Source organism: Aliiruegeria haliotis, assembly GCF_003003255.1.
In the GTDB taxonomy this organism is placed as follows: Bacteria; Pseudomonadota; Alphaproteobacteria; order Rhodobacterales; family Rhodobacteraceae; genus Tropicimonas; species Tropicimonas haliotis.
Map to the genome: position 1 here is coordinate 279,369 of NZ_PVTD01000004.1, position 57,017 is coordinate 336,385.

Genomic DNA, 57,017 nt, shown 5'->3' on the forward strand with positions numbered 1-57,017 from the left:
TTCTGTCGGATGACAGGTTTACGCTTCTTCGGCTCCACGACGATGAAATCGATCCCGTGGTCGCGGGCATAGTCGACCGCCGCCTCCTTGCTGTCGAAGCGGAGCCGGACCTGGCTGCTTGTGTCGCTGCTGCCGGTCCACCCCATCAGCGGATCGACCTCGCGCGCCTGTGCGGGAACCATTTCCAGCAACCAGACCTTCGTCCGTCCGGTGCCTGACTGCATGGCATTCTTGGCTGGCTGATAGATACGCGCACGCATGAGCGGTCTCCCCTCGTCTGACACCGCTGGTTATCGCCAAGCATGCTTGTCTCTGCAAGAGGCCAATCTGTCCCGGCCCGTCGGAAACGGTTGCCAGCCGGACTGAGGGAGCGGGGGTAATGAGGGGCGTGTCGGCTGGCAACCGGTCTGCTGCGTATAACTACCGTAGGGTCAAGTCACCCGAATCGCCAAAACCATTATCCACAGATCGGCACAAATACGCCGAAATGAGAAAAACTGTTGACCCGTTAACCGCTTACGTTCGAGACCAACCCGCCTTGCGGTCGTCGCGCCGGGATGGGACAAGAACAAAAGCAGACCGATGCCCGCCCGCAGTGAGAGTGAGTCGCCGATGCCCTACGCCCATTCCGACACGTCCACACCCGTCCTGCACAGCCCCGCACCAAGGGTGGAGGAGCGGGAGAAGCTCGAAGGCGGCAAGGCATTCGTGATGCACGCGGAGTTCGAACCCGCGGGCGACCAACCGACCGCGATCCGCGAAATCGTCGAGCAGGTCGGGGAGGGTGAGCGAAACCAGGTCCTTCTCGGCGCGACCGGAACCGGCAAGACCTTCACCATGGCCAAGGTGATCGAAGAAACCCAGCGACCGGCGATCATTCTTGCACCCAACAAGACGCTCGCGGCTCAGCTCTACGGAGAGTTCAAGAAGTTCTTCCCGGAGAACGCGGTCGAGTACTTCGTCAGCTACTACGACTATTACCAACCCGAAGCCTACGTCGCCCGCTCGGACACCTATATCGAGAAGGAGTCCCAGATCAACGAGCAGATCGACCGGATGCGCCACTCGGCGACCCGCGCCCTGCTTGAACGCGACGACGTGATCATCGTCGCGTCCGTGTCCTGCATCTATGGTATCGGTTCGGTAGAGACCTACGGAGCGATGACGCAGGACCTGCATGTCGGCAAGGAATACGACCAGCGCAAGGTCATGGCAGACCTCGTGGCGCAGCAGTATCGCCGCAACGATCAGGGCTTCCAGCGCGGCTCGTTCCGTGTCCGCGGTGACGTCCTTGAGATCTGGCCAGCGCACCTTGAGGATCGCGCCTGGCGTCTGAGCTTTTTCGGCGAAGAACTCGAAGCGTTGACAGAGTTCGACCCGCTGACCGGCGAGAAGACGGACACGTTTGAACGCATCAGGGTCTACGCGAACTCGCACTACGTGACGCCCAAACCGACGATGAAACAGGCCATCGACGGCATCAAGAAGGAGTTGAAGCAGCGTCTGAACCAGCTCGTGGACGAGGGCAAGCTGCTGGAAGCGCAGCGGCTGGAGCAACGCACGAACTTCGATCTGGAGATGCTGGAGGCCACGGGGGTCTGCAACGGGATCGAGAACTATTCCCGCTACCTCACCGGTCGGGCACCCGGCGAACCGCCCCCCACCCTGTTCGAGTTCATCCCCGATCATGCGATCGTCTTCGCGGATGAATCGCACGTGAGCGTGCCGCAGATCGGCGGCATGTACCGGGGCGACTACCGGCGAAAGTTCACGCTGGCCGAACACGGGTTCCGGCTGCCGTCCTGCATGGACAACCGCCCGCTCAAGTTCGAGGAATGGGACGCCATGCGCCCTCAATCGGTCTTCGTGTCCGCCACGCCGGCCGCCTGGGAACTGGATCAGACGGGCGGTGTCTTTACCGAACAGGTGATCCGCCCCACGGGGCTTCTCGATCCGGAGGTGGAGATTCGCCCGGTCGAAACCCAGGTCGACGACGTTCTGGATGAGATCCGCCGGGTGTCGGCGGCCGGGTATCGAACACTTGTGACCACGCTGACAAAGCGGATGGCCGAGGACCTGACGGAATACCTGCACGAGCAGGGCATCCGCGTACGCTACATGCATTCCGACATCGACACGATCGAGCGGATCGAGATCCTGCGCGACCTGCGGCTGGGCGCCTTCGACGTCCTTGTCGGGATCAACCTGCTGCGCGAAGGGCTCGACATCCCCGAATGCGGTCTCGTTGCCATTCTTGATGCCGACAAGGAGGGTTTCCTGCGCTCGGAGACCTCTCTCATCCAGACCATTGGCCGCGCGGCACGGAACGCGGACGGGCGGGTGATCATGTATGCGGACCGGGTCACCGGCTCGATGGAACGGGCACTGAAAGAGACCGAACGCCGACGCGCCAAGCAGATCGCCTACAACGAGGAACACGGCATCACCCCCGAGACAGTGAAGAAAAACGTCGAGGACATCCTGCAAGGGTTGTACCAGGGCGATGTCGACATGGCGCGGGTCACAGCGAAAGTCGATGCGCCGATGCACGGTGCCAACCTCGAGGCGCATCTCGACGGACTGCGGGAGCAGATGCGCAAGGCGGCTGAGAACCTCGAATTCGAGGAGGCCGCCCGGATGCGGGACGAGATCAAGCGACTGGAAGCTGTCGACCTTGCCATTGCCGACGATCCGCTCGCGCGGCAATCGGTCGTTGAACAGGCGGTCGAAGACGCGCAGACGCGCGAGGGGCGGTCCACAGCCGGTCGCCCCGGTCAGCGGGGCGGGGTGAAACGCCGTAAACGCGGTAGATAGGCGGTCAGGCGTTCTCTCAAATTCGAGACATTTGGCAACCGCCTGTTAACGTCTCGAAAACCGAGGCGTGGAAGATTTCTCAGGGCGAAGACGACACCGCCCCAAGGCGTCCCCTGTCGGGATTCGCGGTGTATTTGCAGGCCCGGGAGGCAGTCCAATGGGAATTCTTCTTCTCTCCATCATGGTCGCTTTGACGACCACTGCTGTGTGCGCCTTGCAAGGCATGGGCGTGTTTCTGCTCCTCGGGATCTATGTCGGCAGCGGAATGCTGACCACGACCCTCCTCGCCGCTTTCGTGCTTGCGCGTGGGGCATTGCAACGACCGGGAATGCCCAATACCGGCCATTCGCCAACCCAGCTGCCGGGATAGCAGCACTGTCTCCGGCCGACAGCGCGCCGCCACATCGCCGACAGCCATGGCGGGACTGGCAGAATTAAGGTCACGTTAATCAAGTTGCACGAAATCGGGAGCATGGTCCTGCTCCGGTTCATTCTGTGCCTGGTTCTTCTGGGAGTTGCGCTACCGGCGGAGGCAGGTGGCGCTTGGCCACGGGGGAAAGGCAAGTTCTTTGGTTCACTTACCTGGTCGAGTTGGGGCGAATACGCGGGCTACATCGCCGCTCTGACCGGCCAAAGCACTACCACACCACTGGAAAGCACCGAAGAAATCGGGACCTATTTCGAATATGGGCTCTCGGACAGGCTCACCTTTGGATTGGATGGGTATCACCGCCCGGCGGCAACGACGGGGTCCACAATCCTGTTTCTTCGCGCCGCGCTCGCCCCGGCTTCCGGACCCAATCGCTACAGCACGGAAATCGGGGTCGGAACCATCCGGGACGGGCCGGGCACCGGGCAACAGGTCATACGCGCCGGCCTCGCATGGGGGCGAGGCTACGAGAGCCGGTTCGGCAACGGCTGGGCGGAAGTGGATGCGAAAGTCGGACATGTGTCGGAGGACGCCGTGTTTTACTACAAGGCCGACGCGACGCTGGGACTGAACCGAACCGATCGGAACACGTGGATCCTTCAACTCCAGCTCGGCGCAATCGACGACAATCCGGGATATGCCCGCCTCGCACCTTCCCTAGTGCGACGGCTCGGCAATCGCTTCAGCGTTGAGGCAGGGCTACTCGCCGGGGTGCAGAACGACAACAGCGCCGGCCTCAAGCTCGGTGGTTGGCTCGATTTCTGATCAGCGAAGCCGGTGGCACTGATTGTGAGCACCGAAGCTTGCTCTTGTCCCTGCGTCGGGCGTGGCGGCGCACTGCTGAAATGCTACACTGCACTGGCCGGGCGGCGGGAGACGCAGGCACGGTCCAGACAGCAGCAAACGAACGGGAGCAACAGTGACAGCAGACCCATCCGCTGCCCCCGTGTGTCGGGCAGCACTTGTTCTCGGTGCCAAGGTTTGGCCCGGCGGTCGCCCCTCTCCGGCACTTCGCCGTCGCGCCGAGCATGCGGCTGGCATTTTCCGCGCCGGCGACGTCGAGGTGATCCTTGCTTGCGGCGGTCTCGGCGAGCACCCTCCCAGCGAGGCCAGGCTGATCATGGAGATCTGCGCGGACGCTGGCGTCCCACCGCAGGCAATCATCCTGGAAGATCAATCCACGACAACGCTTGAGAATATCCGGAATGCCGCCCGTATTCTCGCCACGCTGGACATCGACACCGCTGTCATCGTGACCAACGACTACCACGCCCCCCGCGCGCGGCTCACCGCGCGTCGTTTCGGGCTCAGGGCTTCGTCCTCATCGCCTACCAACTCGGGCGTCTCGCGCCGCACGCTCTGGCTCGGGCGTCTGCGCGAGGTTCCGGCATACATCTACTACGCGTTGCGACCATGGCCCTCTGCCTGAAGAGCCCGTGGCGCGGCGACCTGTTTTATCCGTAGGCTTCCACAACGTCATACATTACCGGCTCGAAGCTGCGGCACAACGCGTTGAACCGGCGGGTGCGTTCGCGCATTTCCGGGCTGCGAAGCATGGCCTGAAAATCCTCGCGCCGTTTCCATTGTGAGTAGTTGGCAATTCGCGTCTGCGCGTCGTTCACATGCAACCCGGCACCGACGAAGCCGGGTTGCCGGGAAATGAAGTTTTCATAGGCATCGACCAGCTCCTCCATCAGGTCCTGGCAGGTGCCGGGCGTCATCTCGAATGTGGTGATAACGGTCTGGCAGGTCTCGGCTTTGGAAATCGTCAGCATGGCTCACTCCCTGTCTTCACCCGAAGCCTAGCACGGCAGGCCGGACGAGAAAGGGATTTCGCACCTCAGATGTTGGGTTCTCCCTGCAATCGCAGCAGTTTCCGGAATGCCGTCCAGTAGCCCGGCAGTTGCGGCGGCGCCTGCATTCCCGCGATACTCTCTTCCGCGTATTCGCCCATTCGGCGTCCCGCAAAGTCTCGCCCCCAGGACAGGAACGCCTCCGCATCGTCGGGCCGTAGCCGGCAGGCACTCCCGACCAGCCCGATCAGGGTTTCGGCCGGCGAATACCACTCGTCCTGGATCCCGGTCACACGCCGGCGAAGCAACGGCCCGATCATCCGAATGGCCCGGTTGCCGGAATAGGTAATGAGCAACTCGCCCAGTTCCTCGCGAGAATAGCCGATCAGCGGCGGAAAGGTGTCAAAGAAGACCCCCTTGCCGTCGATCACCGCAAGGTTGCGGATCGACGGATGGAACCCGACGCGTTGGGGATGATCCTTCACCGAGAGCCAGAATGTGGCGATCACGTCGCCCGCCGCCTCCATCAGTGGCACCGCCTCGTCGAGGGAGGCCGCGATCATCTGGGGCCGCATGAGGCCCGCCTCTGGCAACGCCTGCTGGACGATGACCGGCACCTTTTCTCCCCGCGACTCGACGAAGTGGAACTCGGTCTCGGGAAGCGCGACACCGCAATCCTGCAACACCTGAACATAGTCGCCATGGGCCTCCGCCAGCCGGTCAAGCTGGGCGTCGGATGCGTTCGAGCGATAGACCTTGATGACCCTGTCGGCGAAGGGGCCGTCCGCGGGACGGAACGGCGCACAGAAATACCCAAGTTTCGAGATCGGCTCACCCTGAACGGTCTTGCCCGCCTCGATCAGGTCCCTGAGCTCGCTTTCGCTGCCTCGCATACTGGCCTCCGTCCGTTCCGGAGGGTCCAAACGCCCACCGCGGCGGACCATATCCGCCGCGGCAGGGATTGGAAACAGGATCCGGTGAGCGCCTCAGCGGACGACATGCACCGCGCAACGGGCGTGGCGCACAACGCGCGCCGCGGTCGACCCGAGGAAGAAGTCCTGCATGCCGGGGCGGTGCGACGCGATAATGATGCAATCGGCTTTCACCTCGTCGGCATAGTCGAGGATGGTCCGCGCGGAATGGCCTTCCACGACGACCACTTCGGCATTCCCGACGCCTTCGGCCAACGCGGCCAACCCACCGGTGATATCGTCCCGTGCCTTGTCGAGGTGATCGGCGGGCAGATACTCCGTGGCATATTGCGGAAGGTGCTCCATCACATGCAGAAGCGTGATCTTCCCACCCTCTGCACGGATTGCCTGTGCAATCTCCATGGATTCGCGTGCATTGCGGTCCGCCTCGAAGGAAACGGGGACAAGAATGTTGCTGTACATCGTGCAATTTCTCCTTGGTTGGCGTCAGGTTAGCGCGGTTCGACGCCGCTTTCCTTGATTCAGGTCAGGGGAGGTTCAGGAAGTGTGCTTCCCGATCTCCCACCCGGTGTTCTCGACCAACAGCCTTTCGGCGGTCTGAACCGGCAGATCCTCCAGCGCGGAACCCATGGAATCATTCCAGCGGTTGAGATACCCGAAGAGCGCGACTACGCCCATGATTTCCACGATATCGCCCTCCTCCCAATGTGCTTGCAAGTCCGCCTCGATCTCGGGCGTGACCGCGTTGGGCACCTGGCTGGCGCCATGGGCAAAGGCTAGCGCGGCCTTCTCGGCCGGGCTGAAATGGGGGCTGTCGGCGAAGTTCCAGACATCGTCCAGACGTTCCGCGCTCGCCCCGAAGCGTTCGGATGCGAGGATCATGTGCGCCTGGCAATAGCGGCAGCCCGAGGCAAAGCTGGACACATAGCCAAGCAGCCGCTTGAACTCCGGAGTAACGGCCCCGTGGCTCGTCATCACCGCGATGTTGAGATTGGTGAAAGCCCGTGCGAGGTCCGGCCGGTGCGACATCGTTCGGACGGAGTTGGGCACCACGCCAAGCGGTCCCTTGAAGAACTGAACCTCCTCCCGAAGCCCCGGTTCGATCTCTTCCTCGTCCAGCGGCCTGACGATCGCCATGCGCGTCCTCCCTTGTCCTCGTCTCTCCCGGCGCTAACCTGCGATGCATTCCAACCCGGCGCAAGACACCATGAGCGAAAAGAAAATCGATCCGATCCGACCCACCGATGCAGAGGCGCGTTCCCTTGCGAAGGAACTGTTGCGCGGAGCCGGCTTCGCAGCGCTCGGTGTGCTGGATCCAGAAACCGGCAGCCCGATGGTGACCCGTGTGGCCATCGGCACGGACTTCGACGGTGCGCCGGTCACGCTGGTTTCCTCGCTGTCGCAACATACCACCGCGCTCCGCGCGAATGCCGCCTGCTCCGTGTTGGTCGGCGAGCCCGCGTCGAAGGGCGACCCGCTCACCCACCCGCGCCTGACCGTGCAATGCAAAGCGCGTTTCATCTCGCGCGAGGACCCGGGACACGAGCCGTTGCGGGAAAGGTGGCTGGCGCACCATCCCAAGGCAAAGCTATACATCGACTTCGGGGATTTCGGGTTCGTGCGGCTGGAGGTGGAACGCGCGTTCCTCAACGGAGGCTTCGGCAAGGCTTACGTCCTCACCGCTGCCGACCTTGGCCTGACGGGCTGAGTAGCTATTTCTCGGACACAGCCTTCAGCCGGCCGCCGCTCATCAGCAGTTCCAGGCGCCGGGAGTTGCCAGCGCTCTGGTACACATCGACGAAGACTGCCTTCCGCGACATCTTCTTCACACCGCTGCGCTTGCAGGCCTTCTTTGCGCTGCCGCACGTGCTGGCCCGCATCCGCGCATATGCCAGGTCCGTTGCGGCTCCGGTGGGTTTCAGGCCGACGGGGCCGTAGTGGACCATCTCGTAGAGTTCCACCGACCCGAACATCGCCACGGCACCGCGCAGCTTGCGCGGGCACCCGTCGCCGAAACCGCTCAGGTAGAAATCCCTCACGCCCGTGCTGCCGGGCGCCGTGTCGTAGAGCTTCCACTTGCCCGGGCCCTTCTCGACCACCTTGCCAAGCGATTTTCCGCGGACGCCGCACGCCTTGGCAACTGGCCCCTGTTCGACAACCGTCGGGGCCTTGGTGGAGGCCCGGAACAGCTTTCCAATACCTTTCTGTTCCGCCGCTCCGGGGATTGGAGCGAGGAAAACAAGGCACGACAGAGCACAGACCCGCGCAAGGGCAGCGGAAAAGGGCATGGGGAAACCTCGTGAATGGAATGGCAAGTCGGATAGCGACCGTCAGATCATCAGGCAAGTGCGACGTCGTCGCCCCCCTACACCCGGCAATTTTCCGCCAACTCCCTCGCCTAGCGCGAATAAAGCTCTTCGACGTCGAGCACGCCCTGAACCGCCTTTAGCGCGCCTCGCACTTGCGGGCTCACCGGAAGGTCCGCGCCGATCTCCAGGTCCACTTCCCCCGGAAGTGCCGGGTCCATCAGTGTCAACAGGATCGGCCCTTTCATGCGCACTTGTCCCGCCTCGACCGTCCGCGACAGGATCGAGCGGACGGTCGACACCGCGTTGCTGTCGTTGATGAACAACCGCAATCCGCCGCCCCCACCTGCGCCTGAACTGGCTTCCTGGTCGATCGGCCGCGCGCCTTTGCACAACAGCTTCAACTGTTCGGCTTCGTATGTCGCCTCTGCCGTGATCACGACGTTCTGGCCCGCCTCGAGATGCTCGCGCGATTTCTCCAACGTTTCCGAGAAGACCGTCACCTCGTACAGGCCGGACGGGTCCGAGAGTTGGACGAAGGCAAACCGGTTGCCGCGCGCCGATTTCCGCTCCTGCTTTGCAGCGACGGTCCCGGCCATCTTCACGACCGCCGCGCCGGATTTGACCAGTTCCTCGACCTGCGCCAGCGTCTGAATACCCTTGCGCTTCAATACGCCCATATAGTCGTCCAGCGGGTGCCCGGAGAGGTAGAAACCGATGGCCACATGTTCCTCGCCCAACCGCTCCGCGGGAAGCCAGTCGACAACCTGGGCCAGCTTCGGCTCCGGCAGGTCCTCCCCGGCTTCGCCAAAGAGCGAGACCTGGTTGGAGTTTCGCTGCTCATGGATGGCCGCGGAATAGGCGACGAGCGCATCAAGCGATTTCAGAACCCGCTGGCGGTTACGATCCAGAACGTCGAAAGCACCGGCTCGCGCCAGCATTTCCAGCGGTCGTTTCCCGACATGCTTGAGATCCACACGGCGCGCGAGATCAAAAAGCGTCACGAAGGCCTTGTCACCTCGCCCCTCCACGATCAGGTGCATCGCTTCGTGGCCCACATTCTTCAGCGCGGCCAGGGCGTAGACGATCTTCCCTTCCTTCACAGAGAACGTCTCGATTGAGCGATTGATGCAGGGCGGCACGATCTCGATCTCCAGCCCGCGGCGGACCTCCTCCGCATAGACGGAGAGCTTGTCTGTCAGGTGGATATCGCAGTTCATGATGCCGGCCATGAACTCGACCGGGTAGTTCGCCTTCAGGTAGGCCGTCTGGTAGGACACGACCGCATAGGCCGCCGCGTGGGACTTGTTGAAGCCGTAGTTGGCGAATTTCTCCAGCAGATCGAAGACTTCGCTAGCCTTCTTTTTGTCGACGCCGTTCTCACCTGCGCCCTTTTCGAATTTCGGGCGTTCGGCGTCCATCGCCTCCTTGATCTTCTTGCCCATGGCGCGGCGCAGCAGGTCAGCGCCGCCGAGGCTGTAGCCCGCCATGACCTGCGCGATCTGCATCACCTGTTCCTGGTAGACGATGATACCCTGTGTCTCTTCCAGGATGTGGTCGATCAGCGGATGAACGGATTCCCGCTCCTTTACCCCGTTCTTGACCTCGCAATAGGTCGGGATGTTCTCCATCGGGCCGGGTCGGTAGAGCGCCACCAACGCCACGATATCCTCGATGCAGGTGGGCTTCATCCGCCGGAGCGCGTCCATCATGCCCGAGCTTTCCACCTGGAACACCGCAACGGTCTTGGCTGCGGCATAGAGGTCGTAGGTCGGCTTGTCGTCGAGCGGGATATGGTCGATGTCGATCTCCACCCCGCGCTGTTTCAGCAGATCCAGCGCATTCTGGATAACCGTCAGTGTCTTCAGCCCGAGAAAGTCGAACTTCACCAATCCCGCCTGTTCGACCCATTTCATGTTGAACTGGGTCGCGGGCATGTCTGACCGCGGATCCTGATAGAGCGGCACGAGCTCATCGAGCGGCCGGTCCCCGATCACGACACCCGCCGCATGGGTCGAGGCATTCCTGAGCAACCCCTCGACTTGCTGGCCATAGGTCAGCAACCGGTCCACGACCTCCTCGTTCCTGGCTTCCTCGCGCAGGCGTTCCTCGGTGGCCAGCGCCTTCTCGATGGAAACCGGCTTCACGCCTTCCACCGGGATCATCTTGGAGAGGCGGTCCACCTGGCCAAACGGCATCTGCAGGACACGTCCGATATCCCGAACCGCGGCCTTGGACAGCAGCGCGCCAAACGTGATGATCTGGCCGACCTTGTCGTGACCGTATTTCTCCTGCACGTAGTGGATCACCTCCTCCCGGCGATCCATGCAGAAGTCGATGTCGAAGTCGGGCATCGACACCCGTTCGGGATTCAGGAACCGCTCGAACAGAAGCGAATACCGCAGCGGGTCGAGGTTGGTAATCGTCAGCGCATAGGCCACGAGGGAGCCCGCACCGGAACCCCGGCCCGGACCGACCGGGATGTCATGTTCCTTCGCCCACTTGATGAAGTCCGCAACGATGAGGAAATACCCGGGGAACCCCATGGACTCGATGATGCCGAGTTCAAACTCCAGCCGGTCGTTGTATTCCTCAACGCTCGCGGCATGCGGGATCACGGCCAGCCGCTTTTCAAGCCCCTCATGGGCCTGCCGGCGGAGTTCCTCCACCTCGTCCTCAGCGAAGGTGGGCAGGATTGGATCGCGCCGCTCGGAGACCACCCAACAGCGCTGCGCGATCTCCACCGTGTTCTCGATCGCCTCCGGCAGGTCGGCAAAAAGCGCCGCCATCTCGTCCGGCGTCTTCAGGTAGTGCTGTGGGGTCAGCCGCCGACGCTCCTGCTGCTGATCCACATAGGCGCCTTCGGCGATGCAGATCAGGGCGTCATGGGCCTCGTAGAATTTCGGCTTCGGAAAGTAGACGTCGTTGGTCGCAACCAGCGGCAGATCGAGCGCGTAGGCCGTTTCGACGAAGAACTTCTCGGTCCGCGTTTCGGCATCTGGCAGGCCGTCCTCGCCGGGATGCCGTTGCAACTCGACATAAAAGCGGTTCGGATAGGCAGCAGCCAGGCGTTTCAGAAGGTCGAGCGCCTTCGGCTCCTGCCCGGCCCGCACCATCCGCCCAAGCGCCCCATCCGGCCCACCTGACAGGCAGATCACACCTTCGGAGTATTGCTCCAACTCGTCCGCCGTCACGTGCGGCAACTGGTGATCTCCGCGAAGGTACAGGCAGGAGTTCAGCTTGAGCAGGTTCTCGTAGCCCGCTTCGTCCTGTGCCAGCAGCACGATCGGCGCCGGCGGCACCTGCCGTTGCCCGGGAATCACCGGCTCGTATTCCAGATCGACCTGGCACCCCATGATCGGCTGGATCCCCGCGCCGGCCGCCGTCACCGAAAACTCCAGCGCGGCGAACATGTTGTTGGTGTCTGTCACCGCAACCGCCGGCATGCCCATGTCGCGGCACAGGCCGGGCAGCTTCTTGGTGCGGATCGCCCCTTCGAGGAGCGAGTATTCCGTGTGAAGGCGAAGATGGATGAATCGTGGGGCGCTGCTCATTCCCCGACCCTAAACGCCGGAACGAAGCAGGAAAACCGGGCGCCGGGCACCTTTCTGTGGAAAAGTCCCAAGGCCCTCTCTGTGCAGGGTATTCTGCCTCCGGATCGGCTACTCACGCGAAGCCCCGGATCGGCGCTCAAATTGTGGGCAGATGCGGCTTCAATGGGCGCAATCGGGCCGGGCCGCTTGCAATGTCGCGACAAATTGGCTTTGCTGACCGATGCAACAGGGCCGCGCGCTTTCTACGCCGCATCGAGGGCGCGCCAGGGAAACGGCTTGAGGTACCGCGGCAGGCGACCCGATGAAAATCACGTTTCTTCTGAACGGAGAGACCGTGCGCGTAGAGGCTGAGCCTACACGCACGTTGCTGGACTGGCTGCGCGAGGACCGTGGTCTGACCGGCACCAAGGAAGGCTGTAACGAGGGCGATTGCGGCGCCTGCACGGTCATGGTGCGAGAGCCGGGAGCCGATCCCCGCGCCTTCAACGCCTGCATTCTGTTTCTGCCACAGCTTCATGGAAAGGCGGTTCGGACCGTGGAGGGCCTCTCCAGCCCCGAAGGCGTGCTGCACCCGGTGCAGGACGCCATGATCGCTCATCACGGCAGCCAGTGCGGTTTCTGCACGCCGGGTTTTGTCATGTCGATGGCCACGGCCCATGCCAATGGCCGGACGGATTTCGACGACCAGCTTGCCGGAAACCTCTGCCGCTGCACGGGCTATGCCCCGATCATCCGCGCGGCCGAAGCCGCGGCCGACCTGCCGGTCCCGAAATGGATCGTCGACGACGTGCCGGAGGGGCTCTGCCCCGACGCGGGCGAGGAGGCGGAGGTGGCCCTGCCCACCTCCTCCGACGAGCTTGCCACCTGGTATGAAGCCAATCCCGAGGCCACGCTCGTTGCCGGCGCGACGGATGTCGGCCTCTGGGTCACGAAACAGCTTCGCGACCTCTCCCCGGTGGCCTTCCTCGGCAAGTGTGACGACCTCAAGGCGATCGAGCACACGTCGGACGGGCTGCGCATTGGCGCCATGGCCACCATCGCCACTTTTCGGGAGGCCATCTCCGGCAGCCATCCGAGCCTTGCCGAGATGCTGCGCCGGTTCGCCTCGGAGCAGGTCCGCGCCGCCGCGACGCTCGGTGGCAACATCGCCAACGGGTCCCCCATCGGGGATGCCCCGCCCGCACTGATCGCCCTCGATGCCACCTTGCACCTGCGCAAGGGAAATACCCGGCGAGTGTTGCCGCTCCAGGATTTCTTTCTCGACTACGGAAAGCAGGACCGCGCGCCGGGCGAGTTTGTCGAGGCGGTCACGATCCCGGACCAGCCCGACCGCCTGCGGTGCTACAAGCTGTCCAAACGGTTCGATCAGGACATTTCCGCCGTGTGCGGCTGTTTCTCCGTCACCGTCTCCGATGGCATCGTGGCCGGGGCAAAGATTGCCTTTGGTGGCATGGCCGGGATCCCGAAGCGCGCGGCAATGGTCGAGGCGGCGCTTGTCGGTCAGCCGTGGACCGAGGACACGATTGCCGCCGCGTTGCCGGCCTTTGCAGAAGATTTCAAACCGCTTTCCGACATGCGTGCCTCCGCAGACTACCGGCTCGCGACCGCGCAAAACATGCTGCGCCGATATTTCGCCGAAGATACCGGCACCCCGGCGACCGTGTTGGAGGTTGCCCCATGAGCGTCAACCGCCCCCTTCCCCACGATGCCGCACGCCTACATGTGACCGGACAGGCCCGGTATGTCGACGACATTCCCGTGCCCCGCGACTGCCTGCACCTGGCGTTCGGTTTGTCCGAAATCGCGGCGGGGCATATCACGTCCATGGATCTCGAGGCGGTGCGAAATGCGCCGGGAGTGATTTCCGTGCTGACCGCCGAAGACCTCCCGGCGGAAAACGACGTCTCCCCCGCGCCATTCTGGCACGAGGAAATGCTGTCGACCGGAGAGATCCACTACCTGGGCCAGCCGCTTTTTGTCGTGGCAGCGGAGAGCCACCTCGCGGCGCGCAAGGCTGCCCGGCTAGGGAAAATCGAGTACGACGAACGAAAGCCTGTCCTGAGCATCGATGAAGCGATGGCCGCCAACTGGCGCATCGAAGAGGACCCCCGCGTCTACAGCAAGGGCAATCCCGATGCCGCGATTGCCCAGGCGGAAACGATCATCGAGGGGTCGATGGAGATCGGCGGACAGGAGCATTTCTACCTTGAGGGTCAGGCCGCGCTGGCGCTGCCACAGGAAGGCAGCGACATGGTGGTGCATTGCTCCACCCAGCACCCGACGGAGATTCAGCACAAGGTCGCCGAAGGCCTCGGCGTGCCGATGCACTCGGTGCGGGTCGAGGTGCGCCGCATGGGTGGCGGGTTTGGTGGCAAGGAAAGCCAGGGCAATGCGCTGGCGGTGTCCTGTGCCGTGATGGCGCGCGCAACCGGGCGCGCCTGCAAGATGCGATATGACCGTGACGACGACATGGTCATCACCGGCAAGCGCCACGACTTCCGGATTGACTACCGTGTCGGCGTCGATGCCGAGGGACGGATCAAGGGGATCACGTTCGAGCAGTTCTGCCGCTGTGGTTGGTCGGCGGACTTGTCGCTGCCGGTTGCGGACCGGGCGATGTTGCATGCGGACAATGCCTACAATCTGCCCCATGCACGCGTCGTTTCGCACCGTCTGCGCACGAACACGCAATCGGCGACCGCCTATCGTGGTTTCGGCGGCCCGCAGGGCATGCTGGGGATCGAACGCGTGCTCGATCACATCGCTCACGCGCTCGGGCGCGATCCGCTGGAGGTTCGGCGGCTGAATTTCTACGCCGATGCGCAGGATGGCGACGTTGCATCGGCCAACGGGGCACCGGCCCGGCAGGTGACCCACTACGGCATGGAGGTCGACGATTTCATCCTTGGCGGCCTGGTGGCCGAGCTTGAGAAAAGCGCCGACTACGCGGCGCGGCGCAAGGCGGTCGCGGCTTGGAACGCTGCCAACCCGATCCTGAAGAAGGGGATAGCGTTGAGCCCGGTGAAATTCGGGATCTCTTTCACGCTGACCCATCTGAACCAGGCCGGGGCGTTGGTGCATGTCTACAACGACGGGTCGATCCACCTGAACCATGGCGGCACCGAGATGGGACAAGGCCTGTTCCAGAAGGTGGCGCAAGTCGCGGCGGCGCGGTTCGGGGTCGGAACGGAGCGGGTCAAGATCACCGCCACCGACACCGGCAAGGTGCCGAACACGTCTGCGACTGCGGCTTCCTCCGGATCCGACCTGAATGGCATGGCCGTGAAAGCCGCCTGTGACGAGATTCGGGGGCGGCTGGCCGAGTTCCTGGCCGAACGGTTCCAAACCGACCCGGCATTGGTCAGGTTCGTCGATGGCATGGTCCATGTCGGCGCCGAGACCCTGCCCTTCGACCAGGTTGTCGGCGAAGCCTACCTCGCCCGGATCAGCCTCTCGGCCACAGGGTTCTACAAGACGCCCAAGATCCGGTGGGATCGGATCGCCGGCGAAGGAAGGCCCTTTTTCTATTTTGCCTACGGGGCAGCGGTAACCGAGGTGGTGATCGACACGCTGACGGGCGAGAACCGCATCCTGCGGGTCGACATCCTGCATGATGCCGGCGCCTCGCTGAACCCGGCACTGGATATCGGGCAGGTCGAGGGCGGCTACGTGCAGGGCGCCGGCTGGCTGACCACCGAGGAACTTGTATGGAACGACAAGGGGCGGCTGACCACGCACGCCCCTTCGACCTACAAGATCCCGGCCTGCTCCGACCGGCCCGACGTGTTCAATGTCGCGCTCCGGGACGGGACCAACCGGGAAGAGACAATTTATCGCTCCAAGGCGGTCGGCGAACCACCCTTCATGCTGGGAATCTCCGCGCTGATGGCGCTATCCGACGCCGTGGCGGCCTGCGGGCCCAACTATCCGGACCTCGATGCGCCGGCCACGCCAGAGCGTATCCTGGCCGCCGTGGCAAGGGCACGGGCGTGAGCTTCGACCCCGGCAGAATCCGTGCCACCCTCGCACGAGAGCGGCGCGTGGCGCGGGTCGTCGTGGCCGAGGTCAGCGGCTCCGCACCGCGGGAGGCCGGCGCCGCGATGCTCGTCTGGCCCGATGGGCAAAGCGGCACTATTGGAGGCGGGGCGCTGGAACTCGATGCAGCGTCGGCCGCACGGCTGGCACTTGCGACTGGCGGCACAACCGTCCGGCGCGTGCCGCTTGGCCCCGCGCTCGGGCAATGCTGCGGTGGGGCCGTGACCCTCGTCACCGAGGTTTTCGACGCCAGCAAGCTGGACGCCCTCGAAAGCTCCGCCCGACAGGGGCATGTGCTGCGACCCGTCGATCCGGATGCCCCCGCCCTGCCACTGCGCCGCCATCTTCGCGCACTCCGCAACGGCTCGGAGGAACCGCGCACCCTGCTTGCTGGAGGGTGGTTTCTGGAACCGGTCGCCCGTGCAAGGCACGCCCTTTGGCTGCACGGGGCGGGCCACGTCGGCCGCGCAATCGTCGCCACGATGGCCCCCCTGCCCGACTGGAAGATCACCTGGGTCGATACTGCTCCGGACCGGTTCCCCGAAATTCCCGACGGGGTGGATATCCTCGTCGCGGCTGATCCCGCACAGGCGGTGGCACATGCGCCCGCCGACGCACATCACCTTGTCCTGACCTATTCGCACGCACTCGACCTCGCGCTGTGCCATGCCGTTCTGGAGCGTGGCTTCGCCTCTGCCGGGTTGATCGGATCGGCCACCAAGTGGGCGCGTTTCCGCAATCGACTGGGTCAATTGGGGCATGCCGATGCCGCCATTTCGCGCATCCGTTGCCCCATCGGCGATCCGCGACTTGGCAAACACCCGCAGGCCATTGCGATTGGTGTCACGAAAGCGTTACTAGAAGCGACCGCATCCAGCGACCGCACAGCCATGGAGCGCCCCGCTTGACCGACCTTCTCACCATTCAGGGGCTGACCAAGGCCTATCCGGGGGTCGTTGCCAATGACGATGTCTCCTTTGCCATCGCCCCGGGAGAGATCCACGCATTGTTGGGGGAAAACGGGGCCGGCAAGTCGACGCTGGTAAAGATGATCTACGGGCTGGTGAAGCCCGACGCTGGCGCGATGCACTTGCACGGTCAGCCCTTCACGCCCCCGGAACCCCGAGCCGCACGTGCCGCTGGCGTGGCCATGGTGTTCCAGCATTTCTCCCTTTTCGAGGCGCTGAGCGTGGCGGAAAACGTAGGGCTCGGCATGGAAAGCCCGCCACCAATGAACCAGCTCTCGCGCGAGATCCGGGAGGTGAGCCATGCCTATGGCCTGCCGCTCGATCCGCGCCGCCTGGTGGGCGATCTGTCGGCAGGCGAGCGGCAGCGGGTGGAGATCGTGCGCTGTCTGTTGCAGGACCCGAAGCTGCTGATCATGGATGAGCCGACATCGGTCCTGACCCCGCAGGAGGTCGAGATCCTTTTCGCGACGCTGAACAAGCTGAAGTCGGAGGGGACGTCGATCCTCTATATCTCCCACAAGCTTGAGGAGATCCGCGCGCTTTGCGACGGCGCGACCATCCTCCGCCGTGGCAAGGTTGTGGGATCCTGCGATCCACGCCAGCAATCCGCCGCAGAACTGGCGGAACTGATGGTGGGCGAAGCGCTGCATGTGCCGGATCGTGCCGCATCCGAGCCGGGCGAGGTTGTGCTGCAGGTTGCCGGGCTGACGAGCGAACATGTCAGCACATTCGGCACGCGGCTCCAGAATGTCGGTTTCGAAGTGCATGCAGGCGAGGTTCTGGGCATTGGCGGGGTTGCCGGCAACGGACAGGACGAGCTTCTGAGCGCATTGTCGGGCGAGACCAGGGGCGCGCGCGAAACCGTGCGGCTGCGTGGCGACCCTGTCGGTCACCTCGGCCCCAATGCACGACGCGACCGCGGAATGCTCTCGGCCCCCGAAGAACGCCTTGGCCATGCCGCTGCACCCGACATGAGCCTGACCGAAAACGGCGTCCTGTCCGGCTGGCAGCGGGAGAAGTTGACCTCCGGCGGGTTCGTCCGGTGGGGCGCCGCCCGCGCATTCGCTGAGAAGATCATCGAGGGGTTCGACGTGCGCACACCGGGCACCCATGTGGCCGCGCGGGCGTTGTCGGGGGGCAACCTGCAAAAATTCGTGATCGGGCGGGAGATCCTTCAGCGCCCCGACGTGCTGGTGGTGAACCAACCGACCTGGGGCGTCGACGCAGCTGCTGCCGCCGCGATCCGTCAGGCGCTGCTGGATCTTGCGGCACAGGGCGCAGCGGTGATCGTGATCAGCCAGGACCTCGATGAACTGATGGAAGTCTCTGACCGTTTCGCCGCGCTGAACGCAGGCCACCTGTCGGCCCCGCGCCCGGCACGGGGCCTGACCATCGAGCAGATCGGCCTCATGCTGGGCGGCGCCCATGACATGGATGTGGCCCACACCGAGGATGCAGAGCAGATCAAGGACATGTACCAGAACCCGAAATCCGGGGAGCCACGCCCGTGATCCAGCTTGAGAAACGTCCGACCCCGTCGAAATTCTGGACCTGGACGACCCCGGTCCTCGCGGTGGCCCTGACGATGATCGCGGGCGGGCTGATGTTCGCCTTGTTGGGCAAGAACCCCTTCCTCGCCATCAAGACGATCTTCTACGATCCTATCCTTGGGGAGTTCGCCTTCTATTACCGTGGCCAGTTGCTGGTGAAGGCCGGGCCGCTGATCCTGATTGCCGTGGGCCTCGCCATGGGGTTCAAGGCCGGGATCTGGAACATCGGTGCCGAAGGCCAGTACATCATGGGTGCAATCGTCGGCGCCGGGGTAGGGCTCGCCTTCTATCCCTCCGACTCGCCGCTCATCCTGCCCGCCATGATCCTTGCGGGTGCGATCGGCGGATTGCTCTGGGCGATGATCCCCGCGATCCTGAAGGTGAAGTTCAGCACCAACGAGATCCTCGTCTCGCTCCTCCTCGTGTATGTCGCCGAACAGATCCAGGCCGCCATGGCGCTGGGTCTTCTCCGCAATCCCGATGCCACGGGCTTTCCCGGATCGCGCAACCTCGCGCAATGGGACGCCTCGGCCAACCTCGAACTGATCGCGGGCACCGGTATGCACCTTGGCGTGGTGGCGGCCCTGATCGCGGTGATCTTCGCCTATATCCTGCTGTCCCGGCACCTGATGGGCTTCCATATCCAACTCGCGGGGCAAAGCCCGAAGGCCGCCCGTTTCGGCGGCGTGAATCCGACGCGGCTGGTGATCTTCTGCATGGCAATATCCGGAGCTCTGGCGGGGCTTGCGGGGCTGTTCGAAGTCACCGGCCCGGCCGGTCAGATCTCCATCAACTTCAACTCCGGCTACGGGTTCACGGCGATCATCGTGGCCTTCCTCGGCCGCTTGCACCCCATCGGCATCCTGCTCGCCGGGTTGCTCATGGCACTGACCTACATCGGCGGCGAGGCGGCGCAGGCGACGCTTGGCATTCCGGCGGCCGCAATTCAGGCATTCCAGGGCATGCTCCTCTTCTTCCTGCTGGGGGTCGATGTGCTCTCCAACTACCGCATCCGTTTCCTGCGCAAGGGGGTGGCGTGATGGATCTCTCCTCGATCAACTGGATCCTGCTACTTGCCTCCCTGATGGTCGCCGCCACACCGATCCTGCTGGCCGGTGTCGGCGAACTCGTGACCGAACGGGCCGGTGTGCTGAACCTCGGCGTCGAGGGCATGATGATCACCGGTGCCATCTGTGGCTTCGCCATCGGGGTGGAGACCAACTCCGCCATTCTCGGCTTCGTCGCCGCGGCGCTGGCTGGTGCGGCCCTTTCCATGCTCTTCGGCCTGCTCACGCAATACCTGCTTTCGAACCAGGTGGCGACGGGGTTGGCCCTCACCCTTTTCGGCCTCGGTCTCTCGGCGCTGATCGGGCAGGGATACATCGGCATCAAGGGGCTGGAGGTGGCAAAGATCCACATTCCCCTATTGTCCGATATCCCTGTGCTCGGTCCGATCCTCTTCCGCCATGACGCGATGGTCTATGTCTCCATCTTCATCGTCGCGGGAGTCTGGGCCACGCTCAGGTATACCCGCGCCGGACTGATCCTGCGCGCGGTCGGCGAGAACCACGACGCGGCCCACGCGCTAGGGTACAAGGTCGTGCGCATCCGTCTCATGGCGATTGCCTTCGGCGGCGCCTGCGCCGGGCTGGGCGGCGCCTACCTCAGCCTCGTACGCGTGCCGCAATGGACCGAGGGCATGACTGCCGGGGCTGGCTGGATCGCACTCGCCCTCGTCGTCTTCGCATCCTGGAAACCCTGGCGCATCCTGATCGGCGCCTACCTTTTTGGTGGTCTCACGGTACTGCAACTCAACCTGCAAGCCGCCGGAATGAAAGTGCCGGTCGAGTACCTTGCCATGTCGCCATACCTGGTCACGATCCTCGTGCTCGTGATCATGTCCTCCGGTCGCGGCCGGGCGCACCTCAATGCGCCTGCCGAACTCGGCCGGTCTTTCCACGCCTCGTCCTGAGGCAGCTGCCCAAGAAAACCAACACGGGAGAAACACTCACATGAACCTCACCAAACTGCTCGCCGGCACCGCGCTGGCGCTTGGCCTGGCGACCGCCGCCGCGGCACAGGACAAGACCAAGGTCGGCTTCATCTTCGTCGGTCCGGTCGGCGATGGCGGCTGGACCTATGAGCACAACGAGGGCCGGCTGGCCGTCGAGGAGCACTTCGGCGACAAGGTTGAAACCGTCTACCAGGAATCCGTGCCCGAAGGCGCCGACGCGGAACGTGCCATGACCCAGATGGCGCTTGGTGGCGCCGACCTGATCTTCACCACCTCCTTCGGGTACATGGACCCGACGATCAACGTCGCCGCCAAGTTCCCCGATGTGAAGTTCGAACACGCCACAGGCTTCAAGCGCGCCGACAACGTATCCACCTATTCCGCCCGCTTCTACGAAGGCCGTGCGGTGCAGGGTCATATCGCCGGCAAGATGACCAAGACCAACAAGATCGGCTATATCGGCTCCTTCCCGATCCCCGAAGTCATTCGCGGCATCAACTCCGCCTATATCCACGCCAAGAAGGTCAACCCGGACGTCGAGTTCTCGATCGTCTGGGCCTACACCTGGTTCGACCCGGCCAAGGAAGCCGACGCCGCCAAGGCGCTGATCGAGCAAGGGGCCGACGTGATCCTGCAGCACACCGATTCCACCGCGCCGCAGGCCGCAGCACAGGAAGCCGGCAACGTGATCACCTTCGGTCAGGCCTCCGACATGGCGGAATACGCGCCGATGCCGCGTGTCTCCTCCATCATCGACAACTGGGCGCCCTACTACATCGACCGCGTGCAAGCCGTCATGGACGGCACCTGGGAATCGACCGACACCTGGGACGGTATTGGTCCGGGCATGGTCGAGATCGGCGAGATCACCGATGCAGTGCCGGCGGAGCTGAAGGCCGAGGCCGAAGCGCTCCGGGATTCCATCGGCGCCGGAGAGTACCATCCGTTCACCGGCCCGATCAACAAGCAGGACGGCACTGCATGGCTGGCCGAGGGCGAAGTGGCCGATGATGGCACGCTTGCCGGCATGAACTTCTATGTTGAAGGCCTGACCGGCGACATCCCGCAGTAAGCGGATCCGCAGAGGCGGACCACCCGCCTTGCCCAACTCTCGGAAGCAGCCACGGCGACCTCGTCGTGGCTGCTTTCCTTTTTCAGGAACCGGGTTTCGAGGCGAGGACCTCGACGGGATACGACGTTGACCTGTGACAATGCACTGTCCCCGATTGTCGCCTAGACTGGCAGTGGAGAGGATCAGCCAAGTCTGTGGAGGAGAAATTGCTGAAAATTGGAGAGCTATTCCGGGAAGAGCCACCAGAGGATGTCTGGGAGCTGAGGGGGGACCGGCTCCTGTGGCAAGAGCTGGGGCGGGCACTGGCATTCCGTCTTGTGCCGGAATCGGGGCTGGAACTGGAACGTATTCTTGAGGAAGCCTTCTGGGAGGCGACAGGGCACAGCCTTTCGTTCTGCAACCAGGTGCTGGTAGATCGCTTTGCCGAAAACGGTCAGTCCCGCGGAGGGATCTCCGGCGCGTCCTGGCGCTACCGGCTGTTTCCCATTGTCGTCGAACGCTACGAAAAACATCGCGCGTCCATTCCGGCCTGACCGGATTGGCGAGACCGGGCTTTCGCCCCTGCGCCGCGTTGATCGGCGCAGGGGCACTTGTATCCCTGTGGGCGTCCCTCGCCCTTGCGGGCCAGATCTATGCGCCGCAGGCGACGAAGACCATGCTGCATTCCTGAGGCCGCGACCCTGCGGCGGGATGGCGGCTTCCGTTGGCTGGCACAGACTGCCACTTTGCCTGCATGGCTGACTTCCTTGTAATCGGTGGCGGTATCGCCGGTGTTTCCGCCGCAGCGGAACTGTCCGCGCTTGGCAGCGTTCGTCTGCTGGAGGCGGAGACCGCCCTCAGCTACCACGCCTCCGGCCGCTCGGCGGCCATGTTCCTCGAGCACTACGGCAACGCTACGGTGCGTGCCCTGAACGCGGCCAGTGCCGAGGTACATCGTGACAGTGAGGTTCTTTCGCAACGTGGTTTTCTGCTGGTTGGCAAGGCGGAGCAGGAAGAACAGCTGTCAGACGCCGCGCGCAGCTTCGCAGCCGAACGGATTACCGTGGAGGAGGCTCGGGGCTTCCTCCCGATCCTCCACCCCGGAACCGTCGCCGGCGCCGCCTATTTTCCAGACGCTTTCGATCTGGATGCAGACCGGCTTCTGCAACGCTTCGCGAAGGCCCTGCGCGCAAATGGCGGACAGATCGACACTGGAATGCAGGTGACGTCGCTGCACCACGACGGTCGCGTCTGGTGTGCCGAGGCGGGCGGAGAAAGGATCGAGGCCACGGTCGTCGTCAATGCCGCTGGAGCCTGGGCAGACCGGATCGCGGCGCTCGCCGGGGTGCGCAGTCCGGGCATCCAACCCTACCGCCGCTCGATGGCGCGACTGCCTGCGCCGGGCGGTCTCGACACACGGGATTGGCCGTTCACCGACGAGGTGGAAGAGGCCTGGTATGCCAAGCCGGACGCCGGCGGTTGGATCGTCTCGCCCGCGGAGGAGGATCCGATGGATCCGCATGACACCTGGGCGGACGACATGGTCATCGCCGAGGGGCTGGCGCGCTACCAGGACTTCGTGACCGAGGAGGTCACACGGGTGGAAGCCACCTGGGCGGGGTTGCGCAGTTTCGCCCCCGACCGCGCGCTGGTGATCGGTCCCGACCCGGGACGGCCGGGCTTCATGTGGTGCGCGGGCCAGGGTGGATACGGTTTCCAGACCGCCCCGGCGGTCGCGCGCCTTCTGGCCGACCTCGCCGGGGGTCGGGCACCGGACCTGCCGCGAAGTGTTGTCGCCGCGCTTTGTCCTTCGCGCTTTGCATGACAGACATGCATCGCAGCCTGCGACGGCGGCACGTATTGCAAATCATGCATTTGTTCACCAATTGGAGATCAGACCGAATGATGGCCCCGATCCCCGAGCCGGGTTCCGCCACCGAGCCTATGAAACCGCCCCGTGACAGACACGCGGGCCCGATACCCAAGGACGACACGACATGGACTGGAACAATTTCGTCAACGACATGAATGGCCAGCTTCGCGAGTTGGGCAAGACCATCCCGGACACTACCAAGGGGTTCGGGGCGCTGTCGAAAGCTGCCAAGGAAGGCGGCGTTCTGGATGCCAAAAGCAAGGAATTCGTGGCACTCGGGATCGCCATCGCAATGCGGTGCGAACCCTGTATCGGCTTTCACGTGAAGGCGCTGCACAAGGCAGGCGGCACCCGCGAGGAGCTTGGCGACGTGCTTGGCATGGCCATTCAGATGGGCGGTGGACCATCCTTGATGTACGCGGCCAAGACCCTCGATGCGTGGGACCAGTTGACCGGGGATGCTGGTTGACCCCCTCGCAAGATCCCAAAGATCACTGAGAAAGCGGCCGGGGCTTCGGCCGCTTTTCTTTGTGCAGACAGCCGCCAATGGCATCTGCCCTGCGCATGCGCCGTGCCCCTTCGCCGTCGACAGTGGGACTCCGCCGACTGGCAAAAGGAGCCGCTCTTCGCTGTTGCCGAGAATCGTTTGTGCGGCGCTAATGGGCGAGAAGCCGGGGCGTTCCGGTGCGGCCTCGGAGATTGCCGATGAGACGGCTGGGACTTGCAGCAAGCATTCTTCTCGCGCTCGCCGCTTGTGGTGGCGGCTCTGGCGGATCGAGTTCGACGGGCGGCGACCCGGTGCGCACCGGTGGGGCCGGGCGCGATCCGGCCCGGCTCTATCCGGACTTCGCAGACCGCGATCCACACGACTGGGACGGGCGCGCACCACGCAGCTACCCGGTGCACGGCCTCGATGTCTCACGCTGGCAGAAGGGGATCAACTGGACTGCGGCCCATCGCGCCGGCATCTCGTTCGCCTTCATCAAGGCAACCGAGGGTGTGGAGGAACTCGACCCCATGTTCAGGACGCATTGGGAGGCCGCGGCGGCGGCCGGTGTGCCCCGCGCGGGCTACCATTTCTTCTATTTCTGCGCCCCGGCGGACGAGCAGGCGCGCTGGTTCATCGCCAACGTACCGCCCGCGTCCGGCAGCCTGCCCCACGTTCTGGACATGGAATGGAACCCCCATTCGCCCACCTGCACGAAGCGCCCGGACGGTGCTGTCGTGCGCGCCGAGGCCAGGACGTTTCTGGATATCCTGGAGCGGCACTATGGCCGGCGTCCGATCATATACACCAGTATTGACTTCTGGGAGGACACCGGGATCGGGCGACTGCCGCGCACCCAGTTCTGGCTGCGCTCGGTGGCCGATCACCCGCGAGAGAGATACCCGGGGCAACGCTGGGCGTTCTGGCAGTACACGGGCACCGGCGTCGTGCCGGGCGTGCCGGGCGGTGTCGATATCAACGTTTTCGCGGGATCGGCCGCGGCCTGGGCGACATTCTCGAAATAGGGATCAGGGCGTACCCGTCAGGGCCAGCCACAGGCTGCAGGATGCGATGATCAACGTCAGCGGCACCCCGTGGGCCCGCTCCGGCGGGCTTCGGGAGGCGAGGTTGCCAATGAGGCTGAGCCCGAAAAGCGCGGCGAAGGCCCACAACAGGCCGGGAAACAGCGAGGCCGGCAGGATCTGCCCCACCAACCCGCCAACCTGGGCAATCGCAACGGTGCCAATCGCCGTCAGCCCCGCAACCGCGGCGCTGGCCCGCCGAAATCGCGGGGGCAGGATCCGGTGTTCGCCACCCCAGGCAAGGTGCCCCAGCGGCGCCCCGGCTGCCAGCATCAGCTGGAACAGGGTCAACCAGGCCAGCGCGATCGTTCCCGCGATGGCGGCAACAATCGTCATCCGTTCACGCGGATGCGTGCGTTCGTCGGATCGTAGGGGCTGTCCTCCACGATCTCCGCATCCCAGAGCCGATCAAGCATCTTCACCTTGAGCCGGGTGCCGGGCGTGGCAAGGTCCGGACGCACATACCCCATGCCGATAGACTTGCCAAAGGCCACGGAATAGCCGCCAGAGGTCAGCCGCCCGACCTTCGTATCCCCCTCGTAGAGCGCTTCCCGCCCCCAAGGGTCGGCGTCTTCCGGCCCATCGACCAGAAGGGTAACGCATTGGCTGCGCACCCCGATGTCGAGCATGGCTTGCTTGCCGTGAAACGCCTTGTCGCAATCGACGAAGCGGTCGAGGGCGGCTTCCAGCGGCGTCGCGTCCCGGCCCAGCTCGGTGCCAAAGGCCCGGTAGGATTTCTCCTGCCGGAGCCAGTTTTGCGCCCGGGACCCCACGAGTTTCAGTCCGTGCACCTTTCCGGCCTCCATCAGTCGGTCCCACAGGTGGGTCTGCATCTCGATCGGGTGGTGCAACTCCCAGCCGAGTTCACCCGTATAGGCCACGCGCACTGCCATGGTGGGCACCATGCCAAGCTCGATCCGCCGCATGGAAAGCCAGGGGAAGCGTTTGTTCGACAGCACGGTTTCGGGCTCGGCATCGCGGACCAGTTCATTGAGCAGATCGCGTGATTTCGGCCCGGCGACGGCAAAGACACCCCATTGCGTGGTGACATCCTGCAACTCGATCCGGCCGAATTCTGCCTCCTTGTCCTCGATGGCCTTCCTGAGGAAATCCTGATCGTAGGCAGACCATGCCCCGGCTGACACAAGGTAATACTCGTCCTCCGCCAACCGGACGATCGTGTATTCCGTTCGCGTGGTGCCCGCTGCGGTCAGCGCATAGGTCAGGTTGATCCGGCCCACTTTCGGCAGCTTGTTGGTGGTGAACCAGTCGAGGAACGCGGTCGCGCCCGGCCCCTTGACGATGTGCTTGGTAAAGGCCGTGGCGTCGATCAGGCCCACGCCCTCGCGGATCGCCTTTGCCTCTTCCACCGCGTATTGCCACCAGCCGCCGCGACGGAAGCTGCGGGATGCGTGATCGTCGAATCCTTCGGGGGCATAGTAGTTCGGCCGCTCCCAGCCATTCACTTGCCCGAACTGCGCGCCCATTGCCTTTTGCCGGTCATAGGCAGGCGAGGTGCGCAGCGGACGCGCCGCCTCCCGCTCCTCGTCGGGGTGATGCAGGATGAAGACATGGGAGTAGCATTCCTCGTTCTTCTGAACCGCGTATTCCGTGGTCATCCACGGCCCGTAGCGCTTGGGATCGAGCGAGGCCATGTCGATCTCCGCCTCACCCTCGACCATCATCTGCGCAAGGTAGTACCCGGTGCCACCCGCTGCCGTGATCCCGAAGGAGAAGCCTTCTGCCAACCACATGTTGCGCAACCCCGGCGCGGGGCCAACTAGCGGATTGCCATCGGGCGTATAGCAGATCGGGCCGTTGAAATCGTCCTTCAGACCTACCGTTTCAGAGGTCGGGATCCGGTGGATCATCGACATGTATTCTTCCTCGATCCGTTCAAGGTCGAGCGGAAAGAGGTCGGCGCGGAAGCTGTCCGGAACCGCGTATTTGAACCGCGCGGGGGCACCCCGCTCATAGGGGCCAAGAATCCAGCCGCCGCGCTCCTCCCGCACGTACCATTTCGCATCGGCATCGCGCAGCACCGGGTGTTCAAGTGCGCCATCCTTGCGGTAGGTCACCAGCGCCGGATCCGGTTCGGTCACGATGAACTGATGCTCCACTGGGATCGCCGGGATCTTCAAGCCCAGCAGCTTTGCAGTACGCTGTGCGTGGTTTCCGGTCGCCGTCACGACGTGTTCTGCGGTAATGACGACCTGCTCCTCGGTCGGGACAAGGTTGCCACCTTTCTCCCCCATCTTCGTGCAGGTGACACGCCACTCCGAACCGGTCCATTCATAGCCATCGACCTGCCATTTCCGCTCGATGGTCACCCCATGCTGGCGGGCGCCCTTGGCCATCGCCATGGTGACGTCGGCGGGATTGATGTAGCCATCGGTCGGGTGGAAGATCGCGCCCTTCAGGTCATCTGTCCGCACCAGCGGCCAGCGGTCCTTGATCTGCGCCGGGCTGAGCCACTCGTAGGGGATGCCGACTGTCTCCGCCGTCGAGGCGTAGAGCATGTATTCGTCCATCCGGTCCTGCGTCTGTGCCATGCGCAGGTTGCCGACCACGGAGAAGCCCGGGTTAAGGCCGGTTTCGGCCTCCAGCGACTTGTACCACTTCACGGAATAGTCGTGGATGTGGGAGGTCGCGAAGGACATGTTGAACAGCGGCAGCAGCCCCGCCGCGTGCCAGGTCGATCCGCTGGTCAACTCGTCACGCTCCAGCAGCATCGTGTCCCAGCCCGCCTTTCCAAGGTGATAGGCGATCCCGGCACCAACCGCACCGCCGCCGACGACAAGAGCCTTCACATGCGTCTTCATGGCCAACATCCCTGCTGCATTCTGTCTGGAGGAAGTAAACCGCAACCCCACTCCCGGTCGCCATTCTGCGCCGACCACATGGGTTCGGAAAGCGACCTCATGTCGCCGTTGAAGCCGGGGCGGCGGGGCGTGCCGGGTTACGTGGTGTCAAATTGTCGATTTGCGCGCGCTGCGCAATATTGTTACGCAGCCGTCCATGGAAACGTGCAAGACACCCGCTGAGCTGCGCAGCCATGTGAAATGGCTCCGCAAACAGGGCCTCAGCATCGCCTTCGTTCCGACGATGGGCTATCTCCACGCCGGTCACATGGAGCTGGTGCATCGCGCCGCACAGGTTGCGGACAGGGTGATCGTCTCGATTTTCGTGAATCCCACGCAATTCGGCGATCCAAGGGATCTGGAAACCTATCCGCGCGATGTCGTCCATGACCTGGCCGTACTGAAAGCGGCCGATGTGGAGGCTGTCTTTCTTCCCGCAGCCGAAGATATCTACCCGGAAGGCTCCGAAACCATCGTGGAGACCATGCGACTCGCCACGATCCTGCATGGAGAGGTCCGCGAGGGGCATTTTCGGGGCGTGGCCACAGTCGTGGCCAAGCTTTTCAACATCGTCCAGCCTGAGTATGCCCTGTTCGGAGAGAAGGACTACCAGCAATTGCAGGTGATCCGGCAGATGGTCCGCGACCTGCACATCCCGCTGGAAATCATCGGCTGTCCGACGGTCCGGGAGCCTGACGGGCTCGCCCTCAGTTCCCGCAATGTGCGCCTTTCGCCTGAGGACCGCACCGCCGCGCTGGTCCTGAATCGGTCGCTCTGCCATGCCGAGGCCCTTGTGGCACGGGGGGCCACCGTCGAGCAGATCGTTGCCGAGGTGACCGCCATGATTGCCGCCGAGCCGAGGGCCACCCTGCGGGCCGTTGACGTGACCGAGGCGGTGACCCTCCGCCCTGTTTCCGGCAAGCCAAACGGCCCCATCGCGATCATGATTTCCGCCGAGTTCGGTGGTGTCCTGCTCATCGACCAGAGGGAAGCAACGCCTTGATCCTGCACAAGGGATAGCCCTCGATCCAGGCTCCGACTGCTTGATGCCACCCTTGCGTAGCATGGTTGATGCTGGCCGGGACCAAAGCCCAGCCCTGCCAACGGTGCGTTCAGGATGGGACCTCGCGAAATGCAAAGGCCGCCCTGTCGCGTTGCCGCACCTTGGGTTCAAGCGTTCCCGGAGGCTCCGACATGCGACGGGTCAGTTTCTTTCCCTGGCCGGTCAAACCCTTAGGATCAGTAGGAGAATTCCTCGAAGATCGGCTCAAGCTTGCCCTCCCAGACACCGTGATACCGCTCCAGCAGCTCGTCCGCCGGCACCTTGCCCGTGTCGATGCTCTCCTGCAGCGCGTTGAGGAAATGTGTCTCGTCCGGGATCAGCCCGTTTGCGCCGGGCATGGCCCGCGCCCGAAGCCCGGCCTCCGCGATGCCAACGGCGCTGCGCGCCAGATCGACAAGTTTCACGCCACCAGCTTCGCCCTGCAACCCGTGGACAGACGCCGCCACCCGCAGGCCTTCGCGGGTCTCCGCATCGAATCCCTTCACGAGGTCCCAGGCTGCATCCAAGGCCGATTGATCGTACAGAAGTCCGACCCAGAAAGCCGGCAATGCGCAGAGTCGCCGCCAGGGGCCACCGTCCGCGCCGCGCATCTCCATGTACTTCTTGATACGCGCCTCGGGGAAGACCGTCGTCAGGTGGTCGGCCCAGTCCGACAGCGTCGGCGTCTCACCCGGCAGCGCGGGCAAGCGGCCCTTCAGGAAATCCCGGAAGGACTGGCCAAGCGCGTTGATGTACTTCCCATCGCGATAGACGAAGTACATGGGCACATCGAGCGCGTATTCCACCCAGGCCTCGAAGCCGAACCCCTGCTCGAATACGAAAGGGAGCATCCCAGTCCGCGCACCGTCAAGGTCGCGCCAGATCCGCGACCGCCAGGACTTGTGACCGTTGGGCTTGCCCTCCAGGAAGGGCGAATTCGCGAAGAGCGCCGTGGCAACCGGCTGAAGCGCCAGCGCCACGCGCAGCTTGTCGACCATGTCCGCCTCTGACGCGAAATCGAGGTTCACCTGAACGGTGCAGGTGCGGTACATCATCTGTTTGCCGAGCGCACCGACCTCGTCCATGTAATCGGTCATCAGCCGATAGCGCCCCTTGGGCATCTGCGGCATCTGCTCGTGCGTCCATGTCGGCGCGGCCCCGAGCCCGATGAACCCCGCTCCGATCCCGTCCGCAACTGCCTTCACCTCGCGGAGGTGCTCGTTCACCTCGTCGCAGGTCGCGTGGATCGACGTCAACGGCGCCCCCGAGAGCTCCAGCTGCCCGCCCGGCTCAAGGCTGATATTGGCACCGTTCAGCTCCAGGCCGATGATGTTTCCCTGCTCCTCGATCGGGGACCATCCGAAGCGGTCGCGCAACCCCTCCAGCATTGCCTTGATCGAGCGCGGCCCGTCGTAGGGCAAGGGCTTCAACGTATCTTTGCAATAGCCGAACTTTTCGTGCTCGGTCCCGATACGCCAATCTTCCTTTGGCTTGCAGCCGCTCTCCAGGTATTCGACCAACTGCTCATAGCGCTCGATCGGGCCGCCGCCGGACTGGGGAATGGACATGGGATTTCTCTCCGGGACTAACGCGCAGTCCGGCCTTGGTGCGCCTCGCATCCCCACAAGTCAAGGGGGCGCGGAGCGAAGCGAGGCGCCACCGGTCGACGCGCGCAAGCGCGGCGAAACACCTTGCTGTCACAGGACCGGCAGCTGACGCGTTTCCAGCGGCCGTCGCCAAAGCTTCAACGGCATGTCGGTGTCCGGCTCGGGCACCGACATGAGAGCGCGCCCATTCATTTTCGGAAGGGTCGAGAAGACATCGTAGAGCTGTTCCGCCCCGGCCGCCGCGAGCGGCACCAGGAGCGCCTGCCCGTCGTCCTGCACCAGTCTCCAGCACCTTCGCTGCCCGGCAACATCCAGCACTTCGATCTCCCGCAGCGCACTGACCCCGACCGCGCCGCCGGTGATCGGCCCCATGTAGGAAATCCTGCCCTCGTCGATCTCGACAACACCCGGGGCTTCGATCTCCATCCTGAACCGCATGCGCCGCAACGCGATCAGGCCGAGCGCCAGTGCCGCAAGCGTGACGGCGCCGCCGATTGCGCCCAGGACCACACCGCCCAAACTGATCAACCACAGCCCGACCAGCGCCACGCCGAGGCTGACCAGCACGTCTCTCCACCGGGCCACGACCGCACGTACCTCTGGTCGCACAAAGCTCATGCGCCTGCCCCTGTCGGCCGGCATGGCACGTGTCCGTGCTGGCGCCATTCCCTACGACAGACCGGGATCATGCCTGTCACGCGGCCGCCTTGATATGCTGCGCTTCCTCGAAAATCAGCATGGTAAAACTCCCGATGTGCTCGAAACCGATCGCTTCGTAGGCGCGCGAGGCGGCAGGGCCGGACGCGAAGAGGATCGCACGTTCCACCCCGTCGGAGCGCGCCTTCTTCAGGTGCAATGCCACCACCCGCCGGGCGTGGCCCTGCCCGCGCATGTCGTCCGGCGTGAACACATTCCCGATTTGCACCATGTCGGGCAGGATCGCATTGAATGCCGTCATGGCGCAGGGCGTGCCGTCGGGCGCCTCCAGCAGCATTAACGCACCGCGCGCCAGCATGCCGTCGACGTCCCGTGGCGCGGTCTCGATGGCATCTTCCGGGGTGAAATGCACGGTTTCCACCAGGTATTCCTCGCGCCAGCGGATCAGCAGGGCCCGATCTTCCGTGGTCGCTGGCCGCAGGCTTGTGTCGCCCACGGGCACCCGCAAGCGGTCGAGATCGAGCGCATAGAGCGGTTCATCATCGTCGAGCTGTGCCGGCGCCGTGCCGAGGCCCAGCATCTGTCGCAACGGCTGTGCCTGGTCGCTGGCGCCAAGAATTCCCCGGACATCCTCGCCGCCCAGAAGCGTGCGGACCCGATCACCCTCTGCACCGGCGGGCAGTTGCATCATCACGAACCCAGCGGTGCTGATCCCGAGCACCCCGGAGACGCCGCCGTCACATTCCTGAAGCCACATTCGTGTGGCATGGGGCGCATCGCCACCGCAGGGACCGAAGGCCCGCAGGTTGTTGCGCAGGAACATCGAGGTCTCCGTGTGGGCGCGCAGGAAGGTCTCGATCGCCGGCGCGTCTTCGGTGTTTGCGGGGCGGAATGTCATCACCAGTCTCCAAGGGTGCTCTGCCAGAGCGAGAGCGCGGCCACCGCGGCCGTGTCCGCGCGCAGAATACGCGGACCGAGGCTCACGGCAAGCGCCTGTGGCATCGCGTGCAAACGCGTACGTTCGGCCTCTGAAAAGCCCCCTTCCGGCCCGATCAGGATCGCCCAAGGACCGGCTTCGCCGACCAGAGCCTCCCGTGCGCCGACGAGCGCCTCGTCGCAGAACATCAACCGGCGGCTCTCGGGCCAGTCGGCAAGGACCCGATCCAGCCGCGTTAGTTCGGCCACCTCGGGCACGAAGGTGCCGCCGCATTGCTCCGCAGCCTCCACCGCGTGCGCCTGAAGGCGGTCGCGCCGGATGCGTTCCGAGTTGGTGAACTCCGTCTGAACCGGGCAGATTCGCGCCGCCCCCATCTCCGCCGCCTTCTCGACGATGAAATCCGTCCGCGCCTTCTTGATGGGCGCGAACAGCAGCCAGAGATCCGGCGGCATCTGCAAGGGCCGCGTCCGTTCGACGCAAGCGATCTCTCCGCCACGCTTGCCCGTTTGCGTGATTTCGGCGCGAAACTCTCCGTTTCGCCCGTCAAACACGTGGAGATCGTCGCCTGCCCCCAGCCGCATCACGCCAAAAAGATAGTGCGCCTGCTCCCGCGTCAGCGAAACGCTTTGCCCAACACGCAGGCTGTGCTCTAGATACAGACGGACTTTAGACATCGTTCTCTTCCCACCTTTGCGGCAGACCTTATGACCGAGACCCAGCAGACGCCAGCCAACAGTACCTCCGAAGACCGGACCGACCCGGCCAACGCCCGCATTCCGGGCGTGGTTGCCGATGCCGTCGATGGCAATTGGGTGGACCGCTTCTCTCCCGCCGTCGCGCGCCCCTACCTGCGGCTGTCCCGCGCCGACCGGCCGATTGGTTTCTGGACGTTGATCATTCCCAGCTGGTGGGGCCTGCTGGCCGCCGCGGCGGCGACCGGATGGCGTGCCTTCGACTGGTGGATTCTTGTCGCCGTGGTTCTCGGTGCCATGCTCATGCGCGGGGCCGGGTGTACCTGGAACGATATCACCGACAGGGAGATCGACGCCCGCGTCGAGCGTACCCGCTCCCGTCCGTTGCCGTCGGGCCAGATCACCGTGAAGAACGCGACGATCTGGATGGGTGTTCAGGTATTCCTCGCGCTGCTTGTCCTGCTCACATTTAACTGGACGGCCGTCGGCATCGGGGCGGCATCGGTCCTGCTTGTGGCGCTCTATCCCTTCGGCAAGCGATTCACGTGGTGGCCGCAGTTTATCCTCGGGCTGAACCTCAACTGGGGGATCCTGGTGGCCTGGGCCGCCCACACCGGTGAGCTTTCTCCGGCCCCGTTCTTCCTGTTCTTCGGCGGTGTGGCATGGACGGTCTTCTACGATACGATCTACGCCCACCAGGATATCGAGGACGACACGCTGATCGGTGTAAAGTCCACCGCGCGGCTCTTTGGCGACGATACCCCCTCCTGGCTGCGGCTCTTCATGATGGTCACCATGCTGATGATGACGGTCGGCGTAATCCTGGCCTATACGCCCATGGGCAACCCGCTCGCGCTGGCGCTGGCACTGGTCGGTGCATGGGGGATGGGTCTGCACATGATGTGGCTGATGGGCAATCTCGACATAACGGACCCGGCGTCCTGCCTCACGCAGTTCCGCGCCCTGCGCACGACCGGGCTGATATTCACTGGTTTCCAGGTGTTGGCTCTGCTGGTCTGACGCATCGGTTTTCCGCCTTTCAACGACGATCGCACCGACCGCAGGCGTAAATCCGCCCGGTCTGCCCCCCTGCCAGAGATTGATCCCGCCATCCCGGCCATCTAAGACTGCTCCACCAGAAGCGGGAAACGAACAACCTGATGCGCCTTGGGCCTAAAATCATCTCTGCGACGTCGCTCATCCTGGCCGCCCTGGGCTGCTGGTATGTCGCGACGCTCGCCGCCGACATCATCGAGGAACGCTCCGGACAGGCCGTCGCGGTCGCGCTTATCGAGGCCGAGCACGACTGGGCGGACGTTCATACCGACGGGTTGCAGGTGCATATCGGCGGCATCGCGCCCACGGAGGCGCGCCGCTTCAATGCCCTTCACGTGGCCGGGAAGATGGTCGATGCCACGCGGATCGTCGACGGCACCACGATCGAGCCGTCCAAGCCGCTGGCACCGCCACGCTACTCCATCGAGATCCTGCGAAACGACGAGGGCATCACGCTGATCGGCCTCGTGCCGGAGAGCCTCAATCGTCCTGAAATGGTCGCCGAGATCAATGCTCTCGCACAGGGTGCGGAGGTCATCGACCTGCTGGAATCCGCCAGCTATCCGGAACCGCGCGGATGGACGACTGCCGTCGATTTCGGGATCGAGGCGGTCGGGCGCTTACCGCGTTCCAAGGTTTCCATCTCTGCCGGGGCGGTTCACGTGACGGCAATCAGCAACTCAGAGGCGGAGAAACAGCAACTCGAATCCGCGCTCGCCCGCCGGGTCCCGAAATCCATCGCTCTGAGCTTTTCGATTTCAGCCCCGCGCCCGGTGATCACGCCGTTCACCCTGCGATTCCTCGTCGACAGCACCGGCGCGCGTTTCGATGCCTGCTCCGTCGACAACACCCGGGAGCGGGAGAAGATCGTCGAGGCGGCGGTCGAGGCCGGGCTCGAAGGCGAGGTCGACTGTACATTGGGCCTCGGCGTCCCCACACCGGACTGGGCCGATGCCGTTGTTCTGGGAATCGCGGCTGTGGCCGAAACCGGCGGCTCGGTGACCTTCTCTGATGCCGACGTGACGCTGGTCGCAACAGAGGAGACACCGCAAGCGGTCTTTGACCGCGTTGTCGGTGAGCTGGAATCCAACCTGCCCGACGTGTTCTCGCTGTCCTCGGTCCTGCCCGAGAAACCGGAAGTCGCCGGCGAGGACGATGCCGATGGCCCTGCCGTCTTCACCGCCACGCGCAGCCCCGAAGGTCAGGTTCAACTGCGGGGGCGGATCAACAACGACGTGGTCCGGGAGACCGTGACGAGCTTTGCCAAGGCCCGGTTCGGGCATGAAGACGTCTACATGGCAGCCCGGATCGACGAGGACCTGCCGCCGGAATGGCCGGTGCGGGTGCTTGCCGCGCTGCAATCGCTTGCGGAACTGAGCAAGGGCGCCGCGGTGGTGCAGGAAGATGTCATCGAGATCCACGGCACCACCGGCGACAAGGACGCCAGGGCGGAGATCGCCCGTATCCTCTCCGAGAAGCTGGGCGAAGCACAGAACTACAGCATCGACGTGACCTATGACGAGGCGCTCGACCCTGTCGCCGCGTTGCCGACCCCCGACGAATGCGTCGACCAGATCAACGAAATCCTCGCGGCCTCCAAGATCACTTTCGCACCCGGCTCCACCGATATCGAAGCCTCCGCCATTGGCACGGTGAACCAGATCGCGGATGTCCTGAAGCAATGCAAGGACGTCGACATGTCGATCGAGATTGCCGGACACACAGACAGCCAGGGGCGCGAAGAGATGAACCTGGATTTGTCGCAGAAGCGCTCCGATGCCGTTCTGGAGGCGCTTGTCGCGCGGCGGGTTCTGACCTCGAAGATTGCCGCGATGGGCTACGGCGAGTCCACACCGATCGCCGACAACGAGACCGAAGAAGGCCGCGAGGCCAACCGGCGCATCGAGTTCCGCCTGATCACCCCCGAAACCGAGGCCCGCGCCGAGGATGCAAGGGCCGCCGATGCAGCGGCAGAGACGGCAGAGGACGCCGGCACTTCCGGCGAGCAGGCGACCGTGCCGGATGCCGATACGACGACCGAAGACACGGCCGAGGCCACCGACGAAAGCGCCGACGCGGAGGCAGATCTGGACGCCACGTCCGGCGCCGCGGACGACACCGAACACTCCACGGAGGACAACCAGTGAACCGCTCCGAATTCATCCTTGCGACCGCCGCGGTCCTGTTCGTGGCCTTCCTGCTGGGATGGTTTGCCTCCTGGATCATCCACCGCGTCACGCGGGTCACCCAGTCCGACATGAGCGAACTGGACCAGATGGCCCAGTCGTTGCACGAGGCCGAGGAAACGCGCGATCAGGCCATCACCTACATGCAGCAGCGCGAGGCGGAGTTGACCAACCAGCTCACGCAGACCGAGGCAGAGTTGCAGGCGGCCATGGATGGCCTGCGCGATGCGCGAGAAGAGGCAGAAGAGCTTCGGCTCTATGTCGAGCGGATGCGCGACGACGCCTGAGGCTACCAGCGGTTCAGGGCGTCTTCGTCGTCGTCCTTCGCGGCAACCCAACTTTCGCCGTCGGGCCCGCGCTCCATCTTCCAGAATGGCGCGCGAGATTTCAGATAGTCCATCAGGAATTCCGCCGCTTCGAAAGCGTCCTTGCGGTGCCGGGACGCCGTGGCAACCATCATGATCTGTTCGCCCGGCACGAGCGGCCCGTAGCGGTGGATCACCAGCGCATCCGCCAACGACCATCGCTCCAGTGCCTGATCGGCGATCTCTCGAAGGGCCTTCTCCGTCATACCCGGATAATGCTCGATCACCATCTCGGCCATCTCGCCGCTGTCGTCCCGCACGACCCCGGTGAAGCTCACAACGGCACCAGCATGTTCAACGCCAGCCGTGAAGCGATCGAGCTCTTCGCCGGCGCGGAAACGCTCCTGCTGGACCCGGATCTCCATCAGCCACCCGTCATCGGCGGGAAGAAGGCCACTTCCCGGGCGCCTTCCAGCGAGGCGTCGAACCCGGTCAGTTCCTGATCCACCGCCACCCGCAGGGCAGCGAGGTCCGAAAACGCCACCTCGTAGCGCTCCTCACGCGCGCGCAGTTCCTCGACCAGCGCGGCAACAGTCGTGGCCTCTGTCTCCAGCCGCTCCCTTGGAACGCCAATCCGCTCCCGCACCCAGGCAAAATACAGAACGTCGATCATCGCGTCAGTCCTTCAGATAGGGCAGCGACTTCTGGAAATAGTCCCACCCGGTCATGACTGTCAGGATCGCCGCCAACCAGATAAGGGCAATGCCCGCCCACCAGGCGAAAGCCATGGCCCGCAGGTTGGCGAGAAGTCCATAGAGGTCCTCGACATCGCCGTTCAGAACTCCGTTGATCAGGTTTTGATCCATTCCGAATGTCACCATCCCGACCTTGTGCTCGAAGATCCCGTGCAGGAACAGGACCGAGATCGCCACCATCTGCACCGTCGTCTTCCACTTGGCGAGCCGGGTCACCTTCAACGTCCCCGCCGTGTCGCCGAGGAACTCCCGCAACCCGGAGACAAAAACCTCGCGGAACAGGATCAGCGCGGTCGGGATCACCAACAGCGCATCCATCCCCACCAGCGCCAGCAACGCGGCCAGTGCCACGACCACCATCGCCTTGTCCGCGATCGGGTCGAGCATCGTGCCCAGCTTGGTCTGTTGCCCCCAGGCCCGCGCCAGGTAGCCGTCGAACCAGTCGGTCATCGCAGCGCCCACGAAGAGCACCAGCGCGATCCAGTCGGCGTAGGGGTGCGGCAGGACAAGGAAGACAAGGATGACCAGTGGCGCCGCAAGCAGCCTCACTACGGTCAGGATATTGGGAATTGTCCAGATCATGCATCCGTCCTACCCGAGGCCGATGGCGGGCGAAAGTCCCGAGGATGGCATGTTCAGCCCTCAACCGCGCTCGTTGAAGAAATCATAGATCTTCTCGGCAAGCCCGGCCGAGATCCCGTCGACCGCCTTCAGATCCTGCAGGTTCGCCCGGCTCACCGCCTTGGCTGATCCGAAATGCGATAGCAGCGCCCGCTTTCGCGTCGCGCCCACTCCGGGAATATCATCCAGTGGCGTCGCACCAACAGCCTTCGACCGTTTCTGTCGGTGCGCGCCAATGGCGAAACGGTGCGCCTCGTCCCGAAGCCGCTGCACGAAGTAGAGCACTGGATCGTTGTGGCGCAGCGCAAAGGCATTTTCGCCATGGCGGTGAAACTCCTCCTTGCCGGCGTCCCTGTCGACCCCCTTGGCAACGCCGATAAAAGGCACGTCTTCCACCCCAAGCTCCGCCAGGATTTCCGCCACCGCGCTGACCTGCCCGGCGCCACCGTCGATCAGCAGCAGGTCGGGCCAGGCCTCGGACTCCCTGTCCGGATCCTCTTTCAACAGGCGTTTGAACCGACGGGTCAGCACCTCCTTCATCATGCCGAAGTCGTCGCCGGGGGTCAGGTCCTCCCCCTTGATATTGAACTTGCGATACTGGCTTTTGAGGAAGCCGTCCGGCCCCGCCACGATCATGCCCCCGACGGCATTCGTGCCCTGGATGTGAGAGTTGTCGTAGACCTCTATCCGCCTTGGCGGCCCCGCGAGGCCGAAGGCATCGGCAAGGCCCTTCAGGAGTTTCGTCTGTGCCGCCGATTCCGACATCTTGCGCCCCAGCGATTCCCGCGCGTTGCGCAGTGCGCCGGCCACCAGTTCCGCTTTCTCGCCACGCTGCGGCACCAGGATCTCGACCTTGCGACCGGCCTTTTGTGAGAGAACGTCCGCCAGCAGGTCCTTGTCGTCGATGTCGTGGCTGAGGATCACCTGCCGCGGCGATTCCTTGCCGTCGTAGTACTGCCCCAGAAAACTGCGCATCACCTCACCCGGCGATTGCGTCCCCCCCGTGCGCGGGTAGTAATCATGGTTTCCCCAGTTCTGGTTGGCGCGGATGAAGAAAACCTGAACGCAGGCCTGCCCACCTTCCATGTGCAACCCGACCACGTCCGCCTCCGGCACGCCGCGAGGGTTGATTCCCTGCGCGGCCTGAACCTGCGTCAGGGCCCTGATCCGGTCCCGCAGCGCCGCCGCGCGTTCGAATTCCATCGCGTCGGAGGCCTGCTGCATCTGTTCGGCGAGTTCGGCCTGGATATTGGTCGACTTGCCTTGCAGGAATCGCTCCGCATCGCCCACCAGCCCCCCGTATTCCGCGGCCGTGATGTGGCCGACACATGGCGCGCTGCACCGCTTGATCTGGTAGAGCAGGCAGGGGCGCGTACGGCTTTCGAACGTGGCATCGGTGCAGTTCCGCAGGAGGAACACCTTCTGCAACTGGTTCAACGTCCGGTTGACTGCCCCGGCACTAGCGAAGGGACCGTAGTAGGCCCCTTTCTCCTTTTTCGCACCGCGATGTTTCTTGATCTGAGGGAAGTCATGAGACTTGGCCACGAGGATATTGGGGAAGGACTTGTCGTCCCGAAGCAACACGTTGTAGCGCGGTTTGAGCTGCTTGATCAGGTTCTGTTCAAGCAACAGCGCCTCGGCCTCGGTGCGGGTTGTCAGGAACATCATCGAGGCGGTTTCGCGGATCATCCGCGCGATCCGGGGCGAGTGCCCACCCGGACGGGAATAGTTCGACACCCGGGCCTTCAGGTTGCGCGCCTTACCGACGTAGAGCACACGGCTTTCACCATCCAGCATCCGATAGACACCCGGAGAGGCATCCAGCGTCTTCAGGTACCCCTGAATGCAGTCATAGCCCGTGGGGGCTGCTGCGTGGTCGTTCGGGGTCGTCTTTTCTCCCACGTCGCTCGCCTTGTCGCTAACTCATCGATTCCCACGGATCGCTGCAATGTACCGACGGGTGTGGCAACCGCAAACATGTCCACTTTTTCTGTGGATAACCCTCGGGACAAGCCCCTTTGGGTGGGTCGAAGACCCTTAAAAAAAAGGGGATTGATTAACCTGCCTAAAAAAAGGGCGGAAACATAAACTGCTGAAAACATTGAAGATATTTTTGGTCGCACCCCAAATGTTTGATTTTCCTATCAGTTTCCTAACAGGAATGTGACTGGGCTGCGATTGGTGCATAAGTGACTTGCAAGGCTGCGGTCGTTTCAGGACACGTCGAGGATGTCTGCAGTCTTCCACGCCAGGTGCTGCCCACCATCGACACAGAGCAATTGCCCGGTCACGCCCGGTGCATCCAGGAAATAGCCAAGGGCCGCCGTGATATCTTCGGGGTTGGAGCCACGTTGCAGGACCGTGGCGGCCCGCTGCGCCACGAAATGCGCCTCGTCCTGTTCCGCGCCCTTGAGCGTCGGGCCGGGGCCAATGGCATTGACCCGGATCCTTGGCGCCAGCGCCTGCGCCGCAGTCTGCGTGAAGGCCCACAATCCCATCTTGGCAACGGTGTAGCTCATGAAGGCCGGCGTGAGCTTGCGCACCCTCTGGTCCAGAAGGTTCACCACGAGCGACTGGGAGAGCGGCTCCTGGCGGTGGTCGTAGATGGCGGGCGGAGCCTGGGCGGCGAAATGCTCCGTCAGGACTACGGGCGCCCGCAGGTTGGACTCGAGATGACGATCCCAGCTTTCACGGGTAGAGGCGCCAATGCGATCCATCTCGAAGATGGACGCGTTGTTCACCAATAGGTTGAACGCCCCCCCCAGCGCCGCGGAGGCCTCCGGGAGCAACCGTTGCATGTCACTCTCCAAGGTGAGGTCAGCCTGCACCGCGACCGCGGACCGGCCAATCGAGCGGATTTCCTGCACAAGGCTGTCCGCGGCCTCGCGGGATCCGTGGAAATGGACCGCCACGTCATACCCGCGCCCGGCCAGATACCAGGCCATCGCGCGACCAATCCGCTTGGCCGCGCCGGTCACCAAAGCCCGGTTATCGGTCATCTTCGCCCTCGCTTGCGATCAGATAATAACAACCAGTAGGTAGCCCACATAGCCTGCCGTCAAGACCACACCTGTCCCCCGTCCCATGTCCCGTTTCATGAACACGAAGGGGAACAGAATGGCGGAGGCCGCGAACATGACCCAGATATCGAGTTGCAGGGTCTCGGGCGCCACAGGGATCGGGCCGACGAAACTCGCGATCCCGATAATGGCAAGCAGGTTGAAGAGGTTCGAACCGATGACATTGCCGATCGCGACTTCGGTCTGACCGCGCAGCGCCGCCATGACGGTTGTTGCGAGTTCCGGAAGCGACGTCCCGAGCGCAACGAGCGTCAGGCCGATCACGGTGTCCGGTACGTTCAGTTCCTCGGCGATGTTGACGGCGGAATCGACCAGCAAGTCGGCGCCGAGCGGCAATCCGATCAACCCGAGCACAAGGAAAAGCGCGACTTTCCATCCCGGCATGGAGGCATCGGCACCTTCAAGGTCCTCGAGATCGTCACCCGCAGCGCAGGCCGCGGCCTTCGTATCCCGCCGGTGGGCAATGGCGGTCCGGAAGGCGTCGCCCAGAAGTACGGCCAGCAAGAGCAGCAATACCGTGCCGTCCAACCAGTTGAACAGGTCGGTATAGGCAAGCCCGATGAAGACGACCGTGGCGATCATCATCATGACATAGGTCTTCCGGGTATCGCAGCCGGATGTATGGAGCCCGGTCATCATTGCCGGCACACCCAGCACCAGAAGAACATTCGCGATGTTGGACCCGATCACGTTGCCAAGCGCGATTCCGGCAGCCCCGGTCAGGATCGCCTGCACCGACACCAGAAGTTCCGGCGCCGATGTGCCAAAGGCAACAATGGTCAGCGAGACAAGAAACGCCGGGATGCCCAACCGCAGCGCAAGATTGACCGCGCCACGGACAAGCGCATCACCCGCCAGCAGCAGGATAACCAGCCCCAGGCAGGCCAGGGCGACATCCGTTACCATTCGATCATCCTTTTCCGCAGGGGCATGGGCCCTTGCCTACAACATACGACCCGCAGGCCTTGCATTTCCGCGGCTTGGGCGGTCGCGGCCCACCCTTGTCCCTGCGCCGCGCAGCACCCGGCCAACGCAACCGCCCGAACATGGCCAGCGCCGCGATACCAATCAGGAAGAAGGTGACGATCTTTACCAGCATCAGAGGCCGTAGCGCGCCCAGAGGGCCCTTTCTTCAAGTTCCGACGTCGCAGACGCAGCAATCGACAGGCCAAACCTACGCAGAAGGCCGCGACGCGGCCCGTGAATTACAAATTTTGCCAAATTTCCATACCGGTCTTTCATCGTTGGAACAAGGTGTCCGATCCCGTCGGCCAGCCCGACGTCGACGGACTGGCGGCCAACCCAGATGTCACCGGTGAAGAGATCGCGCTCACTGTCGAGCCGATCTCCCCTGCGGGCTTTCACATGGTTGATGAAGTTCGCGTGGATCTGGTCCTGCAGCGCGCGCAGGCGTTCGACGTCCTCTTCCTTTTCAGGTCGGAACGGATCAAGGAAACTCTTGGAATTTCCGGCGGTGTGAACACGGCGCTCCACGCCAATCCTTGCGATCATCTCGTGCAACCCGAAGGATGCGGAGATCACGCCGATGGAACCGACAATCGAATTCTCGTCCACGATGATGTCGTCGGCGGCACAGGCCAGCCAGTACCCACCGGAGGCTGCAGCATCTTCCACGAAGGCGGTCACCGGCAGTTCCTTTTCCTCGGCCAGACGGCGAATCCGGGCCACGATAAGGGAGGATTGCGAAGGCGAGCCACCGGGTGAGTTAATCACCAATGCGATGGCCTTCGGTTTGCCCTTCGTGAAGGCCCGGTCGATCATCGTTGCAGTAGAGGCATCGTTCAGGCCGCGCTGACCTGCGGCGATCATGCCGTTCAACCGAATGACCGAGATCACCGGCGGTTTTTTCAAAAATGGCAGGAAACGTCTCATCCGGCCCATGTAGGGAGCCAAACCCGACCCGGCAAGCAGCAGCGCGACATCGCGGACGGATGTTGCCGCGATGTCCCCCCGCTATGCGTCACGAAGGAAGCACCAGGATGGCCCTGAAATCGTTGACATTGGTCAACGTCGGACCGGTGACGACCTGATCGCCCAGTGTCTCGAAGAAAGAGTGGGCGTCATTTTGCATCAGGGCGGCTTCGGGATCGAGCTTCGCCGCTGCGGCTTTCGACAAGGTTTCCGGCGACACCACGGCGCCCGCGACCTCTGCCGCACCATCGACGCCGTCGGTGTCACAGGCGATTGCGTAAATCCCCGGCGCGCCGTCGAGGGCGAGCGCGAGCGCCAACGCATATTCCGCATTCGGTCCGCCGACGCCATCGCCGGTCCGGGTCACCGTGAGTTCTCCGCCGGAGAGAAGGAGCATGGGGCGCGGCCCGCGCAGGCTCTTGGCAAGCTCGGCATGTTCTCTTGCAACCTCGCGCGCCTCCCCTTCGAGATCATCACCGAGCAGTCGGATATCGCAATCAGCCTCTTCCGCCCGCGCAGATGCTGCGAACAGCGACTGCGACGGCGCGGCAATGACCATGTTCTCCACCCGGGACAGGCGTTCATCGCCCGGAGGCACGACGCCGGTCCTGGCGGCAAGAACCTCCTGAACGGAGGCCGGGGCCGGGATGCTCCACTGCGCAATGATTGCGCGGGCATCCTCGATCGTGCTGGCATCGCCTACCGTGGGGCCGGACCCGATGTAGGCCGGATCGTCTCCCGGCACGTCGGAAATCATGAGTGTCAGCATCTTTGCCGGGAAGGCCGCCGCTGCAAGTTGCCCGCCCTTCACCCGGGACAGGTGCTTGCGAAGGGTGTTCATCCGGTCAATCGGCGCGCCGCAGGACAGTAGGGCCGCGTTCACGGCCTGCTTCTCTTCCAGAGTGATCCTGCCTGCCGGTTGCACCAGCAGCGCCGAGGCCCCGCCAGAGATCAGCGCGAGCACGAAATCGTCCTCGCCCAACCCCTCCAGCAAGTCCAGCATTCGCGCTGAAGCCTCCAAGCCAACCTGGTCGGGAACGGGATGCGCCGCCTCCACGATCTCGATCCCCTGGCAGGGGCGATCGTAACCATAGCGGGTAATCACCAATCCCTCGCACGGCCCCCATGCGCTTTCGACGGCCTCCGCCATCCGCGCCGACGCCTTCCCTGCACCGATCACCACCACCCGACCGTTCGGTTTCTCCGGTAGCCGGGCCGGGATCATTGCCATCGGATCAGCCACTTCCACCGCAATATCGAACAGATCGCGGAGAAAGCCCTCGGGATCGGAAATCTGCATAGGTCTTCGCTGCGCCTCCCTCAGGCGGTTACGGCAAGACCGTCGGCATCGAAGAACAACTGCCACTGCGGGTCGAAGACGAGACCCACCCTGTCGCCCGGCTTGTGAGGATCCTGCGACGATCCCCGGACGGTGATCTGCCCCAGCGGGCCACCGTCGATAATGACATAGGTGTCGGCGCCGAGGTATTCGACAACATCCACCGTGCCATCACAATTGCCTTCGCCCTCTTCTCCGAGAGAGATATGTTCCGGCCGTGCGCCAACGCTGACGGCATTTCCTGACAAGGCGTAGTCCCCTCCGCGACCACCTTCAAGGTTGAAACGTCCGTCGCCGGTCGTGCAGGGCAGGATGTTCATCTTCGGCGACCCGATGAACTGCGCCACGAAAAGGTTGGCAGGGCGTTCATACAGCTCCCGCGGGGTGCCGATCTGGGCGATGGTCCCGAACTCCAGCACTACGATGCGATCTGCTAGTGTCATCGCCTCGATCTGGTCATGGGTGACGTAGATCATCGTTGTGTTCAGGTTCTGGCTGAGCTTTGCGATCTCGTAGCGCATTTCCACACGTAGCGCCGCGTCGAGGTTCGACAACGGCTCATCGAAAAGGAACGCCGTCGGGTCGCGCACGATCGACCGGCCAATGGCCACCCGCTGGCGTTGCCCGCCGGAAAGATCCTTGGGACGGCGGTCGAGATAGGGTTCCAGTTTCAGGATCCGCGCGGCCTCGTTCACCTTGCTGTCGATTTCCGCCTTCGGCGCGCCGGCCGTCTTGAGCGAAAAGCCCATGTTCTGTGCAACCGACATGTGCGGGTAGAGCGCATAGGACTGGAACACCATCGACAGACCACGCTTGGCAGGCGGGTGGTCGGTGACGTCGTTGCCGTCGATCAGGATCTGGCCGCGCGAGGTTTCCTCCAGGCCACCGATCATCCGCAGAAGGGTCGACTTTCCGCAGCCCGACGGGCCGACGAAGATAACGAACTCGCCATCCTGGATCTCCAGATCGACCCCCTTGATGACCTGCACATCGCCGTACCACTTTTCGACGGCCCTGAGCGTGATGGCTCCCATATCAAAACCCTCCCTTGGCTTGCGGCGAGGCGTAAGTGAGCCAGATAGCCGCGGTCCAGGTGAAATGTTGGCCGCCGGCGGGGGTACCGTCGACGGGGCTGAAGTACTCGGCAAAGCCGTGATCCGCGATCACGGCACGGGTTCCTTCGCGGATTTTCCGGGCGTGCTCGGCATACCCCATCTCTGTCAGACCGGCGCCGATCTGGCTGTTGGCCATGCCCCAGACAGGACCGCGCCAGTAGCGGATGTGGTCGAAGCCCGGCCCGTCCGGATCATAGGAGGGGATCGGGTATTTCACCGCCGCGAGAATCCGGTCGAGATGCGGCAGCATCCGCTGGTCGTCGATCCCCGCGTACCAGCAATAGAAGGACGCGCAGGAGAGCGTGCCCGTGAAGGCCCCCGTCCGCATGTTGAAGCTGTCATAATAGCCGCCATCCGGGTTCCAGAGCCGCCCGGCCCCTTCGACCATCGTGTCGATCCAGCCATCGATCTCCGTCGTGTCCCGGCCAAAGGCATCGCCGATCCACTTCAGGTCCCGGTGCGCACGCAGGAGCATGAAGGTCATACCCGGATCCGCGATGCGCAGCGGCGAAGTCCGGTTGATGGTCTCGATATCCCAGCCGCAATCCCGGCTGAAATAGAGCAGCGCGAGGTATTGGTCGTATTGCTCCTTCGTGGGGCGCATGTCGTTGTCGACATGGCTGGTGTCACGGCGCTGGTAGGCGCCGACGCCGGAGGTGTCGACATTGCTCATGCCCTCGTCCCAGTCCGGCGCGTTGTCGCGGCCCGACTCCCAAGGGTGCGTGATGCAGCACATCCCGTCGTCAACCCGAGCCCTCATAAACCAGCGATGCCAGTTCAACAGCCCGTCGTACATCGCCTCCAGCCGGGGGCGGCCGGCGACCATGTCTGCCGCGTACACCGCTCGCGCCATGGTGGCGGCGATGGGGGGCTGAGAGATGCCCGAGGTCGGCGGGTTGCCCCCGGCTCCCCAGACGTCTGGCCCGGGGAAATACTCCGGAACAACGCGATGGAAGATGATATGGGGCACCATCCCGTCGTCCCATTGCGAGGCCATCAGGGTCTCAAGCTCGACCCAGGCCCGGTCAATATCGAAGGTGGAGAACCCCCAGGCCGCAAAGGCGCTGTCCCAGTTCCACTGGTAGGGATAGAGGCCCGAGGTGGGCACGGTATAGCCGCCCCGGTCGTTGTCGCGAAGGATCTGCCGGGCCTCTTCGTCGAGGTGTTCGTAGGTCATGTGAGGTGCGCTCGGATAGGTGTTGAGGTGATCTTGCAGGTTGCTCCGGGCAACAGGGGGCCGGTCTCGCCTGTGCCGTCCGCGGCCCAATCCGCGCCCGTTGGCGTCCCCGCCGATGGCGGCCCTGGGCTGCCCGCTGCTGCCATGACATCGGATCGGTTTCGGAAAAAGGTCATTGGCCCTACCCCTTGACCGATCCGGCAGTCAGGCCCTTGGTCATGAACTTTTCCAACCCGAGGAAGAGCACCATGATGGGCACGGTCGCGATCACCGCGCCGGCCATCAGGTGTTGCCGTGGAACCTCCGAGGAGTTGAGCGACGCAACCCCCCGTGTCAGCGTGAACTTGGAGGGATCATCCAGCAACATGAAGGCCAGCAGGAACTCGTTCCAGGCAATCATGAAGACATAGAGGGAGACCGAGGCCAGCGCGGGCAGCGACAGTGGCAGGGTGATCTTCCAGATCACGGCCAACCGGCTGAGGCCATCCATCAGTCCCGCCTCCTCGACTTCGGCTGGCAACCCCCGGAAATAGCCCTGCAACATGTAGAGCGAAACGGGAATCGTCGTGACGGGATAGATCAGGACGAGGCCAAAGAGAGAGTTCCTGAGCCCGGTCATCGAGAAGACGATGTAGATGGGCAAGGCGACGACGATCATCGGCACCATGTAGATCATCAGGATTGATCGGGAGAACGCCGCCGCGCCCCTGAACCGCAACCGGGCGACGGCATAGGCGCCCGGCACTGAGAACAGCAGCGTCACGAAGACGGTGATCACCGAAACGATGAAGGACGTCCACAGGTAGGAGCCGAAATTGAAGTCCCGGAACAACTCGTGGTAGCTGCGGAAGAGCCCCCACCCCCGGCTCAGGTCCACGGTGAAATCAAGCGGATTCTGCAGCAGCGCCTGCTGCGATTTCAGCGAGGTCATGACCATCACGTAGAAAGGGATGACGACGATGGCGGTGAAGAAAACGTAGCCGAACCCGGTGAGGAAACGGATCACGATCTCCTCGAACTCGTGCCTGTTCATCTCACCTGTCGGGTGTCCGCCAAGCATGGAATGCAACGGCCAGCCCGCGCCGATACCGATAAGGACCGCTGTGAGGATCTTGTGGACGAAGGTCACGCCGTCGCCGGTCAGGACGGGACCGAAGTCGATCATCATCAACACGAAGGTCGCGACAGCGCCTCCGCCGATCAGCAGCCACTTATCCTTGACCCTGAGCGCGGCGGCGCCCAGTCCAGTCCCGATGAGGAGCGATCCGATGAGGCCCGGCCTGAATGCGGCGCCGGTGATGAAGGACATCATCACGGCCACGGTCGTGGCGATCACGAGAAGCCAGAGCAGGCCGATGACCGGGCCGACGATGTTTCCCTTGCGAAGAGCAGACATTCAGAGGCCCTCCTCACGGCTGATGAACTTGAAAAAAAAGATCGAGAACACGAGCAGGCAGCCGAAGACCACCACGGCAACCGCCGCTCCCGCGCCGATGTTGGAGACCGCGAAGGCCTGTTCGTAGACGTTCACCGTCAGCGTCCGGGTGCCCGCGTTGCCGCCCGTGAGCAGGAAGATGTCGTCGAACTTGTTGAAGGTCCAGATGAAGCGCAGAAGGAAGAGCACGCTCAGGATCCCCAGCAGCATCGGGAGGCTGAGATACCAGAATTTCTGGAACGGTGAGGCCCCGTCCATATCCGCCGCCTCGTACATGTCGCTGTCGATCGACTGCAACCGGGCGAGGATGAAGAGGAAACTGAGCGGAAAGTACCGCCAGATCTCAAAGATTGTCACCATGATCAACGCCAACGGTTTCTGACCGAAGAAATTGATACCTTCGTCGGTCACGCCCATGCGGATCAGCAACTCGTTCGCCGAGCCGGAAGTCGGATCAAAAAGCGTGACCCAGGTGAAGGCCACCGCGATCACGGGCGCCACGTAGGGAAAGAGGTAGAGCCCACGCAAGATCCCCTGCCCGCGAAACTCCTGATTCAGCAGCATGGCGGCGAACAGCCCGACAACCAGGGCACCAATCGTCCCGAAGAGGGTGTAGAACATGGTTACGCCAAACACCGACCAGAACTCGGACCCGTCAAAGATGCGTGCGAAGTTCTCCAGAGTGAACTCGGAATTGGTCAGGATGAAATCGGCCGTGCCGGTGACAATCGGCTCGCTGTCCTTCGGGTCGCCGCCCCAGTCAAAAAACGCCTGGCCAACCTCGATCTCGATCTTCATCCGATTGTTGTACTTCGGATCGATGTCCCCGAAGTCGCAGAAAAAGGTCTGCCCGTTCAGCGCACAGCCCTCCGGGACCTCGCCGGTCAGGGTCAGGCCGGGAGGCCAGTCATCCTCCAGCGTCACGCCTTTGATGGCCTTGTCCTGGCTGGAATTCCGCAAACGGTATTCTATGGTCGCCGAATCGCCGGCCGCAGCCGGTCTTCCGCGCACCTGTTCGCGCACCACGGGCACCGGGGGACGCAGGTCCGCGAGCCCGATCGGTTTGAACGAAATCCAGAAAATCGACAGCAACGGCAGGATGATGACCATCGCCACGCTGAAAATCGTCGGGAACAGAAGTCCCCAGGCCAGACGCGCCTCGCGCTTTGCGAGCGGGCCTGTACCTTTCGGAGGTACTGCGGTTGTCATTGTAGTCTCCACTGGTCGCCGGCCATCGGCGGTTCGACCGGTTCAGGAGGACGGCCCCGGAGAGATCCCCGGGGCCGGTTGGTACCTACTGGATCTTGGCCAGTTCTTCGTTGAGCGCGGCAACGGTCGCGGCGGCATCCCGCTCACCATCGGCGAATTCGCGGACCAGACGGTTGAAGACCTGCGCATTGATCATCTTCGAGGCCAATGCCAGCTGCCCCTCCTTGACACCCCAACGCTGGGCAACATCGAGCCCCCCGACGATCTCGTCGATCATCTCCGGCGCATAAAGCTCGGAAAGCGGCGCCTTCCGGTCCACACCAACGTCCAGCTGGGCCCATTCCTCGGTGAACTTGGCGGGCTCGTCCGCGGTCCCCTTCCGAACCGGGAACTTGCCCTCCGGCGCGATTGCGAGGGTCTGCATGTACCCCTGATCCATGGAGTACTTGACGAAATCCATCGCCGCCTCGGTATCCGCGTCGTTGGTAATGCCGAGGTAGCGGGTATCGCCCCATGCTGCGCCATCAGGGTTCGACGGCCCGGCAAAGGTCGTCACGATACCGGTCAGCGAGGCCAGTTCCGAGGATGTCGGGTCGTCGTTGATGGTCGGCGGGGCGCTGTCGCGCAGACCGGCCAGTTCGTCGAGGATGAACGGCGACCAGATGATCATCGCGGCCTTGCCGTCAAAATACATCTCCCGCGATTGCTTCCAGAACAACTCGCCTTTCGGAGAGGCCTCCATCAGTGCCTTGTAGAACTCCAGCACCTCGATGGTCTTGGCTTCGTCAAGCTCGGCAAACCCGTCTGCATTGACCGGTGAAACACCGTTGGCGAGGAACACATGCTCCAGCACCTGGCTCATGAATGCCTCGTCCACCTTGGTGGCGGCCACGAAGCCGTACATCTCCGGCGGATTGTGCAGTTTCTCGATCGCGGCGAGAACATTGGCGAAGGTGGTCGGCGGCTCCAGCCCGGCCTCTTCGAACTTGTCCTTGCGGTAGACGATCATCTGCGTCCAGCCATCCACCGGAACGGCAGCCACGCCGTCCTCGACAGCTGCCAGCGCAATGCCGCCCGGCGCAAAGGTGTCGCGCCCGAGCGCATCGAGCACCTCGGTCGCGGCGTCGGTATCGAGAATACCGGCTTCGGCCCACGGCAAGGCGTAGGACAGCGGGTGGTAGATGACGTCCGGCAGGTCGCCGGCTGCGAAGGCGGCCGTCGCGCGGGTGCCAAGGTCCTTTTCGGAGACCGGGATCACCTCGACCTCGATACCGGATTCGGCCGCGAAATCCTCGGCCATCTTCTGCTGCCTCTCCATGCGCGCAGGCTGGTCTTCTGTCGTCCAGAAGCGGATGCCATCGGCATTGGCAGCGATCGCCGACATGGCAAGCGCAACGGCCGTTCCGGCCAGAAGTGTAGATTTCTTGAACATCTGTTCCTCCCTAGTAATTCAGTGCTGATTTGACACGGCGGGCAACGTCCGCCGATGACAAGGCTGGCTGCCCGTGGGATCCACGGGCGAGAAAACGGGCGCGGACGGTTTCGCGCAGGGTCTCGGGGGCCTCTCCCTCGATCCGGCGGATAAGGAGCTGCGCAAGGCGCTCGCCGGCGTGTTTCATGTCCACCGAGAAGGTGGAGAGTTTCGGCGATACCAGCCCGCCCTCCGGAATCCCGTCATAGGAGATCACTGAAAGGTCGTGGCCAATGGCCAGCCCAGCAAGATGCGCCGGCTCGTATGCACCGATCGCCGCGCGATCCACACAGAAAACGATGGCCGTGGGCGGTTCCGGCAGCGACAGCAGCGCCCGCGTGGCCTCGGCACCACTGGCCCGGCTCAGCGCATCGCGGCCCACCAGATCGGAATCGAACGGCAATCCGCAACGCCGCAACCCTGCCTCGTACCCCTCCTGCCGGATCACCGAGAACGTGTATTCCCGGCTCCCGGGCACAAACCCGATCCGTCGGTGGCCGAGGCCGTGGAGTATGCGCACGGCTTCTTCCATCGCGGCTTCGCTCTCCACGTCGAACCAGGCGCATCCTTCTTCCTTGCGCGTGCGCCCGAAGAGGACGAAGGGCACGCCTTCGGCACGCAGGAACTCGGCCCGGGCATCAACCATATACGTTCGCGGCAGGATGAATCCGTCTGCCTTGTGTTCGGCCACGAGCTTTGCCAGCAATCGCTGCGTGTCCTCGTCGGAGGAGGCGGTGGCCATGGTCATGGTCCAGTCCGCGGCAGAAGCGGCCTCGCTGATCCCGGACAGGAAATCCTGAAGGAAAGGCCGGTGGCCGTCATGCTGGTTCAGTTGCAGGACAAGGCCGACGGACCGAACCTTGCCGGTGCGGATCGCCTGAGCGTGGCTCAGGGGGCGATATCCCATCGCCTCCGCCGCATGCAGAACCCGATTCCGGGTGCTTTCGGAGATGTCCGCATAGCCGTTCAGCGCCCGCGAAACCGTGCCCTTCGTCAGGCCAAGTTCCTGAGCCACATCGGAAATAGTGACACGGGGCCGCCTTGGGCCTCCGGCAGTCTTTCCCGCAGCTGGTTGCGCCATAGAATCTCTCCCTGCCGCCACTGAAAGACCCGAAACCGGTTTCGGCAATAGAAAACTGAAAAAAGTTCTCCATCGCCAGGTGCCGGCATAACCTGTTGAAAGAAAACATGTGGGGTTTTCCGACCCGAAAGCCGCTGGACAGCGAATTCTGCCCGTCGCGAAGAAATCCGCACCGGTTTCGGACGAATCATGCCCCTGGAAGCAAAGGCGCTTTCGTCCGGGATTGCCCTGTGGCCGCCTACGGCAGTGGCTCGTCCCGGATCTGGTCCGGCTCCAGATTGCCGGGTTCATCGGCCAGGATCACCGCGATGAAACGTGTGCCCGGAAAGGCCGCGCAGATGATCGTGATCATCGAGGTCATCGGGATTGCGAGGATCGCGCCCGGGATGCCCCACAGGGCCGTCCAGACCGACAGAGCGACCAGGACAACGAACGGCGACATGTTCAGTTGCCGGCCGATCATACGTGGGTCCATGACGTTGCCGACATAGGTTTGCGCCCCGGTCAACAGCAACGCCAGCAGTGCGGTGGTGAAGAACGACCCGAACTGGGCCAGCGACAGGACCACAGGAAAGACCACCCCCATCAGCGATCCGACATAGGGAATGTAGTTCAGCAGCGCGATGATCACTGCCCAGAAAGCGGCGAAATCGACGCCCATTGCCCAAAGGATGCTGTAAGAGATCACGCCGAGAATGATGTTGATCAGCGTTTTCACCGCGAGGTACTCGCCGATCCGCCGGTTCACATCGGTGACAATCTCCAGCAGCCGGTGGGCCTCGTCCGCCGGAAGCGCGGCTTCGACCCGTCGCGCAAAACGCTTGCTTTCGCCCAGCAGGAAGCCGGCATAGACCACGACGAAAAAGATCGAACCGCCGAAGCTGGTGAGAGATGACAGAAGGGTGCTGAAGAGGCTTTGCAGGCGCACGCGATCAACCGTGGCGTCGCGGATCTCCTCCCAGGAGGGGTCGTCCTGCAACCCCACCATGCCCGCCATCTGTGACACGAGGATTTCGAGGTTCTGCTGATAGGTCGGGGTGACCCGCAGCAACTCGTCCACTGTCACGCTGACAATCAGCCCGATCGCCACGACAAACAGGGTGAAGAACAGCAGGGCGAGAATTCGAAGAGCCCAGGCCGGCAGCAATCCGATCACCGGGCGTTTGCCTAGGCTGATGGCACTTGCATTCAGGATATAGACCGCGATCACGGCGGTGAAGATCGGCAACAGGATGCCCTTGCCGATCACCAGGAGCCAGCCGATCAACACGACAAGCACAAGGCTGAGAACCGTGTTCGCCAGGTGAGGGTTCGGCATGCCCGTCCGCTCCGGTATCAAGTCAGGGCCGCATATCCGTGCCGCCGGTCAGGGACCCAGATACTACCCGACCCCACCGGACGTTCAATCGCTATCGGGCCGGATACGATCCGGCCCGTTTGACCTGCGTCACTCAGCCGAGAAGCTTGGCTTTCTGGGCCTGGAACTCTTCTTCGTTGATCACGCCCTTTTCCTTCAACTCGGCCAGCTTGGCGAGTTCGTCGGCGGCGGACCGTGTACCGGCCATGTCCTGGATATAGGCCTTCTGCGCGTCCTGAATGGCTTCGGCGGCCTTCCGGTTGCGCTCCTGCATGCCGTCGCCACGAATGATGAGGTACAGCAGCACACCAAGCCAGGGCACGATAATGACACCAAGGATCCAAAGGCCCTTGCCCATGCCGTTGAGATCCTCGCTTGCGAAAATGTCACTGACCACCGCGATCAGTGTCCAGATCCAGGCGGCAAGCATGAAAATGAGGAATATGGACCAGAATATATGCAGAATAGGCATGGTGCGCTCCTTTGGGGACCTCCCCCGGTGTGGTATTCGCGGAATCTAGTCCAGCAATGCGACAAAAGATAGAAGGTTCAAGGGCCTGAAGGGCGGCATCCTTGCATGGCCCGGCAATTTACCGCTTGGAATGCCGTCATGCGAGGCTAATATCCCGGCAAGGCAACTCGAAGGAGGACCAGATGGTTCGCACGCTTATCTCCGCAGCTATCTACATTTTGGCCCATGCCGTCGGGTTGCTCGTGGCCAGCCTCGTGCTGGGCGATTCCTTCACCTTCACCGCAAAGGGTTTCATCGTCGCGACGCTGCTGCTGTCGCTGATCGAAATCGTTGTCGGCCCGCTGATCACGCGGATGTCCGAGAAGAACATCCCCGCTCTGAAAGGCGGTGTCGCGCTGGTTACAACCTTCGTCGGGTTGCTCATCACAAACGCCATCGTGGGCGGCATGCAAATCCAGGGCATTTCAACCTGGTTGATCGCGACGCTGCTCGTCTGGATCGGCGCGTTGATTGCCGGGATCGTCCTTCCCATGATCATGGCCAAGAAAACGGTGGAGGCCCACCGGCAGAAGTGAGCAAAGTGCTCGCTTCGTCAGTTCGGCACCGCGCAACACGGCCTGCTTTGGCCGCTCCCTGTCACACGGGGGATGGCGCCCCAATGCGACCACCTGATCCGGCATTGTAGAGTATGGCGCCCACGCCATCACATCGTCGTGGCAGCATGGAAGGAGGCGTGTGGCGCCGTGTTCGAGGGTAGCATACGGCCCGCACTGACGCGCCTTTTAACCTTGGCCCGCTCTGCACATCTCGCGATGTTCCAATCCCCGCCGAGGTGGCCCCTAGGCCGTCGCAATAGCCAGTTGCCGTCGCAGGTATTGCATCCCGACGTCGCCCGAGCCGCCGAGACTGATGCGCCCGGGGTTTCTCGGAGAACACCGACAGTAGCCGCGACCGCCGCCATTTAAAGCCTGGCGCCCAGCAGCAGAACGACCGGTCTATTGCAACAGGGTGTGGGACCCTCACGAAAAGACTGCCCGCGGGGCGATCGGCGGGCAGTCACAGATCCTGTGCCACCAACAAAGGAACCGTGACGGCCCGTTCGGCGGCGCCATGAATCACTCTGTTTCGGTGACGGCAACCGCGACCGCCCGATCGATGGCGACCACGATGTTGTCTCCCGGCGACCGCGCGGCGACGAAGGGAATGAGGTCATCCGGCACGAGGACGGTCTCGGTCTCGCCATCCGGCCGCTTTACCGTCGCGAGATCGGTGGCAGCGTCGTAGGAGATCAACTCAACCACGGCAGTCACGCTCCCGATCGCGCCTCCGGCCGGCCGCTCTCCGGGTGCTGCGCGGCCCATCACGACCTCGCCAACGGCCGTGCCGGGATCGGACGGATCCGCCATGCCCACGGCGATGGACTCGTAGTACTCGATCGCGATCGTGTCTCCGACCTCCAGCTCACCGAAATTCTGCACCTGCGGTCCAGCTCGGAAGGTGACCGCCGTGCGGCCATCCCGCACCCGGAATGTGCGGTTGGACTGGTCCAGCGCATCGATCGTGCCGGACAAGGAGACGGTTTCAGTTGTCTCTGCAAAGGTGGTGTTGTTTCCCGTCGCGCCGCATCCGGCCACCAACAGCAATGCTCCGGCCGCGAGTATCAGACTGGTCTTCATGAAATCCTCCGATGATCCTGCCAATGAGTTGGCTTGCCTGTAGGCACGCTAGGGAAGATACCCCAGATTGAAAAGCACCCTGCCGGGTCAGATCTCGGCGCGCAGTTGCCAGAGCTCGGGGAACAACTCCACATCGAGCATCTTGCGCAGATAACCGACGCCGCTCGTCCCTCCGGTGCCGCGCCGGGTTCCGATCACCCGTTCGACGGTGGTCACATGGTTGAACCGCCAGCAGCGGAACCGGTCCTCGATCTCCACCAACTGCCCGGCCAGCGCGCGATACCCGGCATGTCCGGCGTCCGGATCCTGGACCCGTCGCCAAAGCTGGAGGATCGACGGATGTGCCGTATGCGGGGCATCGCGACGGAACGCATCCGGCGGGAGCGTTACCTGCAATTCACCAGCGACTGACACCGAAAGACCCTCGTAGATCGAAGGACGGGAAAGCTCTGCCTCCAGTAACGCAATGGCGTCCCGGTTGGCTCCGTGTTCCTGAAGCCGCGACGGCACCCGATTGCCAAGCATGAACTCAAGGAGGCGGTACTGGTGTGACTGGAATCCGGACGCAGAGCCCAACGCGCCCCGGAAACGGGAAAAGTCCTCGGGCGCCAACGTCCGCAGCACGTCCCAACTTGCCACGAGGTGGGTCAACACCACGGCAACACGCTCCAGTGCCTTGGTCGCGGCGGGGATATGGCGCTTGGAGATGGCGTTCCGAGCCTGTTCCAACTCGTGCAGCATCAGTCGAATCCACAGCTCGCTGGTCTGGTGCTGGGTGATGAACAGGACCTCGTCGGGCACGTCGGATACCGGGTCCATGGCCCCGAGGAGCCGGGCCAGCTGCAAGTGGCTGCCATAGGTCAGGTCGTGCTTTCGGGACATGCAGGGCCTCCTTCCGCCGGGCGGCGGGTGCCCGTTCCATCGGACTAGCCGCCCGGTCACATCATCGCAACAGCCTGCGGAGAATTCCGCCAGGGCCGCGCCGCTCGCCCCGCGAACCACACGGACGATGGCTGGCAGATCTGCCCGGCTTTGGCACCCGATTGCCCTCCTCCACTCCCTACCCCATGCTCCATCGCTCATGCGACCCCGGCCTTCGGCGGGGAATCCCTATGGCGGCAATCGTTCATCGAGCGCCCGCAAAAGGCACGGGTACGAGACCGGGAAGCTCGCGTTCCTAGACGGCCCACCGCTCTCTTGCCCCCGAGGATAGAGGCCGGCGGGATGCCGGTCAGATTAATCCAATCAAATTGACCAATTTGAAGGTCAGGCTGAATGTGCGAGTGTTTGACGAACCGCCCACCGGCCATCGCTGCACCGCAGTCGCTCCGGAAGCCGGGGGGCTCTCATTCGGTCTGTTCGCCGCACGCGAGGACCCAACCGAGGAGGTACTGCAATGGACACCGACGGGCTTGCCGACCTCGTCAATCGGATCCTCACACTCCCAGAGGCGCAGCCACGCTTGCTGATCGCGCTGGCCGGCCCGCCAGCGTCGGGGAAATCCACCCTCGGCGCTTCGCTGGTGGAGGCACTGAACAGCCTTGACGCGGGCGCCGTCCTGGTGCCAATGGATGGGTTCCACCTCGACAATGCAGTCCTTGTCGCGCGAGATCTGTTGCCGCGCAAGGGCGCACCGGAAACCTTCGATGGCGCGGGCTTCGTGCACGCAATGCGACGCCTGAAATCGGAGAAGGAAGTCGTCCTGCCCACATTCGACAGGCACCGAGACATTTCCATTGCCGGCGCCATCCCGATCGGGCCGGCCGACCGTATCGCGGTGGTGGAGGGCAACTACCTGTGCCTTGCCGAAGCGCCATGGTCGGAACTCGCCGACATCTGGGACCTGTCCTGCTTCATCGATGTGCCCGAGGATGTGTTGCTGGAGCGCCTTGTCGGCCGATGGCTGGCGCACGGCCTCTCGGCCGAAGATGCTGAGACCCGGGCGCGATCCAACGATCTGGTGAATGCAGCGCGGATCAAGACAGGGACCGGGCGGGTCGACGTGGTGCTCTAGGCTCCGGCGCCGGGTGTCATGGGACGGGAGAAGACCGGTACATGCCGCACG

General features: G+C 63.5%; 54 protein-coding genes (2 of these 54 cut by a window edge). 22 read left to right on the forward strand and 32 right to left on the reverse strand.

Annotation, left to right across the window (positions count from 1 at the left end; genetic code table 11):
• Nucleotides 1-260, reverse strand: partial view of an ETC complex I subunit gene (locus CLV78_RS12650; protein ID WP_106205177.1) — the 5' portion only. It extends 52 nt beyond the left edge of the window; 260 of the gene's 312 nt are visible here — the first part of the coding sequence; it begins with the start codon at nt 258-260; the stop codon falls past the left edge of the window.
• A gap of 352 nt (nt 261-612) precedes the next feature.
• Between CLV78_RS12650 and uvrB the strand changes: the two genes are divergently transcribed.
• From uvrB to CLV78_RS12670, 4 genes are all read left to right on the forward strand, one after another.
• Nucleotides 613-2,814, forward strand: a complete 2,202-nt coding sequence (gene uvrB, locus CLV78_RS12655; RefSeq protein ID WP_106205178.1) for an excinuclease ABC subunit UvrB — start codon at nt 613-615, stop codon at nt 2,812-2,814.
• Nucleotides 2,815-2,971: 157 nt separating this feature from the next.
• Nucleotides 2,972-3,184 carry a hypothetical protein gene (locus tag CLV78_RS12660; RefSeq protein ID WP_106205179.1) on the forward strand — a complete coding sequence of 71 codons (213 nt, stop codon included), beginning with the start codon at nt 2,972-2,974 and terminating at the stop codon, nt 3,182-3,184.
• Nucleotides 3,185-3,286: 102 nt separating this feature from the next.
• A complete protein-coding gene (locus CLV78_RS12665) occupies nt 3,287-4,009 on the forward strand; it encodes a hypothetical protein (protein ID WP_106205180.1) in 723 nt (240 codons plus the stop codon).
• Nucleotides 4,010-4,163: 154 nt separating this feature from the next.
• The gene (locus CLV78_RS12670; RefSeq protein WP_245925029.1) at nt 4,164-4,673 is read left to right on the forward strand and encodes a YdcF family protein; all 510 of its coding nucleotides are present in this window, start codon (nt 4,164-4,166) and stop codon (nt 4,671-4,673) included.
• Nucleotides 4,674-4,698: 25 nt separating this feature from the next.
• On the opposite strand, the gene CLV78_RS12675 is transcribed toward CLV78_RS12670, so the two are convergent.
• The 4 genes from CLV78_RS12675 to CLV78_RS12690 form a co-directional block, all read right to left on the reverse strand.
• On the reverse strand, nt 4,699-5,019 hold the full coding sequence (locus tag CLV78_RS12675) for an antibiotic biosynthesis monooxygenase family protein (protein ID WP_106205182.1): 321 nt from the start codon (nt 5,017-5,019) through the stop codon (nt 4,699-4,701).
• 65 nt (nt 5,020-5,084) lie between these two features.
• Complete coding sequence (locus tag CLV78_RS12680) at nt 5,085-5,930, reverse strand: DUF6206 family protein (protein ID WP_106205183.1); 846 nt, start codon at nt 5,928-5,930, stop codon at nt 5,085-5,087.
• Nucleotides 5,931-6,023: 93 nt separating this feature from the next.
• The gene (locus tag CLV78_RS12685) at nt 6,024-6,431 is read right to left on the reverse strand and encodes a universal stress protein (protein ID WP_106205184.1); all 408 of its coding nucleotides are present in this window, start codon (nt 6,429-6,431) and stop codon (nt 6,024-6,026) included.
• Nucleotides 6,432-6,506: 75 nt separating this feature from the next.
• Nucleotides 6,507-7,106: a carboxymuconolactone decarboxylase family protein gene (locus tag CLV78_RS12690; RefSeq protein WP_106205185.1), complete on the reverse strand. Its 600-nt coding sequence runs from the start codon at nt 7,104-7,106 to the stop codon at nt 6,507-6,509.
• A 70-nt stretch (nt 7,107-7,176) separates the two neighbouring features.
• On the opposite strand from CLV78_RS12690, the gene CLV78_RS12695 reads away from it, so the two are divergent.
• Entirely contained in the window at nt 7,177-7,677 is a 501-nt protein-coding gene (locus CLV78_RS12695) for a HugZ family pyridoxamine 5'-phosphate oxidase (RefSeq protein ID WP_106205266.1), read from the forward strand.
• A 4-nt stretch (nt 7,678-7,681) separates the two neighbouring features.
• Here CLV78_RS12695 and CLV78_RS12700 read toward each other — a convergent pair whose 3' ends face one another.
• Both CLV78_RS12700 and dnaE read right to left on the reverse strand, forming a co-directional pair.
• Entirely contained in the window at nt 7,682-8,257 is a 576-nt protein-coding gene (locus CLV78_RS12700; protein WP_106205186.1) for a hypothetical protein, read from the reverse strand.
• 110 nt (nt 8,258-8,367) lie between these two features.
• Nucleotides 8,368-11,829 (reverse strand): DNA polymerase III subunit alpha, encoded by a 3,462-nt coding sequence (dnaE, locus tag CLV78_RS12705; protein WP_106205187.1) that lies wholly within the window; start codon nt 11,827-11,829, stop codon nt 8,368-8,370.
• A gap of 301 nt (nt 11,830-12,130) precedes the next feature.
• Here dnaE and xdhA point away from each other — a divergent pair, with 301 nt between their 5' ends.
• The 11 genes from xdhA (at nt 12,131) to CLV78_RS12760 (ending at nt 24,832) form a co-directional block, all read left to right on the forward strand.
• Entirely contained in the window at nt 12,131-13,510 is a 1,380-nt protein-coding gene (xdhA, locus tag CLV78_RS12710) for a xanthine dehydrogenase small subunit (RefSeq protein WP_106205188.1), read from the forward strand.
• Nucleotides 13,507-15,822: a xanthine dehydrogenase molybdopterin binding subunit gene (gene xdhB / locus CLV78_RS12715; RefSeq protein ID WP_106205189.1), complete on the forward strand. Its 2,316-nt coding sequence runs from the start codon at nt 13,507-13,509 to the stop codon at nt 15,820-15,822. Before xdhA ends, xdhB begins: the two co-directional genes overlap by 4 nt.
• Complete coding sequence (gene xdhC, locus CLV78_RS12720) at nt 15,819-16,772, forward strand: xanthine dehydrogenase accessory protein XdhC (protein ID WP_106205190.1); 954 nt, start codon at nt 15,819-15,821, stop codon at nt 16,770-16,772. Before xdhB ends, xdhC begins: the two co-directional genes overlap by 4 nt.
• Nucleotides 16,769-18,343: an ABC transporter ATP-binding protein gene (locus CLV78_RS12725; protein ID WP_106205191.1), complete on the forward strand. Its 1,575-nt coding sequence runs from the start codon at nt 16,769-16,771 to the stop codon at nt 18,341-18,343. Before xdhC ends, CLV78_RS12725 begins: the two co-directional genes overlap by 4 nt.
• Entirely contained in the window at nt 18,340-19,422 is a 1,083-nt protein-coding gene (locus tag CLV78_RS12730) for an ABC transporter permease (protein ID WP_106205192.1), read from the forward strand. Before CLV78_RS12725 ends, CLV78_RS12730 begins: the two co-directional genes overlap by 4 nt.
• Complete coding sequence (locus CLV78_RS12735) at nt 19,422-20,354, forward strand: ABC transporter permease (RefSeq protein ID WP_106205193.1); 933 nt, start codon at nt 19,422-19,424, stop codon at nt 20,352-20,354. The genes CLV78_RS12730 and CLV78_RS12735 overlap by 1 nt, the downstream gene beginning before the upstream one ends.
• A 40-nt stretch (nt 20,355-20,394) precedes the next feature.
• Nucleotides 20,395-21,468: a BMP family ABC transporter substrate-binding protein gene (locus CLV78_RS12740; RefSeq protein WP_106205194.1), complete on the forward strand. Its 1,074-nt coding sequence runs from the start codon at nt 20,395-20,397 to the stop codon at nt 21,466-21,468.
• 206 nt (nt 21,469-21,674) lie between these two features.
• Nucleotides 21,675-22,001 carry a hypothetical protein gene (locus CLV78_RS12745; protein ID WP_146136683.1) on the forward strand — a complete coding sequence of 109 codons (327 nt, stop codon included), beginning with the start codon at nt 21,675-21,677 and terminating at the stop codon, nt 21,999-22,001.
• A 200-nt stretch (nt 22,002-22,201) separates the two neighbouring features.
• Nucleotides 22,202-23,272, forward strand: a complete 1,071-nt coding sequence (locus CLV78_RS12750) for an NAD(P)/FAD-dependent oxidoreductase (RefSeq protein WP_106205196.1) — start codon at nt 22,202-22,204, stop codon at nt 23,270-23,272.
• A 172-nt stretch (nt 23,273-23,444) separates the two neighbouring features.
• Nucleotides 23,445-23,789 (forward strand): carboxymuconolactone decarboxylase family protein, encoded by a 345-nt coding sequence (locus tag CLV78_RS12755; RefSeq protein ID WP_106205197.1) that lies wholly within the window; start codon nt 23,445-23,447, stop codon nt 23,787-23,789.
• Nucleotides 23,790-24,025: 236 nt separating this feature from the next.
• Nucleotides 24,026-24,832: a GH25 family lysozyme gene (locus CLV78_RS12760; RefSeq protein WP_106205198.1), complete on the forward strand. Its 807-nt coding sequence runs from the start codon at nt 24,026-24,028 to the stop codon at nt 24,830-24,832.
• Nucleotides 24,833-24,835: 3 nt separating this feature from the next.
• Here the strand turns inward: CLV78_RS12760 and CLV78_RS12765 are convergent, their stop codons facing one another.
• On the reverse strand, nt 24,836-25,225 hold the full coding sequence (locus CLV78_RS12765; RefSeq protein ID WP_106205199.1) for a hypothetical protein: 390 nt from the start codon (nt 25,223-25,225) through the stop codon (nt 24,836-24,838).
• A complete protein-coding gene (locus CLV78_RS12770; protein ID WP_106205200.1) occupies nt 25,222-27,711 on the reverse strand; it encodes a GcvT family protein in 2,490 nt (829 codons plus the stop codon). The genes CLV78_RS12765 and CLV78_RS12770 overlap by 4 nt, the downstream gene beginning before the upstream one ends.
• 196 nt (nt 27,712-27,907) lie before the next feature.
• Between CLV78_RS12770 and panC the strand changes: the two genes are divergently transcribed.
• Nucleotides 27,908-28,753 carry a pantoate--beta-alanine ligase gene (gene panC / locus CLV78_RS12775; RefSeq protein WP_106205201.1) on the forward strand — a complete coding sequence of 282 codons (846 nt, stop codon included), beginning with the start codon at nt 27,908-27,910 and terminating at the stop codon, nt 28,751-28,753.
• A gap of 236 nt (nt 28,754-28,989) precedes the next feature.
• Here panC and CLV78_RS12780 read toward each other — a convergent pair whose 3' ends face one another.
• The 4 genes from CLV78_RS12780 to CLV78_RS12795 all read right to left on the reverse strand — a co-directional run bounded on the left by CLV78_RS12780 (nt 28,990) and on the right by CLV78_RS12795 (nt 32,667).
• A complete protein-coding gene (locus CLV78_RS12780; RefSeq protein WP_106205202.1) occupies nt 28,990-30,360 on the reverse strand; it encodes a glutamate--cysteine ligase in 1,371 nt (456 codons plus the stop codon).
• Between the two features lie 129 nt (nt 30,361-30,489).
• Entirely contained in the window at nt 30,490-31,017 is a 528-nt protein-coding gene (locus CLV78_RS12785) for a hypothetical protein (RefSeq protein ID WP_146136684.1), read from the reverse strand.
• Nucleotides 31,018-31,093: 76 nt separating this feature from the next.
• Entirely contained in the window at nt 31,094-31,954 is an 861-nt protein-coding gene (locus tag CLV78_RS12790; RefSeq protein WP_106205204.1) for a GNAT family N-acetyltransferase, read from the reverse strand.
• Entirely contained in the window at nt 31,954-32,667 is a 714-nt protein-coding gene (locus CLV78_RS12795) for a 16S rRNA (uracil(1498)-N(3))-methyltransferase (protein WP_106205205.1), read from the reverse strand. The genes CLV78_RS12790 and CLV78_RS12795 overlap by 1 nt, the downstream gene beginning before the upstream one ends.
• A 30-nt stretch (nt 32,668-32,697) precedes the next feature.
• Between CLV78_RS12795 and ubiA the strand changes: the two genes are divergently transcribed.
• The 3 genes from ubiA to CLV78_RS12810 all read left to right on the forward strand — a co-directional run bounded on the left by ubiA (nt 32,698) and on the right by CLV78_RS12810 (nt 36,214).
• Nucleotides 32,698-33,705 carry a 4-hydroxybenzoate octaprenyltransferase gene (gene ubiA / locus CLV78_RS12800; RefSeq protein ID WP_106205206.1) on the forward strand — a complete coding sequence of 336 codons (1,008 nt, stop codon included), beginning with the start codon at nt 32,698-32,700 and terminating at the stop codon, nt 33,703-33,705.
• A gap of 140 nt (nt 33,706-33,845) precedes the next feature.
• Nucleotides 33,846-35,888 (forward strand): OmpA family protein, encoded by a 2,043-nt coding sequence (locus CLV78_RS12805; RefSeq protein WP_106205207.1) that lies wholly within the window; start codon nt 33,846-33,848, stop codon nt 35,886-35,888.
• On the forward strand, nt 35,885-36,214 hold the full coding sequence (locus CLV78_RS12810) for a hypothetical protein (protein WP_106205208.1): 330 nt from the start codon (nt 35,885-35,887) through the stop codon (nt 36,212-36,214). The genes CLV78_RS12805 and CLV78_RS12810 overlap by 4 nt, the downstream gene beginning before the upstream one ends.
• 2 nt (nt 36,215-36,216) lie before the next feature.
• Here CLV78_RS12810 and CLV78_RS12815 read toward each other — a convergent pair whose 3' ends face one another.
• The 16 genes from CLV78_RS12815 to CLV78_RS12895 all read right to left on the reverse strand — a co-directional run bounded on the left by CLV78_RS12815 (nt 36,217) and on the right by CLV78_RS12895 (nt 53,276).
• On the reverse strand, nt 36,217-36,657 hold the full coding sequence (locus CLV78_RS12815; protein ID WP_106205209.1) for a molybdenum cofactor biosynthesis protein MoaE: 441 nt from the start codon (nt 36,655-36,657) through the stop codon (nt 36,217-36,219).
• Entirely contained in the window at nt 36,657-36,905 is a 249-nt protein-coding gene (moaD, locus tag CLV78_RS12820; RefSeq protein WP_106205210.1) for a molybdopterin converting factor subunit 1, read from the reverse strand. Before moaD ends, CLV78_RS12815 begins: the two co-directional genes overlap by 1 nt.
• Nucleotides 36,906-36,909: 4 nt before the next feature.
• Entirely contained in the window at nt 36,910-37,569 is a 660-nt protein-coding gene (pgsA, locus tag CLV78_RS12825) for a CDP-diacylglycerol--glycerol-3-phosphate 3-phosphatidyltransferase (protein WP_106205211.1), read from the reverse strand.
• A 60-nt stretch (nt 37,570-37,629) separates the two neighbouring features.
• On the reverse strand, nt 37,630-39,510 hold the full coding sequence (gene uvrC / locus CLV78_RS12830) for an excinuclease ABC subunit UvrC (protein WP_106205212.1): 1,881 nt from the start codon (nt 39,508-39,510) through the stop codon (nt 37,630-37,632).
• 311 nt (nt 39,511-39,821) lie between these two features.
• Entirely contained in the window at nt 39,822-40,607 is a 786-nt protein-coding gene (locus tag CLV78_RS12835; RefSeq protein ID WP_106205213.1) for an SDR family oxidoreductase, read from the reverse strand.
• Nucleotides 40,608-40,625: 18 nt separating this feature from the next.
• Entirely contained in the window at nt 40,626-41,594 is a 969-nt protein-coding gene (locus tag CLV78_RS12840; RefSeq protein WP_106205214.1) for a calcium/sodium antiporter, read from the reverse strand.
• Nucleotides 41,595-41,786: 192 nt separating this feature from the next.
• Nucleotides 41,787-42,581 carry a S49 family peptidase gene (locus CLV78_RS12850; protein WP_106205267.1) on the reverse strand — a complete coding sequence of 265 codons (795 nt, stop codon included), beginning with the start codon at nt 42,579-42,581 and terminating at the stop codon, nt 41,787-41,789.
• Nucleotides 42,582-42,669: 88 nt separating this feature from the next.
• Entirely contained in the window at nt 42,670-43,920 is a 1,251-nt protein-coding gene (locus CLV78_RS12855) for a glycerate kinase type-2 family protein (protein WP_106205216.1), read from the reverse strand.
• Nucleotides 43,921-43,940: 20 nt separating this feature from the next.
• Nucleotides 43,941-44,993, reverse strand: coding sequence for an ABC transporter ATP-binding protein (locus CLV78_RS12860; protein ID WP_106205217.1), 1,053 nt, complete (start codon nt 44,991-44,993; stop codon nt 43,941-43,943).
• A gap of 1 nt (nt 44,994) precedes the next feature.
• Nucleotides 44,995-46,251, reverse strand: coding sequence for an MGH1-like glycoside hydrolase domain-containing protein (locus tag CLV78_RS12865; RefSeq protein ID WP_106205218.1), 1,257 nt, complete (start codon nt 46,249-46,251; stop codon nt 44,995-44,997).
• Nucleotides 46,252-46,432: 181 nt separating this feature from the next.
• On the reverse strand, nt 46,433-47,647 hold the full coding sequence (locus CLV78_RS12870; protein WP_106205219.1) for a carbohydrate ABC transporter permease: 1,215 nt from the start codon (nt 47,645-47,647) through the stop codon (nt 46,433-46,435).
• A complete protein-coding gene (locus CLV78_RS12875) occupies nt 47,648-48,895 on the reverse strand; it encodes a carbohydrate ABC transporter permease (protein ID WP_106205220.1) in 1,248 nt (415 codons plus the stop codon).
• An 85-nt stretch (nt 48,896-48,980) separates the two neighbouring features.
• A complete protein-coding gene (locus CLV78_RS12880) occupies nt 48,981-50,327 on the reverse strand; it encodes an ABC transporter substrate-binding protein (RefSeq protein WP_106205221.1) in 1,347 nt (448 codons plus the stop codon).
• A gap of 10 nt (nt 50,328-50,337) precedes the next feature.
• Complete coding sequence (locus tag CLV78_RS12885) at nt 50,338-51,447, reverse strand: LacI family DNA-binding transcriptional regulator (protein WP_106205222.1); 1,110 nt, start codon at nt 51,445-51,447, stop codon at nt 50,338-50,340.
• A gap of 238 nt (nt 51,448-51,685) precedes the next feature.
• On the reverse strand, nt 51,686-52,765 hold the full coding sequence (locus tag CLV78_RS12890; RefSeq protein WP_106205223.1) for an AI-2E family transporter: 1,080 nt from the start codon (nt 52,763-52,765) through the stop codon (nt 51,686-51,688).
• A 133-nt stretch (nt 52,766-52,898) separates the two neighbouring features.
• Nucleotides 52,899-53,276 (reverse strand): SHOCT domain-containing protein, encoded by a 378-nt coding sequence (locus CLV78_RS12895; RefSeq protein ID WP_106205268.1) that lies wholly within the window; start codon nt 53,274-53,276, stop codon nt 52,899-52,901.
• A gap of 182 nt (nt 53,277-53,458) precedes the next feature.
• Here CLV78_RS12895 and CLV78_RS12900 point away from each other — a divergent pair, with 182 nt between their 5' ends.
• Entirely contained in the window at nt 53,459-53,851 is a 393-nt protein-coding gene (locus tag CLV78_RS12900) for a phage holin family protein (RefSeq protein WP_106205224.1), read from the forward strand.
• 540 nt (nt 53,852-54,391) lie between these two features.
• On the opposite strand, the gene CLV78_RS12905 is transcribed toward CLV78_RS12900, so the two are convergent.
• Nucleotides 54,392-54,952: a hypothetical protein gene (locus CLV78_RS12905; protein ID WP_106205225.1), complete on the reverse strand. Its 561-nt coding sequence runs from the start codon at nt 54,950-54,952 to the stop codon at nt 54,392-54,394.
• An 87-nt stretch (nt 54,953-55,039) separates the two neighbouring features.
• Nucleotides 55,040-55,834, reverse strand: coding sequence for a tryptophan 2,3-dioxygenase (locus CLV78_RS12910; protein ID WP_106205226.1), 795 nt, complete (start codon nt 55,832-55,834; stop codon nt 55,040-55,042).
• A gap of 514 nt (nt 55,835-56,348) precedes the next feature.
• Between CLV78_RS12910 and CLV78_RS12915 the strand changes: the two genes are divergently transcribed.
• Nucleotides 56,349-56,966 (forward strand): nucleoside/nucleotide kinase family protein, encoded by a 618-nt coding sequence (locus tag CLV78_RS12915; protein ID WP_106205227.1) that lies wholly within the window; start codon nt 56,349-56,351, stop codon nt 56,964-56,966.
• Here CLV78_RS12915 and CLV78_RS12920 read toward each other — a convergent pair.
• Nucleotides 56,963-57,017 carry the end of a tryptophan 2,3-dioxygenase gene (locus CLV78_RS12920; protein ID WP_106205228.1) on the reverse strand. 1,259 nt of this gene lie beyond the right edge of the window, so 55 of the gene's 1,314 nt are visible here — the last part of the coding sequence; its start codon lies beyond the right edge, outside the window; its stop codon occupies nt 56,963-56,965. The two genes, CLV78_RS12915 and CLV78_RS12920, sit on opposite strands and share 4 nt — an antisense overlap.

Bases quoted from the DNA above. Each gene is read 5' to 3' on its own strand.
- CLV78_RS12760 (WP_106205198.1), top strand. From the start codon at position 24,026: ATGAGACGGCTGGGACTTGCAGCAAGCATTCTTCTCGCGCTCGCCGCT.
- CLV78_RS12860 (WP_106205217.1), bottom strand. From the start codon at position 44,993: ATGGGAGCCATCACGCTCAGGGCCGTCGAAAAGTGGTACGGCGATGTG.
- CLV78_RS12695 (WP_106205266.1), top strand. From the start codon at position 7,177: ATGAGCGAAAAGAAAATCGATCCGATCCGACCCACCGATGCAGAGGCG.
- CLV78_RS12690 (WP_106205185.1), bottom strand. From the start codon at position 7,106: ATGGCGATCGTCAGGCCGCTGGACGAGGAAGAGATCGAACCGGGGCTT.
- CLV78_RS12780 (WP_106205202.1), bottom strand. From the start codon at position 30,360: ATGTCCATTCCCCAGTCCGGCGGCGGCCCGATCGAGCGCTATGAGCAG.
- CLV78_RS12850 (WP_106205267.1), bottom strand. From the start codon at position 42,581: ATGAGACGTTTCCTGCCATTTTTGAAAAAACCGCCGGTGATCTCGGTC.
- CLV78_RS12910 (WP_106205226.1), bottom strand. From the start codon at position 55,834: ATGTCCCGAAAGCACGACCTGACCTATGGCAGCCACTTGCAGCTGGCC.
- CLV78_RS12855 (WP_106205216.1), bottom strand. From the start codon at position 43,920: ATGCAGATTTCCGATCCCGAGGGCTTTCTCCGCGATCTGTTCGATATT.
- CLV78_RS12685 (WP_106205184.1), bottom strand. From the start codon at position 6,431: ATGTACAGCAACATTCTTGTCCCCGTTTCCTTCGAGGCGGACCGCAAT.
- CLV78_RS12915 (WP_106205227.1), top strand. From the start codon at position 56,349: ATGGACACCGACGGGCTTGCCGACCTCGTCAATCGGATCCTCACACTC.
- dnaE (WP_106205187.1), bottom strand. From the start codon at position 11,829: ATGAGCAGCGCCCCACGATTCATCCATCTTCGCCTTCACACGGAATAC.
- CLV78_RS12770 (WP_106205200.1), bottom strand. From the start codon at position 27,711: ATGAAGACGCATGTGAAGGCTCTTGTCGTCGGCGGCGGTGCGGTTGGT.
- CLV78_RS12905 (WP_106205225.1), bottom strand. From the start codon at position 54,952: ATGAAGACCAGTCTGATACTCGCGGCCGGAGCATTGCTGTTGGTGGCC.
- xdhA (WP_106205188.1), top strand. From the start codon at position 12,131: ATGAAAATCACGTTTCTTCTGAACGGAGAGACCGTGCGCGTAGAGGCT.
- CLV78_RS12795 (WP_106205205.1), bottom strand. From the start codon at position 32,667: ATGTCTAAAGTCCGTCTGTATCTAGAGCACAGCCTGCGTGTTGGGCAA.
- CLV78_RS12765 (WP_106205199.1), bottom strand. From the start codon at position 25,225: ATGACGATTGTTGCCGCCATCGCGGGAACGATCGCGCTGGCCTGGTTG.
- CLV78_RS12700 (WP_106205186.1), bottom strand. From the start codon at position 8,257: ATGCCCTTTTCCGCTGCCCTTGCGCGGGTCTGTGCTCTGTCGTGCCTT.
- CLV78_RS12865 (WP_106205218.1), bottom strand. From the start codon at position 46,251: ATGACCTACGAACACCTCGACGAAGAGGCCCGGCAGATCCTTCGCGAC.
- CLV78_RS12660 (WP_106205179.1), top strand. From the start codon at position 2,972: ATGGGAATTCTTCTTCTCTCCATCATGGTCGCTTTGACGACCACTGCT.
- CLV78_RS12890 (WP_106205223.1), bottom strand. From the start codon at position 52,765: ATGCCGAACCCTCACCTGGCGAACACGGTTCTCAGCCTTGTGCTTGTC.
- CLV78_RS12755 (WP_106205197.1), top strand. From the start codon at position 23,445: ATGGACTGGAACAATTTCGTCAACGACATGAATGGCCAGCTTCGCGAG.
- xdhB (WP_106205189.1), top strand. From the start codon at position 13,507: ATGAGCGTCAACCGCCCCCTTCCCCACGATGCCGCACGCCTACATGTG.
- CLV78_RS12790 (WP_106205204.1), bottom strand. From the start codon at position 31,954: ATGACATTCCGCCCCGCAAACACCGAAGACGCGCCGGCGATCGAGACC.
- CLV78_RS12675 (WP_106205182.1), bottom strand. From the start codon at position 5,019: ATGCTGACGATTTCCAAAGCCGAGACCTGCCAGACCGTTATCACCACA.
- CLV78_RS12875 (WP_106205220.1), bottom strand. From the start codon at position 48,895: ATGACAACCGCAGTACCTCCGAAAGGTACAGGCCCGCTCGCAAAGCGC.
- CLV78_RS12740 (WP_106205194.1), top strand. From the start codon at position 20,395: ATGAACCTCACCAAACTGCTCGCCGGCACCGCGCTGGCGCTTGGCCTG.
- CLV78_RS12735 (WP_106205193.1), top strand. From the start codon at position 19,422: ATGGATCTCTCCTCGATCAACTGGATCCTGCTACTTGCCTCCCTGATG.
- moaD (WP_106205210.1), bottom strand. From the start codon at position 36,905: ATGATCGACGTTCTGTATTTTGCCTGGGTGCGGGAGCGGATTGGCGTT.
- panC (WP_106205201.1), top strand. From the start codon at position 27,908: ATGGAAACGTGCAAGACACCCGCTGAGCTGCGCAGCCATGTGAAATGG.
- CLV78_RS12895 (WP_106205268.1), bottom strand. From the start codon at position 53,276: ATGCCTATTCTGCATATATTCTGGTCCATATTCCTCATTTTCATGCTT.
- CLV78_RS12835 (WP_106205213.1), bottom strand. From the start codon at position 40,607: ATGACCGATAACCGGGCTTTGGTGACCGGCGCGGCCAAGCGGATTGGT.
- uvrB (WP_106205178.1), top strand. From the start codon at position 613: ATGCCCTACGCCCATTCCGACACGTCCACACCCGTCCTGCACAGCCCC.
- CLV78_RS12885 (WP_106205222.1), bottom strand. From the start codon at position 51,447: ATGGCGCAACCAGCTGCGGGAAAGACTGCCGGAGGCCCAAGGCGGCCC.
- CLV78_RS12870 (WP_106205219.1), bottom strand. From the start codon at position 47,647: ATGTCTGCTCTTCGCAAGGGAAACATCGTCGGCCCGGTCATCGGCCTG.
- CLV78_RS12815 (WP_106205209.1), bottom strand. From the start codon at position 36,657: ATGGAGATCCGGGTCCAGCAGGAGCGTTTCCGCGCCGGCGAAGAGCTC.
- CLV78_RS12750 (WP_106205196.1), top strand. From the start codon at position 22,202: ATGGCTGACTTCCTTGTAATCGGTGGCGGTATCGCCGGTGTTTCCGCC.
- CLV78_RS12785 (WP_146136684.1), bottom strand. From the start codon at position 31,017: ATGAGCTTTGTGCGACCAGAGGTACGTGCGGTCGTGGCCCGGTGGAGA.
- CLV78_RS12880 (WP_106205221.1), bottom strand. From the start codon at position 50,327: ATGTTCAAGAAATCTACACTTCTGGCCGGAACGGCCGTTGCGCTTGCC.
- ubiA (WP_106205206.1), top strand. From the start codon at position 32,698: ATGACCGAGACCCAGCAGACGCCAGCCAACAGTACCTCCGAAGACCGG.
- pgsA (WP_106205211.1), bottom strand. From the start codon at position 37,569: ATGATCTGGACAATTCCCAATATCCTGACCGTAGTGAGGCTGCTTGCG.
- CLV78_RS12805 (WP_106205207.1), top strand. From the start codon at position 33,846: ATGCGCCTTGGGCCTAAAATCATCTCTGCGACGTCGCTCATCCTGGCC.
- CLV78_RS12665 (WP_106205180.1), top strand. From the start codon at position 3,287: ATGGTCCTGCTCCGGTTCATTCTGTGCCTGGTTCTTCTGGGAGTTGCG.
- CLV78_RS12900 (WP_106205224.1), top strand. From the start codon at position 53,459: ATGGTTCGCACGCTTATCTCCGCAGCTATCTACATTTTGGCCCATGCC.
- CLV78_RS12680 (WP_106205183.1), bottom strand. From the start codon at position 5,930: ATGCGAGGCAGCGAAAGCGAGCTCAGGGACCTGATCGAGGCGGGCAAG.
- CLV78_RS12840 (WP_106205214.1), bottom strand. From the start codon at position 41,594: ATGGTAACGGATGTCGCCCTGGCCTGCCTGGGGCTGGTTATCCTGCTG.